The organism is Streptacidiphilus jiangxiensis (genome assembly GCF_900109465.1).
GTDB classification, from domain to species: domain Bacteria; phylum Actinomycetota; class Actinomycetes; order Streptomycetales; family Streptomycetaceae; genus Streptacidiphilus; species Streptacidiphilus jiangxiensis.
Genome location: NZ_FOAZ01000007.1, coordinates 1 through 55699, shown reverse-complemented (window position 1 = coordinate 55699; position 55699 = coordinate 1). Strand labels below are relative to the sequence as shown.

At 70.5% G+C, this 55699-nt stretch carries 53 protein-coding genes and 1 pseudogene (1 of these 54 cut by a window edge); 29 read left to right on the top strand and 25 right to left on the bottom strand.

Features of this window, described 5'->3' with window-relative positions; all coding sequences use genetic code 11:
- A protein-coding gene (locus BMY61_RS46185; RefSeq protein ID WP_063773212.1) for a hypothetical protein crosses the window boundary here: on the bottom strand, positions 1-47 show its start. It extends 478 nt beyond the left edge of the window; the window shows 47 of its 525 coding nt (coding positions 1-47); it begins with the start codon at positions 45-47; the stop codon falls past the left edge of the window.
- Positions 48-193: 146 nt separating this feature from the next.
- On the opposite strand from BMY61_RS46185, the gene BMY61_RS15140 reads away from it, so the two are divergent.
- The 5 genes from BMY61_RS15140 (at position 194) to BMY61_RS15120 (ending at position 3517) form a co-directional block, all read left to right on the top strand.
- Positions 194-898 (top strand): TetR/AcrR family transcriptional regulator C-terminal domain-containing protein, encoded by a 705-nt coding sequence (locus BMY61_RS15140; RefSeq protein ID WP_042444891.1) that lies wholly within the window; start codon positions 194-196, stop codon positions 896-898.
- Positions 899-1145: 247 nt separating this feature from the next.
- Positions 1146-1550, top strand: a complete 405-nt coding sequence (locus tag BMY61_RS15135; RefSeq protein WP_236655930.1) for an STAS domain-containing protein — start codon at positions 1146-1148, stop codon at positions 1548-1550.
- A 101-nt stretch (positions 1551-1651) separates the two neighbouring features.
- Positions 1652-1990, top strand: coding sequence for a hypothetical protein (locus BMY61_RS15130; RefSeq protein ID WP_042444892.1), 339 nt, complete (start codon positions 1652-1654; stop codon positions 1988-1990).
- Positions 1991-2057: 67 nt separating this feature from the next.
- Positions 2058-2774 (top strand): ANTAR domain-containing protein, encoded by a 717-nt coding sequence (locus tag BMY61_RS15125; RefSeq protein ID WP_052438515.1) that lies wholly within the window; start codon positions 2058-2060, stop codon positions 2772-2774.
- Positions 2775-2779: 5 nt separating this feature from the next.
- On the top strand, positions 2780-3517 hold the full coding sequence (locus BMY61_RS15120) for a GAF domain-containing protein (RefSeq protein WP_042444893.1): 738 nt from the start codon (positions 2780-2782) through the stop codon (positions 3515-3517).
- A gap of 323 nt (positions 3518-3840) precedes the next feature.
- Here BMY61_RS15120 and BMY61_RS15115 read toward each other — a convergent pair whose 3' ends face one another.
- The 3 genes from BMY61_RS15115 to tatA form a co-directional block, all read right to left on the bottom strand.
- Positions 3841-4332 carry a carbonic anhydrase gene (locus BMY61_RS15115; RefSeq protein WP_042444894.1) on the bottom strand — a complete coding sequence of 164 codons (492 nt, stop codon included), beginning with the start codon at positions 4330-4332 and terminating at the stop codon, positions 3841-3843.
- A gap of 138 nt (positions 4333-4470) precedes the next feature.
- Complete coding sequence (gene tatC / locus BMY61_RS15110) at positions 4471-5352, bottom strand: twin-arginine translocase subunit TatC (protein ID WP_052438516.1); 882 nt, start codon at positions 5350-5352, stop codon at positions 4471-4473.
- 53 nt (positions 5353-5405) lie between these two features.
- The gene (tatA, locus tag BMY61_RS15105) at positions 5406-5708 is read right to left on the bottom strand and encodes a Sec-independent protein translocase subunit TatA (RefSeq protein WP_042444895.1); all 303 of its coding nucleotides are present in this window, start codon (positions 5706-5708) and stop codon (positions 5406-5408) included.
- Positions 5709-6115: 407 nt separating this feature from the next.
- Between tatA and BMY61_RS15100 the strand changes: the two genes are divergently transcribed.
- The 4 genes from BMY61_RS15100 (at position 6116) to BMY61_RS15085 (ending at position 9964) form a co-directional block, all read left to right on the top strand.
- The gene (locus tag BMY61_RS15100) at positions 6116-6424 is read left to right on the top strand and encodes a hypothetical protein (protein ID WP_042444896.1); all 309 of its coding nucleotides are present in this window, start codon (positions 6116-6118) and stop codon (positions 6422-6424) included.
- Between the two features lie 110 nt (positions 6425-6534).
- Positions 6535-7932 (top strand): DUF4331 domain-containing protein, encoded by a 1398-nt coding sequence (locus BMY61_RS15095; protein WP_075003914.1) that lies wholly within the window; start codon positions 6535-6537, stop codon positions 7930-7932.
- A gap of 115 nt (positions 7933-8047) precedes the next feature.
- On the top strand, positions 8048-8410 hold the full coding sequence (locus BMY61_RS15090) for a hypothetical protein (RefSeq protein ID WP_082014878.1): 363 nt from the start codon (positions 8048-8050) through the stop codon (positions 8408-8410).
- 1302 nt (positions 8411-9712) lie between these two features.
- Entirely contained in the window at positions 9713-9964 is a 252-nt protein-coding gene (locus BMY61_RS15085; protein WP_042444897.1) for a hypothetical protein, read from the top strand.
- A 52-nt stretch (positions 9965-10016) separates the two neighbouring features.
- On the opposite strand, the gene BMY61_RS15080 is transcribed toward BMY61_RS15085, so the two are convergent.
- Positions 10017-10313, bottom strand: a complete 297-nt coding sequence (locus tag BMY61_RS15080; RefSeq protein WP_042444898.1) for a DUF6225 family protein — start codon at positions 10311-10313, stop codon at positions 10017-10019.
- A gap of 344 nt (positions 10314-10657) precedes the next feature.
- Here BMY61_RS15080 and BMY61_RS15075 point away from each other — a divergent pair, with 344 nt between their 5' ends.
- Entirely contained in the window at positions 10658-11203 is a 546-nt protein-coding gene (locus BMY61_RS15075) for an RICIN domain-containing protein (protein ID WP_042444899.1), read from the top strand.
- Between the two features lie 700 nt (positions 11204-11903).
- On the opposite strand, the gene BMY61_RS15070 is transcribed toward BMY61_RS15075, so the two are convergent.
- Both BMY61_RS15070 and BMY61_RS15065 read right to left on the bottom strand, forming a co-directional pair.
- Positions 11904-12743, bottom strand: a complete 840-nt coding sequence (locus BMY61_RS15070) for a ferritin-like domain-containing protein (RefSeq protein ID WP_042444900.1) — start codon at positions 12741-12743, stop codon at positions 11904-11906.
- On the bottom strand, positions 12740-13528 hold the full coding sequence (locus BMY61_RS15065) for a ferritin-like domain-containing protein (RefSeq protein ID WP_042444901.1): 789 nt from the start codon (positions 13526-13528) through the stop codon (positions 12740-12742). Before BMY61_RS15065 ends, BMY61_RS15070 begins: the two co-directional genes overlap by 4 nt.
- A gap of 363 nt (positions 13529-13891) precedes the next feature.
- On the opposite strand from BMY61_RS15065, the gene BMY61_RS15060 reads away from it, so the two are divergent.
- Positions 13892-14527 carry an HAD family hydrolase gene (locus BMY61_RS15060; protein ID WP_042444902.1) on the top strand — a complete coding sequence of 212 codons (636 nt, stop codon included), beginning with the start codon at positions 13892-13894 and terminating at the stop codon, positions 14525-14527.
- A 44-nt stretch (positions 14528-14571) separates the two neighbouring features.
- Here the strand turns inward: BMY61_RS15060 and BMY61_RS15055 are convergent, their stop codons facing one another.
- Positions 14572-15864 carry an MFS transporter gene (locus tag BMY61_RS15055; RefSeq protein ID WP_169791845.1) on the bottom strand — a complete coding sequence of 431 codons (1293 nt, stop codon included), beginning with the start codon at positions 15862-15864 and terminating at the stop codon, positions 14572-14574.
- Positions 15865-15932: 68 nt separating this feature from the next.
- On the opposite strand from BMY61_RS15055, the gene BMY61_RS15050 reads away from it, so the two are divergent.
- A complete protein-coding gene (locus tag BMY61_RS15050; protein ID WP_042444903.1) occupies positions 15933-16472 on the top strand; it encodes a MarR family winged helix-turn-helix transcriptional regulator in 540 nt (179 codons plus the stop codon).
- Between the two features lie 172 nt (positions 16473-16644).
- Here the strand turns inward: BMY61_RS15050 and BMY61_RS15045 are convergent, their stop codons facing one another.
- Positions 16645-16848, bottom strand: coding sequence for a cold-shock protein (locus BMY61_RS15045; RefSeq protein ID WP_042444904.1), 204 nt, complete (start codon positions 16846-16848; stop codon positions 16645-16647).
- A 517-nt stretch (positions 16849-17365) separates the two neighbouring features.
- Here BMY61_RS15045 and BMY61_RS15040 point away from each other — a divergent pair.
- The gene (locus tag BMY61_RS15040) at positions 17366-18010 is read left to right on the top strand and encodes an HAD-IA family hydrolase (protein WP_042444905.1); all 645 of its coding nucleotides are present in this window, start codon (positions 17366-17368) and stop codon (positions 18008-18010) included.
- 100 nt (positions 18011-18110) lie between these two features.
- Here the strand turns inward: BMY61_RS15040 and BMY61_RS15035 are convergent, their stop codons facing one another.
- Both BMY61_RS15035 and BMY61_RS15030 read right to left on the bottom strand, forming a co-directional pair.
- Positions 18111-18647: a hypothetical protein gene (locus BMY61_RS15035; protein ID WP_236655931.1), complete on the bottom strand. Its 537-nt coding sequence runs from the start codon at positions 18645-18647 to the stop codon at positions 18111-18113.
- A gap of 90 nt (positions 18648-18737) precedes the next feature.
- Entirely contained in the window at positions 18738-19202 is a 465-nt protein-coding gene (locus tag BMY61_RS15030; RefSeq protein WP_075003911.1) for a hypothetical protein, read from the bottom strand.
- A gap of 476 nt (positions 19203-19678) precedes the next feature.
- On the opposite strand from BMY61_RS15030, the gene BMY61_RS15025 reads away from it, so the two are divergent.
- Entirely contained in the window at positions 19679-20005 is a 327-nt protein-coding gene (locus BMY61_RS15025; protein ID WP_042444907.1) for a trypco2 family protein, read from the top strand.
- 3 nt (positions 20006-20008) lie between these two features.
- Positions 20009-23230 carry an FxSxx-COOH system tetratricopeptide repeat protein gene (gene fxsT, locus BMY61_RS15020; protein WP_042444908.1) on the top strand — a complete coding sequence of 1074 codons (3222 nt, stop codon included), beginning with the start codon at positions 20009-20011 and terminating at the stop codon, positions 23228-23230.
- A 22-nt stretch (positions 23231-23252) separates the two neighbouring features.
- Here the strand turns inward: fxsT (BMY61_RS15020) and BMY61_RS15015 are convergent, their stop codons facing one another.
- Positions 23253-25286, bottom strand: coding sequence for an aKG-HExxH-type peptide beta-hydroxylase (locus tag BMY61_RS15015; RefSeq protein WP_042444909.1), 2034 nt, complete (start codon positions 25284-25286; stop codon positions 23253-23255).
- A gap of 168 nt (positions 25287-25454) precedes the next feature.
- Between BMY61_RS15015 and fxsT (BMY61_RS15010) the strand changes: the two genes are divergently transcribed.
- Positions 25455-28253, top strand: a complete 2799-nt coding sequence (fxsT, locus tag BMY61_RS15010; RefSeq protein ID WP_143094348.1) for an FxSxx-COOH system tetratricopeptide repeat protein — start codon at positions 25455-25457, stop codon at positions 28251-28253.
- Between the two features lie 117 nt (positions 28254-28370).
- On the opposite strand, the gene BMY61_RS15005 is transcribed toward fxsT (BMY61_RS15010), so the two are convergent.
- From BMY61_RS15005 to BMY61_RS14965, 8 genes are all read right to left on the bottom strand, one after another.
- Positions 28371-31241, bottom strand: coding sequence for a tetratricopeptide repeat protein (locus BMY61_RS15005; protein WP_052438517.1), 2871 nt, complete (start codon positions 31239-31241; stop codon positions 28371-28373).
- Between the two features lie 296 nt (positions 31242-31537).
- On the bottom strand, positions 31538-32227 hold the full coding sequence (locus BMY61_RS15000; protein ID WP_042444911.1) for an HAD family hydrolase: 690 nt from the start codon (positions 32225-32227) through the stop codon (positions 31538-31540).
- A 501-nt stretch (positions 32228-32728) separates the two neighbouring features.
- On the bottom strand, positions 32729-33316 hold the full coding sequence (locus tag BMY61_RS14990; protein WP_042444912.1) for an isochorismatase family protein: 588 nt from the start codon (positions 33314-33316) through the stop codon (positions 32729-32731).
- Between the two features lie 259 nt (positions 33317-33575).
- On the bottom strand, positions 33576-33968 hold the full coding sequence (locus tag BMY61_RS14985) for a hypothetical protein (protein ID WP_236655932.1): 393 nt from the start codon (positions 33966-33968) through the stop codon (positions 33576-33578).
- Positions 33969-34171: 203 nt separating this feature from the next.
- Entirely contained in the window at positions 34172-34987 is an 816-nt protein-coding gene (locus tag BMY61_RS14980) for a maleylpyruvate isomerase family mycothiol-dependent enzyme (protein WP_042444913.1), read from the bottom strand.
- A 134-nt stretch (positions 34988-35121) separates the two neighbouring features.
- Positions 35122-36657, bottom strand: a complete 1536-nt coding sequence (locus BMY61_RS14975; RefSeq protein ID WP_082014879.1) for an MFS transporter — start codon at positions 36655-36657, stop codon at positions 35122-35124.
- A gap of 196 nt (positions 36658-36853) precedes the next feature.
- Positions 36854-38437 carry a PP2C family protein-serine/threonine phosphatase gene (locus tag BMY61_RS14970; protein ID WP_143094347.1) on the bottom strand — a complete coding sequence of 528 codons (1584 nt, stop codon included), beginning with the start codon at positions 38435-38437 and terminating at the stop codon, positions 36854-36856.
- A 262-nt stretch (positions 38438-38699) separates the two neighbouring features.
- Positions 38700-39083, bottom strand: a complete 384-nt coding sequence (locus BMY61_RS14965; RefSeq protein WP_174514482.1) for a nuclear transport factor 2 family protein — start codon at positions 39081-39083, stop codon at positions 38700-38702.
- A gap of 154 nt (positions 39084-39237) precedes the next feature.
- Here BMY61_RS14965 and BMY61_RS14960 point away from each other — a divergent pair, with 154 nt between their 5' ends.
- The 10 genes from BMY61_RS14960 to BMY61_RS14920 all read left to right on the top strand — a co-directional run bounded on the left by BMY61_RS14960 (position 39238) and on the right by BMY61_RS14920 (position 49123).
- Positions 39238-39453, top strand: coding sequence for a hypothetical protein (locus BMY61_RS14960; protein WP_042444916.1), 216 nt, complete (start codon positions 39238-39240; stop codon positions 39451-39453).
- A 1118-nt stretch (positions 39454-40571) separates the two neighbouring features.
- Positions 40572-41810, top strand: a complete 1239-nt coding sequence (gene fxlM / locus BMY61_RS14955; RefSeq protein ID WP_052438519.1) for a methyltransferase, FxLD system — start codon at positions 40572-40574, stop codon at positions 41808-41810.
- Positions 41811-41865: 55 nt separating this feature from the next.
- Positions 41866-43251 (top strand): UDP-N-acetylmuramoyl-tripeptide--D-alanyl-D-alanine ligase, encoded by a 1386-nt coding sequence (locus BMY61_RS14950; protein WP_042444917.1) that lies wholly within the window; start codon positions 41866-41868, stop codon positions 43249-43251.
- A 46-nt stretch (positions 43252-43297) separates the two neighbouring features.
- Positions 43298-44374 carry an NUDIX domain-containing protein gene (locus BMY61_RS44950; RefSeq protein WP_075003910.1) on the top strand — a complete coding sequence of 359 codons (1077 nt, stop codon included), beginning with the start codon at positions 43298-43300 and terminating at the stop codon, positions 44372-44374.
- Positions 44371-44631, top strand: a complete 261-nt coding sequence (locus tag BMY61_RS46180; RefSeq protein ID WP_042444918.1) for a DUF6087 family protein — start codon at positions 44371-44373, stop codon at positions 44629-44631. The genes BMY61_RS44950 and BMY61_RS46180 overlap by 4 nt, the downstream gene beginning before the upstream one ends.
- The gene (locus BMY61_RS14940) at positions 44628-45128 is read left to right on the top strand and encodes an NUDIX domain-containing protein (RefSeq protein WP_042444919.1); all 501 of its coding nucleotides are present in this window, start codon (positions 44628-44630) and stop codon (positions 45126-45128) included. Before BMY61_RS46180 ends, BMY61_RS14940 begins: the two co-directional genes overlap by 4 nt.
- Positions 45129-45150: 22 nt before the next feature.
- Positions 45151-46392: an isochorismatase family protein gene (locus BMY61_RS14935; RefSeq protein WP_236655933.1), complete on the top strand. Its 1242-nt coding sequence runs from the start codon at positions 45151-45153 to the stop codon at positions 46390-46392.
- 49 nt (positions 46393-46441) lie between these two features.
- On the top strand, positions 46442-47935 hold the full coding sequence (locus tag BMY61_RS14930) for a methyltransferase domain-containing protein (RefSeq protein WP_052438521.1): 1494 nt from the start codon (positions 46442-46444) through the stop codon (positions 47933-47935).
- A gap of 64 nt (positions 47936-47999) precedes the next feature.
- Complete coding sequence (locus BMY61_RS14925; protein WP_063773213.1) at positions 48000-48572, top strand: NUDIX domain-containing protein; 573 nt, start codon at positions 48000-48002, stop codon at positions 48570-48572.
- A complete protein-coding gene (locus BMY61_RS14920; RefSeq protein WP_236655934.1) occupies positions 48569-49123 on the top strand; it encodes an NUDIX hydrolase in 555 nt (184 codons plus the stop codon). The genes BMY61_RS14925 and BMY61_RS14920 overlap by 4 nt, the downstream gene beginning before the upstream one ends.
- Before the next feature lie 143 nt (positions 49124-49266).
- On the opposite strand, the gene BMY61_RS14915 is transcribed toward BMY61_RS14920, so the two are convergent.
- The 3 genes from BMY61_RS14915 to BMY61_RS14905 all read right to left on the bottom strand — a co-directional run bounded on the left by BMY61_RS14915 (position 49267) and on the right by BMY61_RS14905 (position 52186).
- The gene (locus tag BMY61_RS14915) at positions 49267-49944 is read right to left on the bottom strand and encodes a class I SAM-dependent methyltransferase (RefSeq protein ID WP_042444921.1); all 678 of its coding nucleotides are present in this window, start codon (positions 49942-49944) and stop codon (positions 49267-49269) included.
- 139 nt (positions 49945-50083) lie between these two features.
- Positions 50084-51652, bottom strand: a complete 1569-nt coding sequence (locus BMY61_RS14910; RefSeq protein ID WP_042444922.1) for an HD domain-containing phosphohydrolase — start codon at positions 51650-51652, stop codon at positions 50084-50086.
- A gap of 252 nt (positions 51653-51904) precedes the next feature.
- On the bottom strand, positions 51905-52186 hold the full coding sequence (locus tag BMY61_RS14905; RefSeq protein WP_042444923.1) for a hypothetical protein: 282 nt from the start codon (positions 52184-52186) through the stop codon (positions 51905-51907).
- A 192-nt stretch (positions 52187-52378) separates the two neighbouring features.
- On the opposite strand from BMY61_RS14905, the gene BMY61_RS14900 reads away from it, so the two are divergent.
- Positions 52379-52633 (top strand): DUF6959 family protein, encoded by a 255-nt coding sequence (locus tag BMY61_RS14900; protein WP_042444924.1) that lies wholly within the window; start codon positions 52379-52381, stop codon positions 52631-52633.
- Positions 52634-52959: 326 nt separating this feature from the next.
- On the opposite strand, the gene BMY61_RS46175 is transcribed toward BMY61_RS14900, so the two are convergent.
- Complete coding sequence (locus BMY61_RS46175) at positions 52960-53442, bottom strand: GNAT family N-acetyltransferase (RefSeq protein WP_052438522.1); 483 nt, start codon at positions 53440-53442, stop codon at positions 52960-52962.
- A gap of 329 nt (positions 53443-53771) precedes the next feature.
- Here BMY61_RS46175 and BMY61_RS14885 point away from each other — a divergent pair, with 329 nt between their 5' ends.
- Together BMY61_RS14885 and BMY61_RS14880 are read left to right on the top strand one after the other, a co-directional pair.
- Complete coding sequence (locus BMY61_RS14885) at positions 53772-54335, top strand: hypothetical protein (RefSeq protein WP_042444925.1); 564 nt, start codon at positions 53772-53774, stop codon at positions 54333-54335.
- A gap of 104 nt (positions 54336-54439) precedes the next feature.
- On the top strand, positions 54440-55387 hold the full coding sequence (locus BMY61_RS14880; protein ID WP_052438523.1) for a cyclase family protein: 948 nt from the start codon (positions 54440-54442) through the stop codon (positions 55385-55387).
- A 108-nt stretch (positions 55388-55495) separates the two neighbouring features.
- Here the strand turns inward: BMY61_RS14880 and BMY61_RS46170 are convergent.
- Positions 55496-55699 (bottom strand): annotated as a pseudogene (locus BMY61_RS46170) (hypothetical protein); the annotation flags it as partial.

Sequence of the window (55699 nt, the reverse complement as noted above, 5' to 3'; positions counted from 1 at the left end):
AGGACGGCCGCAGCGACGAGAATGACAAGTCCGAGGACAATGATCATGACGCGTTCCTCCCAAAAGGGATATACGCCGTAGACCTACAGTTAACGCCTCGACTAGACTGGTGTCTACACCGTAGGTCTACGGGAATGTGGTCGGGCCTTCAGCTCGAGCCGATGGCCTGGCCCTCGCGAGAGGTGGTGATGGCATGGACGCGACCTCAGCGGACTCCGCCCCCCGGGACGGCGAACCGCATCCAGGCGGCAAGCTCACCCGGGAGCGCATGCTGGCCTGCGCCCTGGAGATGGTCGACCGTGAGGGCATCGACAAACTGTCCATGCGTGGCCTGGCCCGCGCGCTCGGTCGCGACCCGATGAGCCTCTACCGCCACGCGGCGAACAAGGCCGACTTGCTCGACGGCGTCGCCGAGACGGTCCTGGCCGAACTCACCGTGGACCCGAACGACACCGACTGGGTTGCCCAACTGCGCGCAGTAGCCCGCCAGTTCCGCCGGATCGCACTCAGCCACCCGCACGTCGTACCGCTGCTGGTCACCCGCCCGCTGGCCACGCCGCTCGCGCTACGCCCCCGCGGCACCCTGCGCCCGCTTGAGGACATCCTCGCCCTGCTCACCCAGGCCGGGTTCAGTGGCGCCGACGCCCTGCACATCTACCGCGCCCTGTTCGGATTCCTCCACGGACACATCCTGAACGAGCTCCAGGAGATCGTCGAGAACCCCGAGGAGACCGACGACCTGCTGCGTCTCGGACTGCACCGCCTACCCATCCACGAGTTCCCGAACCTGCGCGGCCTCGCCTCCGTCCTCGCGTCCTACGACGGTGCCTCCGAGCTCGAACGCGGCCTGGACATCTTGCTCGCCGGACTCCCCACCGCCACTACTTCCGCGACATAGCAGGGTGCGGCACGGCCCGGTTGGAGGCCCAGCTCGGCGCTGCTGCATCCGCGATCTCCAGGGTGTAGCAGCCGGCCGCAGCGCGTCGTACAGTACGCAACAGAACACCTGTTTGCCGGGTCGGCGCCAACGGCCGAACGCTCTGGACGCGGTTGCCTCGACGCCCGGCCGCAGGCCGCTTCGCCGGCCACGCAGGGCTGCCCCGGACCCCGGCGGTCTCACAGAGGAGACACCCGAGGAGATCTGGATGTCCGCGGACAACATCGTGGCTCGACGCATGGTCGTCGACCACTGCCACAAGCCGAACCTGCCCCGAGCGGTGTCGGCGACCTGCACAGTAGAGCGGCACGATGGCGAAAGCAGTGCGCAAATCACCCTGAAGGGCGACATCGACCTGGAGTCCGCGCCACTGGTGCGGCAAGCACTGACGCGGTGCCTGCTCGACGGTGTGGGCGCCATCCATGTCGATCTCACCCACGTCGACTTCTGCGACTGCAGCGGCCTGAACGCATTCCTCCACGTTCACCACCTCGCCCGACAGGTCGGCGCAGCTGTCCACCTGCGCCACCCGGCCCCGGCGGTGGCGCGCCTGCTGGCCCTGACCGGAACCGAAGCCATCCTGCTCGCGCCACAGCGCGCAGGCCCGACGTAAAGCCGATACGAACCAAGCCAGGCACGCCCCCGGGCAGCCAGTCCTTCACGGTTACGGTGCCGGGATGCGGGTAGCCGCACGGCACGCGGAAGGAGGCCCCGATGTACTACTGCGAACTTCGCATCACAGAGGAAGCGGGCTATGACGCCCGCGTCATCGCCCCGGGCGCGCCCGAGAACCTGCCCGTCAGCGCGAAGGAACTGGCCCGCCAGCACCTCCTCGCAGAACTGCAGAGTCGGCAGTTCACCCAGGAACCGATGCCCCACCGCGTCGAGGTACGGATCTGGGAAGAGCGACCTGATGGCCATCCCGACGCCGCCGCCGTGTGGACCCTTGACGAAGAGAGCCTTTTCCGGCTCTCCTCTGTGCCCGCCACCGAGTCCGACCCAAGTGAGACGAGTCGGTCTGACCCGTCACTTGCCACCGCCCGCTCTCAGTGAATCGCTGCGCGTTGCAGTCCAACACACCCGCCCGCCACGTCTCGGGGCGTCTGGAACGAGGCGTCTCGTGATCAGTGACAGCATGGCCGAGGTTCTGCGTCTGCTCCAGCTCGACGACGGGTTCGACGCCGCGGCGGAAGTCGCCGTGCGGGCCGCTGAAACCCTGGGCGTGGACGGGCTGACGGTCTCCCTGGCAACCGGCGGCGAACAGGCGGAGCTGGTGTGGTGCACCGACGAGGCTGCCGGACAGTTCGAGGACCTGCAGTTCACCCTCGGCGAAGGCCCCGGACCCGATGCCGTGCGCGCGGGTGCGATGGTGCTGGTGCCGGACCTGGCGCAGGTCCGGGCGGGGCGCTGGCCGGCACTGACCACGGAGTCTGGGGCCCTGGCGGTCTGCGCGGTGTTCTGCTTCCCGATGGCGATCGGGGCAATCCGTGTCGGCGTGCTGACGGTCGTACGCCGGACCGTTGGGCCGTTGACCGACGCACAGATCGGTGACGCGCAGGTCCTGGCCCACGCCCTGACCGGGCGAGCGCTCGGCGCGACAGTCCTGGACCAGGACAAGGCCCCTCTCCTGCACGCCGTCGTGCACCAAGCCACCGGAATGGTCAGTGTCCAGCTCGACCTGCCCCTGCCCCAGGCCCTGCTCCGGCTGCGCGCCCACGCGTACAGCAGCGGCCGGCCACTCCTCGACATCTCCCGAGACGTGGTCGCACGGCGGCTGCGCCTGGACCTCAACGGCAACGGCGACGGAAACCCGTTGCCCGTCTCAGACAAGGACTGATCGCCATGGCCCGCGAGCAGCAACTCACCCAGGTCTTCGTGGAGGTCGCCGACTCCCTGATCGATGACTTCGACCTGATCGACTTCCTCCAGCGGCTGTCCGAACGCTGCGTGGAACTACTGGACGTGGCCGCGTGCGGGGTGCTGCTGGCCGACGAGCACGACGTGCTGCAGGTGCTGGCCGCTTCCGACGAGGACACCCGGCTGCTGGAACTCTTCGCCCTGCAGAACAACCAGGGCCCCTGCGTGGAGTGCTACCGCAGCGGCCAGCCGCGCACCAACATCAACCTCACAGACCCCGGCGTCGCCGAGGCGTGGCCGCAGTTCACCCCCGAAGCCCGTCAGTCCGGCTTCGTGTCCACCAACGCGATCCCGATGCGGCTGCGCGGGAAGGTGATCGGCGCCCTGGGCCTGTTCCAGACCATCGACCGCGATTTGAGCGAGGCCGACACCGCTTTGGCTCAGGCGCTGGCGGACGTGGCCACCATCGCGATCCTGCAGCAGCGCACCCTGGCTCACAGCGAGACCGAACGCAGCCAGCTCCAGTACGCGCTCACCAGCCGCATCGTCCTGGAACAGGTCAAGGGCATCCTCGCCGAACGCTGGCACGTCACCACCGACGAGGCGTTCGCCGCGTTCCGCGCCTACGCCCGCGCCCACCACCACCAGCTCTCTGTGCTGGCACGCCGGATCGCCGACGGCGAATTCGACACCGCCCAGATCCCCCGCACAGCCCATCACTGATCACGCCGGACCACGACGACGGAGCGGTGCGCCCTGGTGCCCGTCCCGAGGCTGGGTGTTCGGTGCGCTTTCAGGGGTGGCCGGATCGCCGTGTCCCGGGCGGGCGTGGTTCGCTCCTGTGGTCGCCAGGGACCGGCCCGTTGGCCGCCTCCAGCTCCAACCTGAGCGGCCTGCCCTACCTGTACCTGTCGGACTGCGACTCGTACTCGAGGACAGCCCGACCACCCTAACGGTCCGGACGCCGGCGCTACTGCGCAAGGGTGTTCTCGGCGCCAACGCGCAGTGCAAAGTCGTCCCCTGGCCGCGGGAACGCCGGACTCCCCTCAGGCTGCGGCGTCTGTCTCGGTATCAAGGCCGCGAACGGTGACCGGCTGAACGGCCCCGTCAGTCAGCCGGTAGGTGAGGCCGACCACCGCGGTACGGCCGACCGCGACCGCTTCGCTCAGCGCGCGAGAGCGGTCGAGCAACAGGTCGACCGAGCTGCGGACGTGGTCCGCTATGAAGTCGGCGTCCTTGGTGTGTCCAGCGGCACGGGACGCCAGAATGCTGGGAGTGACGCGCTCGATCACGTCACGCACGTAACCCTCGGCGGTCGCGCTGTCGGTAACGGCGGCGCGGGCGGCGGCGACTGCGCCGCAGGAGTCGTGGCCCAGGACCACGACCAGTGGGCAGCCCAGCACACTCACACCGTACTCAATGCTGCCGAGGACCTCGGGGCCCATGACGTGGCCGGCGGTGCGGACGACGAAGCGGTGGTTACCCGCTATCAGCATCTCGAACGCGTCTCGCGGAGTCGAAGTCTCAGCTTCAGTCATGCCCGTAGGCTGCCAAGCACACTCGCTACAGACGCTCCTCGCGGTACCCGCTTCATGGACGCTGGAGGAGCCGCCTCGAACCTGTTGCGGGTGCGAGTTGCCGTCCGTCCCTGCCGGCGCTGGTGCGCCCTCGGAGCCTCACGGGGTGTCATCCGGTTCGATGGAGCGCGGTGGAGGCAGTGGCGCGACTTCGTCGTCTGCGAGTGCCTCGTTGCGGGCGGCGTTGCGCTGGTCGTGGAGGGTGCAGATGCCGAGGGAGGCGAGGAAAAGAAGGCAGATGGGGACAGCGAGCACGGTCATGGTGAGCGGGTCGCCGGTGGGGACTGCGACAGCGGAAAAGACGAAGATCCCGAAGATGACGGGGCGCCACATCCGCCGCAGCCGGGCGGCGCTGATCGCGCGGATGTGGTTGAGGGCGACGATCAGGACCGGCAGTTCGAAGGAGAGTCCGAAGACCAGGACCATGCGCAGGAAGAAGTCGAGGAACTGGTCGCCTTCGATCATCAAGCCGAACGCGCTGGGGTTGAACGACGCGAGGATGTCCAGGCCCTTGGGGAACACCTCGTACGCGAGTGCGGCGCCGGCGAGGAACAGCGGAACGGCGGCGGCGACGAACGCGAGGCCGAAGCGCTTCTCGCGCCGGTACAGGCCAGGGGCAACGAACGCCCACAGCTGGTAGGACCAGACGGGGCTGGACAGAATCATGCCCGCCGCGAGAGCAATCTTGAAGCTGAAGCCGAGCGGGGCCAGGACGCCCTGCAGCACCAGGGCGCCGTTGGGGCAGCCGGAGGTTGGCGTCCCGACGCCGTGCACATGTTGGAGCAGGCACGCGGGCCGGGTGAGGGCGTTGGTGATGCGGTCACGCAGGATCCAGCCGGCGCCTGTGCCGACGAACAGAGCGACCATGGCCTTGATCAGGCGGGAGCGCAGCTCGGCGAGGTGTTCGCGCAGCGGCATCACCGCGTCCGGTGCATTGGCGGGCGTCTGGGCGTCGGGCCGGACTGGCGCGGTGGTGGTCACCAGTTCTCCGTTGGGTGAGCGGTGCGGGTGGGGCAGGTTGCCTCACCCCTGGGTCAGGCCGTATGCGCCTGCCGCTCCGGCGTGGCCTCTTCGTTGGCGTGGTGGGACACAGGCCCGTTGGGGCTGACCGGTGGCAAGGGGGCCGCGTGGACCGGGGCGGTGGTGGTGTCCGACCAGGGGCTGTCAGCGGCGGCTGGCTCGGTGGGGTCGTCCTCGCGCAGGGCTCGGGTCTCGGCCTTGAGGATGCGCAGGGACTTGCCCAGCGCGCGGGCGGAGTCAGGCAGGCGCTTGGCGCCGAACAGGACCAGCACCACCAGCGCGATGATGATGATCTCCAAGGCGCGGTTCTCCAGCATCGGGACCTCCGAGGTGAGCGCGGCTCAAGGGCAGGGTGAAGCATTCGGCCCAGGCTGGCTGCCTGACCGTGGTGTCGACCGTCGATGATGATTCGGTGCCGGGCGCCTGGCGGATGGGTCGCCCCGTCGCAACGAGGGGATTTCACTCGGTCGGTCCCGGCGCGGGCCTGTGAGCTGGGGTTTGACCGCTGAGGCGGAGGCCACCCGTACTCACCTTGAGCGACTGGTGCTTGACGCAGTGTCATGGCTGGAGCTTGACTGCGAGCCACCGTCGCCGTCCCGTCCGGGACTCACTCCTCGCCTCACCCAGCCGCCCCATTACGTGGAACGCGGCTGTCCCTTGTGCTGGCGGTCGGCGCGGAGCCCGGTGATCACGGCACCCCGTCTGATTCCTGGGAGGAATGCCCATGCCCGAAACCCTCGACACCAGCCCGTCGCCGATGACGCGGCGCGGCCTGATCAAGCACGCCGGCGTGGCCGGCGCCGCGACCTTCGCCGCCGGATTCGCCCTGAACGCGGGCCTGGCCGGCACCGCAGCAGCGACCGGAAGGAAGACCAAGGACCCCGAGCAGGGCACCGCAGCCTTGGCCGGTGAGCCGTTCATGGTGCACGTCGTGGACTCTCGTACCGGCGAGCTCGACATCTTCCACGGCCATCGCCACCACCGCGTCCGCGATCACAAGCTCGTCGCCCAGCTACTGCGCGCGGCCCGCTGACCCGGGCTCCTCGCCCCGGGAACCCCGGCCGGAACCGACGCCCTGAACGCGGTCCCGGCCGGGCCCCCGCTTCTCCCCGCCCTGTTTCCAACTCTTCGTGAGGTACTACCGTGTCGTCCCACCGTGAAGCCCCCGAGATCTCCAAGGACCCGGTCGCCGACAGCACCGACCTGTACGCGTTCGTCAGCCCCGACAAGCGCGACACCGTCACCCTGATCGCGAACTACATCCCGCTGCAGAACCCCGCGGGTGGGCCGAACTTCTACGAGTTCGGCGACGACGTCCTGTACGAGATCCACATCGACAACACCGGCGACGGTCGCGCGGACGTCAGCTACCAGTTCCGCTTCACCACCCACCTGCGCAACCACGACACGTTCCTTTACAACACCGGCCCGATCACCTCGCTGACCTCGACGGCCTGGAACCGCTTCCAGACCTACACCCTCACCCGCGTCGAGCACGGCCGCGAGACCGTCCTCGGCCGGGACCTGCTCTGCCCGCCGTGCAACATCGGCCCCCTGTCCACCCCCGACTACCCGGCCCTCGCCAGGGCCGCCGTACACGGCGTGGGACCGGGCCGGAAGGTGTTCGCCGGGCAGCGCGCCGAGGGCTTCTACGTCGACCTCGGCTCGATCTTCGACCTGGGTGACCTGCGCCCGTTCCAGCAGTACCAGGTGTTCGCGAAGCAACACGGCCTGCCCAACCAGGACGGAGTGAACGCCACCAAGCAGCTCAACGTCCACAGCCTCGCGCTGCAGGTCCCCATCCGCGAGCTGACCCAGGGCGGCTGGAACGGCAGCGACGTCAACGACTCCCGCGCCACCATCGGCGTGTGGACCTCCGCGAGTCGCCGCGCCGCCCGCGTGATCGAGCCCGGCCGCGGCGGCCAGTCCGAGTCCGGCCCCTTCGTTCAGATCTCCCGGCTGGGCAACCCGCTGTTCAACGAGGTCATCGTGCCGATGGCCCGCAAGGACGAGTGGAACGCCCTCCCGCCCGCGGAGGACAAGCGCTTCGCCTCCTACGTCGCCAAGCCCGAGCTCGCCGGGCTGCTCCCGGTCCTCTACCCCGGCGTGTTCCCGAACCTCGCCACGCTCGACGCGTCCGGCAAGCCGCGCGCGGACCTCCTCGCGATCCTGCTCACCGGTATCCCCAAGGGCATCGTCCCCGGCTTCCAGAACTTCACCGGCACCACCGAGGCCGACATGCTGCGCCTCAACATCGCGATCCCGCCCACCCCCACGGCCAGCGTCAACATCCTCGGCCTGGTCGCCGGCGACGCGGCCGGATTCCCCAACGGGCGCCGCGTCTTCGACGACGTCGTCACCGTCGAGATCCGCGCCGTTGCCGGCCTGACCTACCACCTGGTCGACAACTCCTACACCCCGGACACCGCCGCCGGCCAGGTCACCGACGGACTGGACAACCACTCGCCCGAGAACCCGTACTTGGACACCTTCCCCTACCTCGGGGTCCCGTACGACGGCTACCACCACCCCGCTTCCTGACCCGACCACCCCTTCCGGCCCTACCCACGCCGGATGCGAGCTCCGGTGCCCCACTCGTGGCCGTGCCCCACCGCGGGGCACCGGAGACCCTCACTCTGCGGCAAGGAGCCAGCCCATGCCCCGTGTCACCACCCCCGACCATCACACCCAGGACCCGCACCAGCACGAGCACCTGCCCCTTCCGGTGCCCTCACACAAGGGCAGCGTGGTCCTGGACATCGGCGCCGGCAACGGAGCGCTGGTCATCCACGCGAACGCGGTCGACGACGGCCTGGAGATCCACATCAGCCCGGCCGGACGGGACGAGCAGCGCACGCACGCCGCCGTGCGGCCACGACACCTCCCCGACCGCACCCTGTTCGCCGCCGTCATCACCCCCCTGCCCGCCGGTTCTTACACCGTCTGGCACCAACACGGCGCCCGACACGGAACCACTGTGATCAACGACGGTCAGGTCAGCGACTACCAGTGGACCTGAGCCGCGCATCGACCCGGTCCTCCATAGCCGGGCCGATGCGCGGACCCGGGCAGATCGCGGACCGGCTCACCAGGGTGCACCGCCTGCCGTCAGGAACCGATGCCTACCTGGTGCCCCTGTGCGAAAGCGGGCAGGAGCCCGGTGCGTTCCAATCCACCGCACACCCGCAACCAGCGCGTCAGCGCGTCCTTCCTCGGCGCGCACGGACAACCGCCTCTCGGCGTCGCCCTCCTCCTGGCCGCCGTTCGCGGAACGGCGCGGACTGTCCAACTACGCCGTGCCGCACAGCGGTCTGCCCCCGCGGGCGGAAGCACCCTTGCGGGTCAAGCCAGCACGCGGGACCCCACTCGCATGAGTGAGCAGTCGTCACCAAGAGAACCAGGGCGGCTACATTCGGTGCGTGTTCACCTCGGCGTCGGCCCCATCAAACCCCTCGTATGCACGTCTGGTCGACCAGGTGGCCGCGGGTGACCAGGTAGCCTTCGCCGCCCTGTACGACCTTCTCGCCCCCTATCTGTGGGCCTGTGCGCGGGCGGCAACGAAAGACGAGCGGAAGGCCTGGCAGCTGGCCACGGATGTGTTCGAAGAGCTGTGGGTGAGATCCCCCCGTCTCGCGACCGGACCGGGATGTCCGCTCGCTCGGATCCTCGAGGCAGCCCATGACGCCCTCCGCGCCGCCGCACCGCCCGGTGCGGACGAGCTTCCGAGATGAGCGTCCGCTCAGCGTCGTTTCGGCGCATGAAGTGCCCGATGGCTTGGCGCCCACGGTGTCGGCGACGGACGGGGGGCTCGTCGTCCCCGTGAGGGCTGTTCAGACGCCGCAGATCCGCGCGCACGATCGTCGTCGCCGGTGCGGCACCGAGTGCCGACTGCGCAGGTCACGAAAGATGCCAGCTCGGCCTTTCAGGGTGCCTGCGGGCGGCAGTCGGACCCGGAAAAGGCCTGTCCATGTCGGAGGAGCTCGGTAGCCTGATGTGCATGGAATGCTTCGCCTCCTGGCGGATCCGCCCCTGAGGGCTCACTCGCGGCCCACTTATGCCGCGAGCGAGCCCGTCGATGCCTGTTTCTTCGGTTGTCGACTCCTCGGCGAGAGGCGCATTCCATGATCATTCGCAGCTTCGAGCTGCGTGACCTTCCGCGGCTGACCGAGATCACTAACCTCGGAATGATCTCGACCAGCCCCGCACCGGGTGCAGGCGAGGAGTATGCGCGAACTTGCGGGCCCTCGCTACCAGGGAGACTGCCGTCGCCGTACCGCGGGCTCGAGATGCGTGCCTCCTGGCCGCATCTGATCCTGAGGTCATGGAGAAGTTCCGAGGCTTCAATGTGAGCAATGTGCGCGGCGACGGTGTTGTCGTCGAGGTGTACGAGGCCGATCTGGATGCGGGCGCCGGTTCGAAGAAGCCCGTGGCTGAGCGTGTGGCGCTCACGTGGGCTGATCTCGCAGCGCTGGGGGCGGAGTACGACGTTCCTGTGGAGTACTGGGCGATCGCCGACGACGCGATGGAGCTCCTCGGCCCCGAGCCGGAGCAGGCACCCGGCGACTCCGCCTGACCACCTGGCCCAGCCTGGCTCGCTGGCGCGGGGCCTCGCGCTGCTGGGGTGGTCAGTCCGTGCTGTTGATCCGCCGGACGTAGGTGTCGGAGGGGTAGTCGGTGATGAGGATCAGAACGTCGTCGACTTCGCCGATGAGGGTCTCGAAATTCGGGTCCGCTTTAGAGGTTCCGGTGATGACGTAGCGGGCATCGCGCTCGTCGTCGGGACCGCGGCTGGTGAGCTCCTGCGGGACAGCAATCCGGACCGGGACGTCGTCGGGCAGGTCGGCGAGTGCGGCTCGCAGCTCGCCGACGGTCCATTCCGGGACCGTGTGCTCGTACCGCTCATAGTCGTCAAGGTTCGTCACCTGGCGAGCGTATCGGAGCCGTCACCGCGCTGGATGGTGATCCAATACCGGGCATCCGAGGTCGTGCGGGGTCTGTCCGCCGTGGGCGCGGCAGCGCGCGCAGGCCGGCCGATCCATGCCGTGCCGGGCTCGTAGCCCCAACCGCGGCCGTCGGAGGACAGGTCACGGTCGGGCGGCGGGCAGTCGCAGATGTTCATGACCAGTGAAACGAGGCACCGCCCATCGGGTGCTGCTCAGATCGCTCGTATAGGGACGATCCCTCTCACTAGAGGTGCACCGGCCGATAGCGAGACGTAGCGAAGTTCCCACCACCACATCACGTGCACCCCGGTAGCCTCCCCGCCATGAAGCGAACCAACATCATCAAGAGTCTCGGCATCGCAGCTACCACCATCGGCGTCCTGGCCACCGCCACGGCCCCCGCCAGCGCCTCCGTCCCCGGCACCCCCATGTACAGGGCCAACATTGCGACCAACGTCGACAACTTCTGCGTCGAGGTCTCCGGCTCCTCGACCGCCGACGGCGCCAAGGTCGACACCGCACCCTGCAGCACTGTCCCCGCCAACAACCAGCTCTGGACTTTCGTCTATGAGAAGTCCAGCGCCGACGGCGTCACGTTCTACTACAACGTCGTCAACTACCACAGTGGGAAGTGCCTGGACCTCTACCAGGGCGGGACCAGCATTGGAACACTCATCACGCAGAACACGTGCAACGCCAACAACTCACAGCTCTGGTGGTTCGCTAACAACGGATACAAGATCCAGGACCTCGTTAACCTGCACGCCGGGTGGTCCTTGTCGGACCCCGACATCGCCGGTGCGTCAGTCAAGCTCGACTACAACGGGGGCGACTACTACTACCTAGGGAACCTGAAGGGCCTGAACTGACCTTGCCCCGGCTTGTGGAGCGCTGCCCTCCCATCACCCCGGCCCACGCGCGCTGCGCGACCGCTAGGCAACCGAACACGGCCGGGCCTGCCACGAGGGCAGACCGGGTCGCGGCGATTTCGCCGCCAACCGGGTGCGACGGTCGCCGCCGTCCGGAGTAGCCCAGGATGCCACCCCGCCCACCGCGGCGGCACCGACCACGGACATCATGGCCGCCCTCCAGGCCTCCATCGCCGAGTCCAAGACAGCGCGCGGGGAGGCCCCGGCGCCGGCGAAGAAGGCGGCGCCGAGGAATGAGCACCCAGGCGAGCCTCGTAGTCGTCCACACCGCGCCGATCCTCCGGACGACCACGTCAGAACTTGTCGTCAGAGCATGGCGGCGCCCCACCGCCAGACGATCGGAGGCTGGATCGTCCACCACCGGCGGGGCCAGGGTCGTCGTCCTGCCGACAGCTAACCCAATCTTCTCGCTGTGCACTTCGAAACCAAAAGGCCACCCTCACTGTGCGGCCACGACCTTCACAGACCCAGGCCGACGACCTAAGTTCTGTACGCACCCGAAGTGCCGCCGCCAGCCCAGGCGGAAGCCACTGCATGAGGGCGTGATGGAGGTGGCGGGCTGCCGGCGTTCCCAGGACAGCAGCCCGCCGGGTCGGGCCGGTCCCGTTCCCAGGGTGACCGGCCCAGCTCTGATGGTGCCTCAGACGGTCAGCAGGCTCGGGGAGGCCGCCTTGTCGACACCCAGGAAATCGTCCGGGACCGGGTACTGCCCCAGGACGTAGTTCAGGATCGCCGCGTGCATGGCCTCGACCGGTGCGATCGTGGCGGCGGTGGCGATGCCTCCGGGGCTGGTGACGTTGTAGGTGGCGAACAGGTATGTCTCGGCCGCCTGCTGTTCCAGCATCAGGGCCAGCTTCGCGACGCCGCCCACGTCCGTGACCGCACCCAGCGCCTGGAGCGTCGCGGGTTGGTTGGACAGCGGCACGTCGGTGATCGCGGGCTTGCCCGCCCCGGTCAGCACGGCGTTCCATGCCTTGGCGTGGTCGGAGTGCTGGCTCATCGCCGTCTGGGCGAAGGTGCCGACTGCCGCGGGGACCGTGCCGAGCTTGCCGGCCTTCGCTGCCGCCAGGGCCGCCGTGTAGGCGCCGACGGCCTGGTTCTCCAGAGCGGTCGCGAGCGCGACCACCTGCAGGTCACCGGTGTACATGCTGCTCGGGGACGCGGAGCCCGCGCCGCCCGCCGCTCCACTGGCACCGGCCGCCGACGGGGCGTTGCCGGAGCTGGAACAGGCGGCCAGTGCAAATGCGGCGGCCACGCCGCCCGCGCCGAGCAGGAACCCGCGCCGGGAGGCCTGCCCGGCCAGGCCGGACCCCTTGCGTGCCCTGGCGGTCTGCTGGTCGCGGATCTGCTCGGTCAGCTCCGCCGCGGAGGCGTGCATGGCAGGCAGGTAGGTACGGTGTGCCTCGTCGAGGTCCTCGGTGAGCCGGGTGAGCTCGTGCTCGCTGATCGGCAGCTCCCAGCCGCCACGGGTGTCGCTCACTGCACGGCTCCTTCGCTGATCGGCGAGGCGTCCTTGGTCGGGTAGAAGGCGTCGGGGAATCCGACGCTGCCGGCGGCGGCCGGGAGCTTGGAGGCGTCCACCGGGATCGTGATCAACTGCGGGGCGCCGCCCGCGAGCAGCGCCTGCACCGCCAGCAGCGTGGCACGGTGCTGCGCCTCCACCGGCGCCACCGACGCGAAGAGCTTGCGCAGCTGCGGGTCGGAGACGAGCGTGACGTTCTTGGTGTACGTCTGCGCGGCGACGTCCTCGAGGGTGATCGCCAGCTTCACCACGTCTGCGGGGCCCTTGATCGACGGCAGCATCTGCTTCACGATCGCCGCGTACTTGGGGTCGGGCTGGTTCTGGGCCTTGCCCCCGGCCTGCGTCACGGCGGCGTTGAACGCCTGCGCGTGCGCGGTGTGCTGGCTCGTGGTCTTGGCGATGAACGCGGCCACCGTCTTGTTGCCGTCCTTGACGAACGGCAGTCCCGCGGCGGTGGTGTACACGCTCACCGCCAGGTTCTCGATCGACGCGGCCGTCTGCAGCGCCATCACGTCGTCGGTGCTGCCGCTCGCGGCGGCTGCCCTTCCCGCTCCGAGCAGCACGGCCCCGCCCGCCGCGGCGGCGAGCACCCCGCTCCGGCGCTGCCACCAGCGTCGCGGCTCCTGCCCGGCGGCGAAGTCGTCCAGCGCCTCCCGGGTGATCCGTACCGCGTCACTGTTCAGGTCCTGCGACTGCTCGGTCAGCGCCGCGAGCAACCGGGTGTCGATGTGCTCCTCGCCCATCACGCCCCATCTCTGTCCACTTGCCTGCCCACTCAGCGCGGGCATCTGACTGTTCATTCGGGCCCGGGGCGCGGACGGACGGGTCGCCGGGACAGGTTTCTCCGCAATCACCCTCCCGAGTCTTCGACCGCACCGCTGTTGACGGCCTTCGTTGACCACTGAGCGGGCTGAGCCACACCCGCACCACGCCCCATCGCCGTCGCGAACCGGCACGACTCCGTGCTGTCCCCTCAGGGTCGCGACCGCCCCTGACAGGCAGTCACCACCCGGCGTCGGCGGAGCCAGGACGCGCCCAGAGGTGACTGGTGTCGACCCACTTCCTCATCGGCTCCGGCGTCGAACCCTTTGGCATCATCACCAGCCATGAGCGGCCTTGCGTTCGATGCCCTGCTGTGCGACCTGGACGGGGTCATCCGCTTCTTCGACCTGGACGAGGTGACCCGGCTGGAGCAGGCCGCCGGTATCGCGGTCGGGACGACGATGGCGACCGCGTTCGCCGCCGAGCGGGGCCGACCGCTGGTGCTCGGCCGGCTCACCCGGACCCAGTGGGCCGCATCCATCGCCGAGGCACTGACCGCCCAGGTCTCCGCCCGGCAGGCCGCCACGCTCGCCCGGGCGTTCGCCCATGCGCCCTCGCGTGCGGACCAGCAGGCGGTCGAGCTGATCCGGCGCGTGCGTCGCACCATTCCTGTCGTGCTCGTCACCAATGCCACGGTCTGGCTGGATGACGACCTTGGCCGACTCGGTCTCACCGACCTGGCCGACCACGTCGTCAACAGCTCTCGCGTCCGCGTCGCCAAGCCCGACCTGGAGATCTACCAAGTCGCCGCCGAGCGCGCGGGCGCCCCCGCACACCGCTGTGCGTTCGTCGACGACAGCCGGACCAACGTGGACGCAGCCCGGCAGGTCGGCATGAGCGCCGTGCACTACCGCCGGCTCTCCGACCTGCGCGAGCTGGTCGCCCCGGTCCTGGGCGAGGTCGGGCCCTCCCTCATGTGAAGGACGCGTCCCGGCGAGCGTCATACCGGCCAAGCCTGTGCTGACTACCTGCCGCCCGCTGCCGTGGAGTCGGCCTCCGCCTGACCTCGGGCCGCCGCGGCCAGAGGTTCGCGCCTGGCATCGCCCCCTGCCGTGGCCGGCTCCGGCTGCTCCCATGCCTCGGGCAGCAGCAGCGCGGCCAGATTCGCCGCCGCCACGAGCACCGCGCCCGCCAGCAGCGGCGCCGAAGTGCCCAGGACAGTGGCGACCGGAACGGCCACGGCCAGGCCCAGCGGACGGGCAGCGAACGAGATCAGAGAGTCGAAGGACCCCACCCGGCCGAGGACCTCCTGCGGGATGCGGCGTTGGATGGCGGTTTCCCACAGCGGACTGAGCACTCCCAGCCCGAACATGGCCAGGAAGTACGCGGACGCCGCCCAGGGCAGCGCCAGCCCCAGTCCGAAAGCCGTCAGCGGCAGCGCGAAGACGGCCGCACCCACGGCCACGCCGACCAGCGGACGGCGCATCGGCAGCCGGCTCGCGGCGAAGGCACCGACGAGCATGCCGACCGTCCCCAGTTGGGCCACCAACACCCACGCGCCGTCACCTCCCATGCTCCGGACCGCGATCAGCGGTCCCAGGGTGAGCAGGAACCCTGCCGTCAGATGCCAAACCCCGTGGCCCAGCACGTTGGCGAGGAACCAGCGGTGGCGCCTGGTCTCGGTCCAACCTTCGCGCAGCCGCGCCAGGAACCCCGGCTGGCCGCCGTCGGCCGGCCTGGCGGCCTGGCGGGTGTGCAGGCCACCCAGGGTGGTCGCGGAGCCGATGAATAGTGCGCCGGTCAGCAGCGAGGACCAGCCGGCGCCGACCATCAGCATCAAGCCGCCCGCCGTCGCCGGACCGGCGGTCTGGGCCAGGCCGGTGGCGATGTCCAGCCGCGAGTTCAGCCGCAGCCGCTGGCCGGCGTCGACGGTCACCGCGACCAGGGTGCGCACCGCCGGGGTGCCGAAGGCGACCGCGGCGCCGGTGACCGCGGCGAGCACGGCGAGGTCGGGCACTTGGACCCGGCCGCAGAGCAGTTCCGCGCCGATCGTGGTCTGCGCCGCGCCCCTGAGCAGATCGGCGGCAAGCACGACCCGCTGCGGCGGGAAGCGGTCCGCGAGCACGCCGGCGACGGGCAGCAGCACCAGCATGGGCAGCAGTTCGCAGGCCAGCACCAAGCCCAGATCCCCTGCCGAACCCGTCGAGCCTGCGGCATGTCCTCGAAGCAGCGCGAGTGTGAGCGTGGTGGGGATCAGCGCGGTGGCCAGCGCCGCGCAGGTACGGCCGACCAGCAGTCGGCGCATGGATGGCGTCATGCGGACATGATATTTCGCCAGCTAATCTTTTGGCAACGAAATATAAGTTGGCGTAGCATACTGAGGGGATGGACACCGAGAGCCAGGGACAGGAGCGGCCCTCAGACGGGGCCGACTCCGTCGACATGCACCTCGCACGCTGGCAGGGGAAGGCCCCGTTCGACGCGCGGGTGGAGGGGATCATCACCCGCATACAGCTCCTGGCCAAGCTCGTCGGCCGGGCCAAGGACCGCGCCCTGGCCGAGGTCGGCCTGCAGGAGTTCGAGTTCGCCACGCTGCACCAACTCAGCGCGCGCGAGGCCCCGGACCGGGCCACACCCTCCGAGCTGGCCGCGGAACTCATGCTCTCCCCGGCCGGCATGACAGGTCGTCTGGACACCCTGGAGCAGTCAGGACTGGTGCGGCGCGTGCGCAGCAGCCAGGACCGCCGCCGGGTGGACGTGGAACTCACCGAGGCAGGGCGCGCCCGCTGGCTGGCGGCGATGAAGCTGCGCGGGCAGGCAGAGAACTCGATGGTCGCCCCACTCGACCCGGCAGAGCAGGACACACTCAACACCCTGCTCAAGCGGATGCTGATTCAGGCGGAGTCGGACAGCCGCCCCCGATGAACCCCAGCCGCTGGCGTTGCTTCTCGCGGCGGGCTCTCGGCATGTCGACGGCCACTTCGGCAGCACCCGAGGGACACTCAGGTTCGACCGACACCCCGCAGAATCGGATCAAACAGAGCGACTGAGGCCCCGGCGCCCGCGGTGGGCTGCCGGGGCCTCGGTGTCGCGCAGATCAAATCGCGCGGACCTGCTGGGCCTGGGGGCCCTTCTGGCCCTGGCCGATCTCGAACTCGACCCGCTGGCCCTCGTCGAGGCTCTTGTAACCGTTGCCCATGATCTCGCTGTAGTGGACGAACACGTCCGGGCCTCCACCGTCCTGCTCGATGAAGCCGAAGCCCTTCTCGCCGTTGAACCACTTCACGCTGCCCTGCGCCATGCTGCTGCTCCCTGTCCGGGATCGTGGGGCGCCCGCTTTCCGGGCACCCCAAGGGGTGATCGCCCTGGGCCTCGGATCTGCGGTGAAGCGACTTCCGCGCAGCGCGTTCGAGCAGCACGGTACAGGCTCAGTGATCGTCTGACTACAGGGCGTGGCTGCGACGCAAGGGGCCGGACGCGCCGCCGGATCGTTCCCGTCAGCACCCGTCCGCTCCGGAACCGGCGGACCCAGCCCCGCACGGTGTCCCCCGCCCGGCCCAACCGGGCCACGATCCGCCGAGACCCAACCCGGCTGCGGCTGCCTCCAGGCCGGCCCTGATCACCCCTGCAGCATCGGTCCGCCCAGGCCGCAGCTGACGTTCAAGTGGCTGCATCACTGGTTGTGGGTGTCATTCCGATGCGGATCGGGAGTCACTCGGGGTCAGTCGTCATGATCAATGTCGATGGGATTGGATGTCACTGCGCGGGGCGTCCGTCCTTGGACGATCCTCAGTCGAGGTGGTGGAGGGGGCGCAATCATGACGCTGAGTGCGGTGCTGTTTGACGTGGACGGAGTTCTGGTCGACTCGACAGCGGCACATCGGCGTGTGTGGGATGCCTGGGCCCGGCTGCGGGGCCTCGAAGCCGACGCGGTTTGGCCGTTGACCTTTGGTCGCCGTCCGGAAGACACGGTGCTGCTGGCGGCCCCGGATCTGGATCCGTCACAGGAGCGCGTGGTGCTCGACCGGCTCCTGGATCAGCAGCAACATGCCTTCCCGGCAGTGGACGGTGCTGTCGAGCTGTTGTTGGGACTGTCCGTGGATGCCTGGGCCATCGTGACGTCGGGCGACCGGGCATCCGTGCAGGCCCGATTCGCGGCGGCCGGCCTTCCCCTGCCGCGGGTTCAGGTCTATGGGGGCGACGTGGTGCAGGCCAAGCCGGCGCCCGAGTGCTATCTGAAGGCAGCCGCTGCTCTCGGCCTCGATCCGTCAGCGTGCCTGGTCGTGGAGGACGCGCCGGCAGGGGTCGCTGCGGGGAAGGCGGCGGGATGTCGGGTCGCTGGGTTCACTTCGACGCATGACCGGGACGGTCTGCGCCCCGCCGATCTGTTCTTCGACACCCACGCGGATACGGCCGCCTATCTGCAGGCGGCAGGACTGTTGTCGACCAAGTCCCTGGAATAGAGCGACCGCCGGTCGGTTGTGCGAGTAGGCGTGACAGCGGACGTTGACCTGTTCTCTGAACTTCGCGACCGGATCCCGCGATCACTGTCGGGCTGATGGCTCAGGGCAGGTGCTTGCGCGCCTCCGCCCAGGCAGTGAGTCGGACTTTGTCGGGTCCCGGCGGGAGGAAGCCCAACAGCCGGTCCAGATGAGCCGTCTTGTTCTTGTGGCGGCGCAGTTCGCTGATTTGCTCGGTCGGGAGGTCACGCCGGCTGGCGGACAGCGTTGTGGCCTGGTCGGGCTCGAGGGCGAGGGCTTCGAGCGTGTCGGCGGCGAGGACTTCGGGGTCCCAGTCTGAATCGGTGTCAGGGCCGAGATGATCGATGATCCAGGTGCGTAGCGCGAAGTTCTGGCGGGTCTTCCGGGCCAGGCTCCACGGGGTGTCGCCGGGCAGACGTGCGTTGGCATTCAACGACAGCTTGGCCCAGCGCAGGCGGACGTGCCTTGGCTCGTCGGATCGGTAGGCCTGGGATTGGGCGACGACCCTGATCCGCTCCAGCTCATGGCCCTGCTGTGTGATCGTGAAGGCTTCGAGGCGGTCAAGTGTCCAGGTGCTGAGGTTCCTGATCGGTTGATCGCGGTTTGCGTCGTTGCTCAACGTTCCTCGCTTCGGACGGCAGGACGTCCGAGGTCAACGTCACGAACCGCCCTCCGAGGCGGTCCGTGTCGGGCAGGCCGGTGGCGGGCATCACGCCAGGGCCGAACGCAGGGCTCGGTGAGCTGCCGCGGGGTCGTCCGCAGCGAGGTGGAGACGTCGGACGACAAGCCGTGCTCCACTCGCCAGACGCAGGCTCACCGGTTCGCGCAGTTCCACGACCAGCTCAGCGGTTCCACTGACGTTGCAGGCGACGGCTTCCGGGCGGTCAGGCACAGGCCGCACCCCTCGCCCCTTGATCGACAAGCGCTCGCGCCGGACACTCCCCACGAGGTCCAGCGGAAGGGTGAACTCGTCGAGCAGACCCGCGCGCACAGTCAGAGTCTCCGCGCTGACCTGGTGCGGATGACGGCGGGTGACGGCGCCGAAAGCGATGGCCGCGTCCACCATCAGCGCGATCCAGAGAAGATGCACGAACCTCCAGGCGGGCGGGATGAGGGACACATCCATCAGCCCTTCGACCAGCACCTCGGCGCCGACCAGCAGGTAAACGATCACGCGGAGGTCCGCCGAGTGACCCAGTGAGATTCCCTCACGGATCCGTGCAGGTCGGCGCACGTACATTCCGATCACGTCTCGCATGACCGCCCGGCCAGCCTGCCGACGTCCCGCACTAACCACGACTTCGTACATCCTGTTCCCCCGCAGTCGATGTCCTCCAACATCCCGCCGGTCCAACCGCTGTCCCGACGGGCGTTGCTGATCAAAGGTGGCGACGCAACCGAGGTTATCCCTTGAGTGGAGCAGCGCTACCGCGCGCTCAGCCCCCGGGCGCCGGGAGCGTGCTGGGCCCGCAGTTCGCAGCTCCAGCGCCGAGTTCCGTCGGGGGGACAAGCCGGTCCTGGTGCCCCCGCGCGCCCCCATGTACGCCTGTACGTGCCCCCGCGTCGCGGCCTAGGCTCGTACGCCGATGAATACCGCGATGCGCCGCGCCTCAGTGTGCGCGCCACCGCGCCGCGGACGGGGAGGGTTTGATGCCACTGCCGAGCGGGTGGTCCTTGCCGGAAGCCATCGCGATGCTCCACGACGACCTGACCCGGGCCCAGCAGGAAGCGGTGGCCTCAGGTCGAGCGACCTTCTCGGTCGCTGAGGTCACGGTCGAGCTCTCCGTGGAGGCCGTCCGCAGCAGCTCCGCCGAGGGTGGCTTCAGTTGGTACGTGGCTCGTGGCAGCGCCTCGCGTTCCAGCAGCCAGAGCCAGGGACACAGGATCCATGTCCGGTTGACCCCCAATGTGTCGTTCATCGTCAGTGCGTCTCCGCAGGAGCTTCCCGCCGGCCTGGATCTCACGGAGCCGGCCTAACCGATGGCTCGCGCGGTCGAATCGGGTCGGCTGCCCGAACGGCTGGTCGAAGTGTGGTCGCAGCCGGCCGGCCCCGGGAGCCCTGAGGCCAGGGCGGCCGGGTCCGGCTGGATCGTCGACGGCCCGATCGTGGTGACAGCCGCCCACGTGGTGGATCCAGAGGGCATGGGGAGGCAAGGGACTCCTGAAGAAGCCGGGCGGTTGGCCTTCGTCCGGGTGGGGAGCGCTGCGGGCTCCGAGCGATGGCACACGGTCGAGGTCAGCTGGATCGACCGGGAGCTGGATGTCGCGGTGCTGCGCGTCACCGACCCTCGATGGCGGCCACCAGGCTCCCCTTTCCCGGGCTACGCGTCCGTCGGACCGGAGGCTCTTGATTGCGAGGTGTTCGGCTTTCCGCAGAGCGAGCGGGTGAGCCCCACGCTGCGGGACTCCTTCCAGGCCCGCGCGACCCTGCGGCCCGCTCAACACGCGCGCCGCAGCAGCCTCCTGGTGCTGCGGATCGACAAGGACGACGCGCCTGCGGCCTCGTTGGGCTGGTCCGGAATATCCGGGGCCCCTGTGTGCAGCGTCGAAGGCAGCATCATCGGGCTCGTGGTGAAGGCTGGACCCGATCCCCGGCTCCTGCTCGTCCGCGCCTTCGAGGAGATCGTGGCAGCGGTCGAGAAGGCCGGCCACGACTTCGGGGTGGGCCGCTCAAACGCTGCCCGGGCAGCGCGTCCCACGGTCCTCGGCGGACGGATCCCGCCTCAGCACCCCTTCTTCACCGGACGCGGCAAGCTGCTTCAACGGATGGCGGAGGTTCTTCTTCCTGTCGGCGGCCCAGGGGCCCACTGCATGGCCCTGCACGGCCTGCCCGGAGTCGGGAAGTCCCAGCTGGCCGCCGAGTTCACCTATCGCCACAAGGAACAATTCGACCTGGTCTGGTGGATATCGGCGACCGATCCTTCAACGGTGGTCAACGGATTCCACGCCCTCGCCCGCCATCTGGGTGCGGAACAGCTGATCGAGCCCGGGAACGCCGCGGACGCCGTCATGACCCTGCTTCGCACGGGAGAACGCTGCCCTCGTTGGTTGCTGGTCTTCGACGGCGCGCCGGACGCCCGCGCGCTCTCGGGGTTCATCCCCAGCTCCGACCGCGGGGCCGTACTGATCACCTCCACCTCGCCCGCGTGGGCGGGAATCGCGCACGGGCAGCATGTGGAACCCTTCGCAGCCGCAGAATCCCTGGAACTGCTGCGGTCGCGGCGTCCGCTGATCGACCCGCTGGTCGGTCTCCGCATCGGCGGGGAGTTGGGGCATCTGCCCCTGGCCCTGGAACAGGTGGCCGCGCATCTCGGCGACACGAGCATCGCGGAGGAGCGGTATCTGGAACTTCTCCGCGACGACGTGGAATTCCTCAACGTCGGCGCCCCCGTCCCCGCGTACGGCACCCCCGTCCTCCGGACCTGGAACATCGCCCTGGAAACCCTGGGCCGCAGGTCCCCGGCGTCCGTGCGGATCCTTCGTCTGTGCTCCTTCCTCGCCTCCGAGGCGGTTCCTTTGTCGCTCTTCCACCAGGAGCCGCGGCGTCTGCCCCGCCGGACTCGCGGTCGCTGGGGACTCGACCGGGCGGCGGTTCTCGACGCGGTGCAGCAGATCCAGGCGCTCTCACTCGCGACGGTGGGTCCGGACACGGATCCGGGTTCGTTGCGGCTGCACCCGCTCGTCGGTGTTGCCATCAGGAACGGCCTCGCGGCCGCTGAGAGATCGGCATTGCGAGGCGAGGCCCTGGAGCTCCTGGCCGCGCTCGCCCCCACGGACCCCGAGGCATCCGACGCCGTCGCCCAGCTCCATCACCTCTACCCGCATCTCCTCGCCTGGGGAGTGGCCACCGACCGTTCCGCGACGGCACGACGGCTCACCCTGCTCGCCGCCCACTACAGACAGCAGTGGGGTGACCATGACTCGGCCCTGGCGCTCACCGAGTCAGCCCACGAATTCTCGATGCGCTCCCTCGGCCCTTCCCACCCCCACACCATGGAGGTGGCCTGGTGGCTGGGATGGATCAAGTGGTCCAAGGGTCAGTACGCCCAGGCCGAGGCATTGAACCGGCGGCTGCTCGACCAGGTGGAGCAGCGCAAGAGCAAGCTCCGGCGCGGACGCGGCAAGGACGGGGGTGTCACACGCGTACGCGCACTGGGGTCGGTGGCCGCCGACCTGCGAGCGGCGGGGGACTTCCGCGCCGCACTGGGCTTCAGCCGGCGCGCCCACGAGGCGGCTCGCGAGGCAGCGCTCAGTGATCTCGAACCGATCACCGCCCGCAATCTCGCTGTCAGCCTGCGCCTGGTCGGGAACCTGGTCGGGGCACAGGAGCTGGAGGGCCAGGTCGTCGCCCACTACCGGAAGCAGTCGGGTGAGACCCACGTGCAGACCCTGCACGCACGCACCTGCCTGGCTGTGGGACTCGGAGAGCTGGGCAGGTACCGGGAGGCACTGGCCGAGTTGGAGCAGGTGCACGAGCTGTGCCGGGTGGCGTTCGGCCCGGACGCACAGGCGACCCTCCACGCCCGAACCTACCTGGCCGTGGCCCGACGCAGGGCCGGCCAGTCCTCTCAGGCGCTCGTCCTGGCCTCCGAACTGACGGACGACCTGAGTCGTCGACGTGGTGCCGATCACCTCGACACGCTCTCCGTCTCGGTGACGCTCACGCATGCCCTGATGGCCGAGCAATGCCACGCGGAGTCGCTCGCACTGGCAGAGCGGGTCCACCGGTCGCATCAAACCCTGCTGGGCCCGCTCCACCCGCGCTCGCTGGTCGCCCAATCGGCGCTCGCCGCGAGCCTACGGGTGACCGGCCACGCACGCGAGGCGTCGTCCCTGGACCGCAGCGTGTTCACGGAGACAGTTCGTCAACTCGGCGAGGAACACCCCCAGGCGCTGGCCGCGGCATTGAACCTCGGTTACGCCCTGGCCTTCGACGCTGAGACCGACAGAGCGGCGGCGCTGCAGGCGAAGACCGTCGAGCGCGCTCGATCACGACTTGGTCCCCTTCACCCGCTGACCTTGGTGGCCGAGGCCAACCAGGCGGTCAGCCTCTGGGAAACGGGCGCACGGGATGCGGCCAGGGAGCACCGGAGCTGGACCCTGGGGGCCTTCGAGCAGGCGGTGGGCGCTGATCACCCCCTTTCCGAACCGCTGACGCGCTGGCAAAGAGCGGCCTGGGCCGTCGAGGCGCTCCCCTTCTGACGCCCGCCTGCACGCTCGCACGTCAGCCGGCGAGCCAGGCGGCAAGCGCCACAGGGTCCCCGTGCCCATCGCTGGCCGCGTGCACGGCCATGGCGAGTTCGGGGCGGTGCAGGAGCAGGTCCGCTGCTGGGGCGAGGGAGGCGGGGGCAGCCGCCCGCAGGGCCAAGCCCAGCCCGACCCACGCCTGCGCATCGGCGCCACGCTCGGCACGCTCGCGGTAGCCGCGCAGGGCTTGGGCCGCGTCGCCGTTGACCAAGTCAAAGTCGGCCCGGTCCGCGCCCTCGACAGCCCCGACGAGTCCGGGGTCCAGTCGCGGACCACCGACCGGGTCGAGTCGATGCCGCCACAGCACTGCCCGCGCGTCCAGATGAGCCCCGTCAGTGGACGGCTGCAGCTCGGCCGTCACCTCGGAGGGCGTCAGCGGGAGCGGATACCCGCACGTCCACGCAAGCGCCAATTCCGCCACCCGAGCGGCATCCGGTTGGCGGTGCCGGGCGAACCAAGCTGCCTGGTGATCGCTCGCGCAGATCCGTGCCGCGGTGATCGCCTGCTGGTCCGTGCCCTGCAGCCGGCGCCCGGGGGTTCGGACCGACGACTGGATGCGACGAAGGACGGCGCCGAGCATCAGTCGTCCGGGCTCAGTGAGCCCTTCGGCATGAAGAAGCTCCCGTGCAGCCCTCACCACCTGCTGCGACCACAGTTCCGCCTCGAAGCGGGCCAGGGCCCGATAATCGCCCCCGCCGTGGTCCTCGTTCGTCGAGGTCTCGGCTTGCCAGCTCCAGTAGTCCGCGACACCGGCGAAGGCATAGACGCCTTGGAGCATGCCGGCCAGCGGACGTGGATCATCGCGCCAGCCGGCGTAGTACTGCAAGCGTGTCGCACTGGCGGAAGGGTCGCCGAAGACGTCGAAGAGGTGGGCGAGCATCGACAGTCGGCTGTGCTGACCCTCATGGACCAGGGTCCCCGCGAACTGCAGCGGCTCGTCCTGGAAAGACGCCGTGAAACCGCCGGTGCCGTCGGCGCAGGAGACACTGTGCGGCCGGAACCTCTCTCGAAGCTCTTCCGGAACAATGCAGGCCAGTCCCCGCAGATAGTCGCAGCCCTGCCCTCGGCCCAGCGCACGTAGGACTCCACTGCTCTGCTCGAAGACCGACCTCCACGACTCTGCCTCATGGCCCCTGACCGGCATGGGGCTGAGCATGCCGCGGACACTCCGGAACGGGTCCATCCGATCCAGTACCACGCGGCCCGGAGAGTCGGCCAGGATCGGCAGCTCGTACCACGGGTCCCCTTCGAGCTCCACACCCGCCGCACACATGCGAAATCCGTCGGACTCGACTGCCACCCACGGGGCGCCGTTGGTGTCGCCCTCCGGCAGCAGCAGCGCTCCGATGCCGGGCAGAACGAGCCAGCCGTCCCACACCGGCAGCCGCAGGCTGAACGGAAGCTGCGCCTGAATCGCCGCCGCGGCCGCTATCGCATTCAGGTAACTCAACCGCTTTCGGAGCTCGGCGGCGTCGCCGACCTGGGGACGGCACAATGCACGCACCATCGTGGCCGCCCAGATCCCGACCGACGGATAGCGGAGCAGCCACTGAACTCTCCCCCGGAGCATCTCGTCCGTGCAGCTCGTGGCTGCGGCGATCAACGCCATCGCGGGGTCCAGGTCGATCAGTGCGTCACCATCTGGCCTGCCGGGCCATTCACGGGCGTGGAAGCGCACCGCTTCCAGCAGCGCCGTCCGCCAGTGGTCCTCCGCCGCCGATAGGCGCAGCATCTCTGCCTCGGCCGGCCGCCCGGAGAGGATCTCGGGGAAGTCCCGCTCCAGATGCCAGCCCTGCTCCACCGCGAGCGGTCCGTCCGACTGCGGTTGCGGGACTGTCGCCGGATCGATCACTCCCGACTCGTCCCGGCTGGGGTTGTAGCCTCCTGCACTGGTCATGGGGACCGCGGCGCTACGACTCACCCACAGCAGGGTCTCGGTGTCGAGCCCGCACGAACGAGCGTGGACGGACATGCGTCCTCCAAGGACACTCGACAGGATGAACCGGTCCATGCAGTCTGTCCACGGCCCCAGACGGGGCACAACCCCATGACCAGCAAACCGGCCACCGCGACCACTCGGCGTCTGCACAGCCGATAGCTGCGGCCCACCAACGAGAGTGACACTGCGGGTTGCCGACCGGAGCATCATCCGTCGGCGCGGGAACGGGAAGCCGGCGCGGTGCCCGCCCTGCGTCAGGCACTCACCGTGCAGGGCAACCCCCTACGCCGAGCCCGAAGGACGCCTCGGGCACGCGTTGCCCGGGCTCGGCGGGGAACAACCTCACCAGACCACCCGACAGGCGAATCGAGGGGCCGACGCCGCACCATCACCCGGATGGCATTCCGCAGGCCAGTCATGATGGACCATCAGACTGAACTCCCGGGCTGCCCCGGGGGACGGCTCCCGGCCAGGAGGGCACGGATGTCAACACCGGAGACGAACCCCGCCCACCCGCGCGACCCTTTCTCGGTGCCGGCGATCTGGGGCAACGTCCCGCCAAGGAACCGCAACTTCGCCGGCCGCACGCGGCTGCTCGCCACGCTGCACGAGCGGCTGCAGGCGGGGACCACTGCGATGCCGCCACAGGCCTTGCACGGGCTCGGCGGAATCGGGAAGTCCCAACTCGCGCTCGAGTACCTGTACCTGCACCAAGGTGAGTACGACTTGGTGTGGTGGATACCGGCCGAGAACACCCCGCAAATCACCCGGTCACTGTCGGAGCTGGGCCACATGCTCGGCCTCGCGGTGCAGTCCGAGCCGGGGACGGTGGTCGCCGCGGTCGTAGACGCGCTGCGGCGCGGCAGCCCATACGGCCGATGGATACTGGTGTTCGACAACGCCGAGAGTCCCGAACAGATCGCACGCTATCTTCCGGCCTCCGCGTCCGGCGCGATCCTGATCACCTCTCGTTACCCGCATTGGGATCGCGTCGCCCGCCCGCTGGAGGTCGACGTTCTCCCCCGCGAGGAGAGTACGGAGTTGCTGCGCCGCCGCGGTGAGGACCTCACGGAGGACGAGGCAGACCGGCTCGCCGAGGCGCTCGGTGACCTGCCGCTGGCCATCGAGCAGGTGGCCGCCTGGCGCGCGGAGACCGGGATGCCAGCCGACCAGTACCTGCGGCTGTTCGAGGAGAAGCAGTCGGAACTGCTGACCTTCTGCTCGCCCGGTGACTATGGGAGGTCAGTGGCCACCACCTGGAACGTGTCGCTGGACCAGATCGAGACGATCGACCCGGCAGCCATTCAGCTCCTGCAGATCTGCGCCTTCTACGCGCCCGAACCCGTTCCACGCCATCTCTTCGCGGGCGCGCGACGCGGACCGATCGCCACGGAGATGGACCGCGCCCTTGCCGACGAGATACAGCTCGGTCTCGCCATGCGCGAGATCCAGCGCCACTCGCTGGCCCGCATCGACCCGCGCACCCAGGCCCTGCAGGTGCACCGCCTGGTCCGGTCCGTGCTGACCATCCGAATGACCGCCGTCGAGCAGGACAGGATGCGCCAGGGCGCGCACATGCTCCTGTCGGCAGCCGACCCGCGCAACCCCCGGTCCCCCACCAGCTGGGAGCGCTACGCCGAGCTGTATCCGCACGTCCTCGCCTCGGGTGCGATCGAGTCCGCCGACCCGTGGGTCCGCGATCTGGTGGTGAACACCGCCACGTACCTGCAGCGTTGGGGCGACCATGCGGCAGCCCTGGAGTTCACCCGGAAGGCCTACGCGGCGTGGAAGGACCAGTTCGGCGAGGAGGAGACGCACACCCTGACCCTGGCCCGGCGGCTCGGGTCCGTACTGTTCACCACGGGCCACTACGCGGAGGCGGCCGAACTGAACGCCCGCTCGCTGGAACTGCACGACCGCATGTCGCCGCACGGCCGCCGCCCCTCACGCCCGTCCGAGATCCGTGAGGAGCATCTGGACGCGATGAGCGCCGTGGCCGCGGATCTGCGCGCCCAGGGCGAATTCGCCCGCGCGCTGCAGATTTCGGACGAGGTGTACCGGCTGTCGGAGCGCGCCTTCGACGAGGACGATCCGGTCACCTTGAACGCCGCCCACAACCTGGGCGTGTCCCTGCGGCTGGTGGGGGACTTCGAGAAGGCCTACGAACTCGATCGACGCACCCGGGACGTGAAGGCGGAGCTCTTCGGGACCGACCACGAGCAGACCCTGCTCACCTGGGTGGGCCTCACCATCGACCAGCGCGAACTGGGCCGTTACGATCACGCGCGCCACCGGCAGGAAGAGGTCGTCTCCCTCTACCGCCGGCTCATGGGCGACACCGACCCGGCCACCCTGCACGCTCGTCGCGTGCTGGCGGTAGCCCGCCGCAAGGCGGGCGACCACCACAGGGCTCGCAAACTCTCAGAGCAGACACTTGAACTGACGCGACGCCGCTTCGGCGAGGAACACCCAGACACGCTGGCCTCGACGCTGGCAGTCGCCGTCGACCTTTGCCACACCGGGGACCTCGACGGCGCGGCCCTCCTCGGGCGCCGCACCGCGGAGCGCTACCGCGAAAGCCTCGGCCCGGCCCACCCCCACTCGCTCTCCGCGCACGCCAACCTCGCGATCACGCTGCGGCTGCTCGGCGACCCCGAGACGGCCCTGGACCTCGACCGCGCCGCCTACGACGGCCTTGTCGACCGCCTCGGCGACGACCACGTCCTCGCCCTGGCCTGCGAGACCAACCTTGGCAGCGACCTCAGCGCCCTGGGCCGCCATGCGGAGGCCCGCGACCGCAGCGCAGACGCAAGAGACCGCTCCGCACGCGTCCTCGGCCCCGATCACCCCTCCACCCTGGCAGCCACAGCCAACCTGGCAATCGACCTCCAGGCGCTGGGCGAGAAGGAGGAAGCCCTCGCCCTCCACACCCGCACCATGGACCTCATGCGCCAGACCCTCGGTGCGAACCACCCGGTAACGACCGAACTGGGCGAATGGATCCGCGCGAACTGCTCCATCGACCCACTTCCGCTCTGAGCGGGCCGCACGGCGGCTTGGACGCCGCGGCCGGCAGACCCCCTGCCGACACCGCATCGGGTCGCCGAGGCCTCAGTCCCCGACGTCGGACATGACTGCGGGCGTCGGACATGACTGTCAGTCACTGGGGACAGTCATGTCCGGGCCAGGACCTGCGGCGAGCTCCGGTCGGGGAGTGCGTTGCTTGGACAGCTCGCGACGGGTCTCCACGAGGTCCGGGTGTCCCGGGTCCAGGACGCCTTCCTGATCGCTGAGGACGGCCTCGAGTGTGGCGATCGCCTCGTCCCGGTGGCCGGCGACCGCCTGCCAGTGCGCCAGGAGGCGTCGCGTGCCCATGGTTTCGGGGTGGTAGGCGCCCAGGATGCGGGCCCTGTCCTCGTAGAGTGCCAGCAGGGCTGCGACGGCCTCCTCAGGGTGACCGGCCTCGCCATGGAGTCGGGCGAGTGCGTGACGCGCCGCCAGGGTGGCGGGGTGGTCCGCGCCCTGGACGCGGACGCGATCGGCCAGAACGGCGGAGAGTTCCGTCCGGGCGCCGGCCGTGTCCCCCATGATCCCCTTGATGCCGCCCATCTGGTGACGCGCGCTGAGCGTGTCCGGATGATCCGGGCCGTTGATGCGCAGGCGGTCCGCCACCAGGCGTTGGTACGCCTCGACGGCACGATGCGAGTCCCCCAGCTCGTGCCACGCGTGGTAGAGGTTGTGACGGGTCTCGAGGGTGTCGGGGTGGTCGGGCCCTTGGACGCGGAGCCGGTCCGCGAGCAGCTTCCGGAGATCACGCTCGGCCGCCTGTACCTCTCCTGTCGTCCACTGCGCCCAGATCAGATTGTGGCGTGTGGCGAGTGTCTCCTCGCTGTCGGCTCCCAGCACCCGGGTCTGGTCCGCCAGAACCTCCTGCAGTTCTTCTGCCGCGCGGACGGGTTCGCCGCCCAGGCAGCGCTGTGTGGCAAGGGCACGCCGGACCGCGAGGACGGAGGGGCAATCGGGGCCGAGGGTGCGGCCTACGTGGTCGAGCAGGCGCGTGTAATGGCGGATCGCGGCGCCGACACGGCCGGCCGCGCTCAGGCTGTCGCCGACCCGTAGCAGCACGGGATGGACGTGTGGCGCCAGCAGGGCGGCACCGCCGCTGCGGATCAGGGCGGCGGTGTTGGCTCGCAGCACCTGGGCGAGCTCGGTGTCCAGTTCCTCGGCGGGCCAAGCCGCCACAAGGGCGTCCCCCGCCGCGCGTGCCACTGCTTCGAGCTGCTGCGGTGAGCGCCGGTCCCGCACCGCGCGCTGAATCAGTTGGTGGATGCGCACGGAGTAGGTCTCGCTGTTGACGGTGTGGTCCAGCAGGTTCATCAGATGCAGGCTGCGCACCGCATTCGCCGCGTCCCCCTCGGTGGCAACCTCGCTCGGTCCTTCACCGTTCGCGGTCTTGTGGGCGACCAGGTGGGCACGGGCCGGTCCGCCTGTCAGGACTGCCAGGGGTATGCCGTTGGGGTCGAGCATCGCGGCGAGTTCCATCATGGGCAGAGCCAGGCCACGCGGCTTGCGCCGGTCGGCCCGGTCGATGCTCAACGACCAGGCGGCGGCGAGGGTGGTGGCCTGGTCGTCAGGCAGACTCCCCTGCTCCGGGAGGACTTCTTCCAAGGTGCCCGCCCGGTCGGCGAGACGGCGACGGTAGGTCTCGGCGTCCTGGCCGGAGTCCAGAAGATACGTCGCTGCCTGTGACAGCGCCAGCGGGAGCAGCCCGAGATCCTGAGCCAAGGCCTCAAGCGCTTCAGTCGATTCGTGCCGCCCGTGGTCTCCCAGATACTGCGTCAGGTAGGCAACGGCCTCTTGCGGTGTGTAGAGGCCGACAGTCACCAGCTTCCGGTCCGCTCCCGTCAGCGCCGCTTCCCGCGACCGGGTGGTGACCAGCACGCGCCCGTGTTCGCTGGGCGGCGGCCACAGGTCACGCAGGTCCGACGGTTGCACCACGTCGTCCAGGATCACCAGCCACCGACGCGGCTCCGTGCCACCCTCGGCCGGCCTGGGGTACAGCCAGTCCAGAAAGGCCCGTGCCGCCAGGTCGAGGTCGCCCTGGTCGACGCCGAGCAATCGGGCCGCCGCTGCGGCATACGCCTCCACGATCGTCGCGCGCGAGGAGGCGTTGACCCACAACAACAGGTCAACCTCTCGCAACGCCCAGGCCCGGCGAGCGTGCTGTGCGGCGGACTGTGTCTTGCCGACCCCTGCGGGCCCGGTCAGTACGACAGCGAGCGGCCTCGCGGCCCCGCCCGCAGGGTCCACCCGGTCCAGCAGGGCGCCATGCGGTTGATAACAGGCCGCCTCACGCGGCAGTACCCCGAGCTTGACAGGCCAGGGGAGGTCGGGGCGCGGATGCATTTCGAAACGGATCCGCTGGACATTCTTGTCCCCGAACACCAGAGCGGTCGGGCCGTTGTAGGTGTGGTGGACGGTCTGCTCCCCGGGCGGGAGGCGGGCCGCGGAATCGTCGTCCGTCATGGGCGCGTTGCCCCCGGCCGGTCCCGGCTGCGGCGCGGTGGGGCTGAATTGCACGTCCTGTCGGTTGTGGTCACCGATCTGGACGGCAGCGGGCCCGTTGAAGACGTTCCGCATCGCGCCGCCTCCCACCTGCTCCGGTTGCGCATGCCGGGCGAGGAGGACCCGCAATTCGGCTGCGAGGCGCTCGCGCTCCTCGGTTCCAGCGGCCTCCTCCAGCAAGCGCTCGAAGCTCCCGCGCCAGAGGGATTCCTCACTGGCCAGGGCGTGTTCGGCCCCGGACCGGCGCCCGCTCCCCGGCTGTTCGGCCGTTGCCGCGGCTTCCAGCGCCACGGTGGCGGTCCGGTCAAGGCGCTCCAACTCGATGCGTTCCCGCTCCCGGTCTCCGCGGCCGAGCAGCTTGGCCACGGCCGCGCGCATCCCTGTCCACGCGTCCGTCCCCGCCGCGGTGACCACGGCCGTGCCCCCGGCCGCCGCCAGCGTCAGCAGTGCTTCCTCGAGCATGCCCGCCTCCCAACTCGCCGTCGTCGCACGGACTCCCACGGCGCTCTGATATGCGGTTGTACGTAGCGTCCAGATCTGATGACGTTCCGCGACGCAGCAAGGTTCCACTCGGAGGAGTGGCGTCCGGGTGGCCGTCCACGCCGACGGATCACCAGGCCCGCCCCGGGCCCGTCACGAGGGACGGGGACGAGGGACGAGGACCGCGACGCCGGCTTCAGACCCGGACATCGGGGGCGCGCCAGTGGGAAGGGGGCCATTCACCCGCGGCTCCAGGCCCGCCCCGGCCCTCGTCACCGTCAAAGGAGTTGCAGCACCTCGGCCAGCGCGCCGGGACGCTGGTCCACGGGCAGGGGGTCGAGCAGGTGAACCCGGCATCCCAGCGCGGCAGCGCCGGAGTCCGCGATGGGCTCGTCTCCCACCATCAGGACATCGCCGGGCGCCAATTCGAGCTTGTCGCACGCCATCTGGAAGATCCCGGCGTCGGGCTTCTTCACCCCGCACTCGTAGGAGAGGAAGTAGGCGTCAACGAGGTCATGGACACCGTGGTCACGGAAAACAGGGCGCATGTCCCAGCCGATGTTGCTGACGACAGCGACCGGGATGCCTCGCCCGCGCAGAGCGCGCAGGGTCGCCTCGGCGTCGGGATAGGGCTGCCATGCCTCGGACACCTGAGAACGTTCGTACAGGGCGTCGGCCAGGTCCGCAGCCGGCCGTCCCGCCTCCCGGGTCATGGCGGTGAAAGCCGCCCGGTGTCGTTCGGCGGTCAGATCGCGCTCCCGCCACAGGCCCTCCAGATGGGCCGGAACCCGGCGAGGCGGCACCCCGCCCGGCTGGGCCCCGAACTCTTCCAGCCTGCCGACGCACGCGCTGAGTTCGCCCTCAGGGACAGCGAGACCAGCGTCCGCCACCACCGCGCGCAGCCACTGCGCGGCCGATTCGATCCGGAAGAGGGTCCCGGAGAAGTCGAACATCACACCCTTGATCATGCCGCCGATCCTGGCAGCGCCGACAAGCCGACCGCAACCGCAACCGCAACCGCGGAACTTCCTGGAACGTGGTCTCACGCCCATCCACCAGCTCTGCAGGGCCGTTGCAAAGTCCTGTGATCTTGTAATCGTGCTGGTCAAATGATGCCCAGCAGGTCGAGCAAGCGGATGAAGGGCTCGAAGCTCCGGTGGCTCAGGGCGGCTTGACTACCCGCTGGTGATCAAGGCCAACCGGCCCTCACTCCACCGCCGGCTACGGTCGCTGCCGTGGAAGGACGTCACCGCACGCCGCTACGACCGCGAGGTCGGCCACGGCCGCAGAGAGACCCGGGTGACCAGGGCCCTCACCGTCACCGACCCCGGTCTGGGCTTCTCCCACGCCGCTCGGGCCGTCCGTATCCTGCGTCACCGCACCGACCTCACGACCGACAAGGTCAGCCACCAGACGGTCTACGCGATCACGAACCTGACCTCGCATCAGGTACCGACCGCGGGGCGGGGTCAGGCGGGGCGGGTGGCGAGGATGGCGAGGAGGTCCGCGGTCGTGGTGTTCTGCTCCAGGCGCGGGAAGATGCGGGTGACGCTGTGGTCGTGGGCGGTCGCGTCGAAGCTGGTCATCGCGTCGGTCACGAGCACCACGTTGTAGCCGAGCTCGTAGGCCGTGCGGGCCGTGGTCTCCACGCCGATCTGTGTGTTGATGCCCGTGAGCACGACCTGCGTGACGCCCCGCTCCTGGAGTTGGGCGTGCAGGGTGGAGTTGGTGAAGGCGCCCCAGTTGGTCTTGGTCACCCGCAGATCACTCGGCCGAGGGTCGAGGTCGGGCAGGAGCTCCATCCAGTCCTGCGCGTCGTCATCGTCCTCCTCGTCGTCGTCGTCGCCGTCGCCGTAGTCGAAGTCGGTGCGCCCCGGGGCTCCCCCGGCGACGTTGACGAGCACGACGGGCAGGCCCAGCGAGCGGAAGGACTCGGCCAGGGCGACGGCGTGCGCGACGACGCCCTCCACCGGGTGCGCCTTGGGCCCGTCGACGATCCCCTTCTGCAGATCGATCACGACGAGTGCCGGCAGTGCGTCAAGGAGGCTGGGTTCCATGGCCGTCGCCTTGCCACATCCTCCGGTCACACGGCTGCCTCGCCCGCCGGACCGCTGCTCGTGGGGTATGCCCACGGAACGGATCATCAGCTTCACGTGCCTACGCAACGCCCGCGACCTGGGCGGTACCCTGCGCAACCTGGCGATCAACACCCTCCGCGCCGCCGGACACCACAACATCACCGCCGAGATCAGGCACAGCTCGATTACAAGATCACAGGACTTTGCCACGGCCCTGACCAGCTCTGTGTCCCTGCAGTCAGGTCCGATAGGGGTAGAGGGCGACGTTGTCTGCTTCGACGCTGATCTCAACCCAGGTCCCGTCGACGCTGACAGGGATCGGTGACGCGAGATCGAAGAGCACGAGTGAGTCGCCCAACTCAAGGCAGGGACCGTCCTCGGCGAGATGAAGCAGCCCGCGCATGACCACTCGGCTGCCCTCCTCCCGGAGCTCCGGTTCGGCAAGCGCGACTGCCTGCGTGTTGTGCCCCCAGAGGATGTCCTCGTCGACAGTCCATTCCACGAGGTGGTCGCCATCTGCTTCCTGAGGATCACCGCACCAGCGCACTGTGGCGACGCCGATGGGCGAATGAACCTTCACTGTCATCGGCTTGCGCGGGATCTGCGGCGTCTTCTCCGTACGGACCAGCATCCCCCTATCATCCACGTCCCCCCACGCGGCTGCAGGCGGTCTCGCCCACGAGATCTGCTGCCCGTTCACCCCCAACGGCGCGCTCTGCAGGCGCTGAAGAGCGACGACCACGCCGGATCGCGAGACGGAGGGCAGCGCTCCCAGGTGAGCTCGGCCCACCCGTGAGTGCTCGTCCCGGCCCCGACGCCCGTGCCATCGGCTGTTCAGGGAGCCCGGAAGTAGGTGGGGAAGGAGGCGGCCAGGTAAGGCTTGCGGCCCCAGGCGAGGATCTTGCCGCGGCCGACGGCGGACCAGGGCGAGCAGCGGCCCAGGGCGATGAGGAGGAAGGTCACCGGCTCGGTGATGATCGTGCAGTCGCTTCGTTGCGGCGCTCCCGGGGTGACGGTCACCGTGCCGCCGGAGAAGGCGGCCGTGAAGCGGTCGGGGTTGCCTCGCAGGCCGAGGGTGTAGGTGACATCGAGGTGCCCGGCCGTGTCGCGGTCCAGGACCTCCGGCATCGCGGTGAGCAGGAACGGCAGGCACAGCTCCGCGCGGCGGCGGTCAATCATGTGCGGGCGGCGCAGGGCACGGGCCATGTCCCAGCCGTGACCGAGCATGTGGGTGAGGAGGTAGGAGCCGAGGATCTCGCGGGTCATCGGCCCGAGCGGGCTCGCCACTGTGGCGGCGCCGTCTCCGTCGCTGTCCGCGGCGAGGAACGCCTCGGTGTGGCGGACCAGGGCGTCGGCGAGCACGGCCGGGTCGCGTTCGGGCCAGGCCGCGAGCGAGTCCTCGTTCGCGGCGGCGAGGCTCGCCGCCGTGCCGTCGCCGTAGGGGCGTTCGGCGCCGGCCGCGAGGTCGGCCATCAGTTCGTTGGCGAGCACCAGGTGGGCGGCGGCCTCGCCGACCGTCCAGGTGGCGTCGGGTATGGGTGTCGCCGCGTCCGTGTCACCGCGCAGGAGGGAGGCGATGTCCAGGGCGGTGGCCAGGACGGAGGCACGGAGTTCCTGCCGGCTGCCCCGGTCGGGGGTGCGATCGATCATGGCCCTGTAGCCTGCGACACCGCAGGCCCGATGTCCACCCCCGTGCGGACGGGAAGATACGGCGGCCCTCGGTTCGCGACGCGAACCGGCCGGCGCGGGCCCCGGCACGGTGACCCGCGCGCCTCCGTGGACCGTTAGCCGACGTGCGCGACGGGCTCGTCGCTGTCGTGGGGAGCAGGCGGCCCTGAACGGTAGAGCAGCGCGGTCACGAGCAGGCCGACGGCGAAGAAGGCGGCCGACCACCAGTACGCGGTGGCGTAGCTCTCGATCGCGGCCTGCGCCTTGACCTGCGGCGTCGGAGCTTTCCCCAGCAGGTAGTTGGCCGCGGCCGTGGTGGCGAGCGTGTTCAGCAGGGCGGTGCCGATCGAGCCACCCACCTGCTGGCTGGTGTTGACCATGGCGGAACCGACGCCGGCGTCCCTCGGCGCGATGCCGGCCGTGGCGAGGTTCATCGCACAGGCGAAGATCAGGCCCATCCCGAGGCCCATGACCATGAGCGGCCCCATGACGTGCGCCGCGTAACTGCTGGTCAGTCCCAGCCCGGTCAGCCAGACCATGCCCGCGCCCGCCAGTCCCATGCCGGTCGGCACGAGGATCTTGGCTCCCCACTTGGGCAGCAGCACGTTGGTGGCCACGACCGAGGAGATCACCATGCACACCACCATGGGCAGGAAGGCGAGCCCGGTGGTGACCGGGCTGTAGCCGAGGATCTGCTGCAGGTAGTAGGTCAGGAACAGGAACACGCCGAACATGCCGGCGCCCGCGAGGAACATCGCGGCGAACGACGCCCCCCGGTCGCGGTCCAGGACCACGCGCAGCGGCAGCAGCGGATGGGCGGCACGGGTCTGCCACCAGGCGAAGACCGCCAGCAGGACGGCACCGCCCACCAGGAAGCCCCAGGTCTGGATCTGGGACCACGAGTGCGTCTCGGCGTTGCTGAACCCGAAGACGATGCCGAACAGTCCGGTGCAGGCGAGCAGTGTGCCCGGCACGTCGAGGTGTGGCCGCTCGGCAGGCCGGCCGCCGTGCAGCAGGCGGGCGCCGCCGACCACCGCCAGCAGTGCGAAGACCAGGTTGACGTAGAGGCAGTAGCGCCAGTTGAGGTACTCCGTCAGCACGCCGCCGAGCAGCAGACCGACCGCGCCGCCCGCTCCGGCGATCGCGCCGTAGATACCGAAGGCCTTGGCGCGCTCACTGGAGTCCCGGAACGTGGTGGTCAGCAGCGACAGGGCGGCCGGCGCCAGCAGCGCCCCGAAGCCGCCCTGCAGGGCGCGGGCCGCGACCAGCATGCCGAATCCGGTGGCCGCGCCACCGAGCGCGGAGGCGCCGGCGAAGCCGATCAGGCCGACGATGAAGACCAGTTTGCGACCGAGAAGGTCCGCGACCCGGCCACCGAGCAGCAGCAGACTGCCGAAGGACAGCGCATAGGCGGTCACGATCCACTGCCGGTTGGCGTCCGAGAAACCGAGATCGTGCTGGGCCGACGGCAGCGCGATGTTCACGATCGTCGCGTCGAGCACCACCATCAGCTGTGCGATACCGATCACCGCGAGGATCCACCAGCGGTGTTCGTGGCTCCCACCCGCGGTGTCCGCTGCCGCTCCCGCGGGAGGCGAGGTCGGGGACGCGCCTGAGAGCTGGATTCCGGTCGAGTCTGGTGCACGGTCCATGCCGGCCTCCCACGATCTCCTCGCCCATGAACGGTGTACCGGGTCCACCAGCAAAGGGGGACGTCAAGGGCGATTCAACGGACTGCGGAACCCTAAGAAGGATCACACACCGGACCGGGATCCGCGCGGCGAGCCGGGCTCCGCCGACGGGCGCCCCGGTGCTGGCGTGGCTCGGGCCGCGAGGACCCGCCGGTGGTCAACGGTCGCCGGGGGGCCTCGGCGGCTTGTCGGTGCGTGCCGCCGCCACCACGGTGATGTCGTCGCGCTGCCAGTCGATGGCGAACCCGTCGGCCATGGTCCGCAGGGCGGTGACCGCTGCTTCGGGGACCGGTGGCCGCAGAGCGGTCAGCGCCTCCGCGACGCGTGCGTCGCCGACCTCTCGGCCTGCGGCGTCGCGGGCCTCGACCAGGCCGTCGGTGCACAGGACGAGGAGCTCGCCCGGACCGAAGGGAACGGTGCGGACGGTCCATGCGTCGCGGTCGAGGTCCAGCGCCGGGTGGATCAGCGGGCCGGTGGGCTCCAGCCGGTCGACCGTGCCGTCCGAGCGCCGCAGGAACGGCTCCTCGTGGCCGGCGTTGACGTAGGTGAGAGTGTCGGCGGCCGGATCGACGACAGCGACGACCAGTGTGGTGAAGCGCTCCTCCTGGTAGGCGATGGCGTGCAGGGCCGCGCGGGTGGCGCTCGCGGGGCCGAGGCCCGCGCGCAGGGCGGTTCCGACGACGCTCTTGAGCTGGACGGCCAGGAGACCGGCGGCGACGCCGTGTCCGGAGACGTCTCCCAGGAAGAGGGCCGTGCTCCCGTCGGGAGCAGCGAGGGCGCCGAGGTAGTCGCCTGCGATGAGCCCCTCCGCGGCCACCAGGTCCGTGGCGATCGTGACGCCGGTTCCGGGATGGCCGCAGGCGGTGAGCACGTCGTGCAGCCCCTGGACGACGGGGCCGACCTGGGTCAGTGCCTCGTTCCCGCGGCGGGCGTCCCGTTGTGTGTGCTCGAGCGTGGCGCGGGCCCGCTCCGCTGCATGGGTGAGCCTGGCGATCCACCCTCGGGGAGCCCGAGGATCCTGCGCGGCCAGGGGCCCGCCCGCCCGGGTGAGCTGCTCGGCGACGACTGCCACGGGAAGGACCACCCGCCGAGCGAACAGCACGGCGCCAAGGGCGGCCAGGACGAGGAGCCCGACACAGAAGCCGACGATGTAGAGGAGGCTGGCGGCCGCGGACCGCTGCGCGAGGTGCCCGTCGGCGGTGACCTGCTGCTGCAGCAGGTCGTCGACGCGAGCCGCGTCTGCGCGTACCACGGCGTACGTGACTGGATCGGCGCCGGCGCCGGTGCTGCTGGTGGAGGTGGTGGGAGGCGACTGGTCGCCGCACATCCGGACCGCGTCGAAGCCGGTGCCCGGTTGTGTCGCCCCGATCCACCGGGCGGCGTCCATCCCCAACGTGCCTGCGGCCTGGGAGAGCGTGCCGGAGTCCGAGGTGCTGCGATCCAGACCGGCCAGCCCCTCCTTCAGACGCTGGAGTATGTCGGCGGGCGGCTGTCCACCGCGCCCGTCGCCGAACAGGCAGACGACGCGGGCGTCATCCGCGGCAGTGCGCACCTGGGCGAGGCTGGTGCCGGCGATCCGCCACGGCCCGGCCAGGCGGTGCATGGCGGCGGAGTGCCGTTGGTCGAGACGGTAGGCGCCGTAGGCAACCGCTCCGGCCACCAGCGCCGCCGCCACGACCGCGAACGCGACGGCACTCCGGTAGCGACGGCGGGCACCGGACCTACGCCGGCCAAGGCGCACAGAACTCCTTCGCTTCGTGCGGGAGCAGACTCGCTCGGTATCACGACTCGTCTCGGAACTGGGTAACTTCTCTCTGCCTGCGACGGGCCGGTGGACGCCAGGGTGGCGAAGTCCTGGAGTCGGGTCGCGCTCTTCGATGCCGCACCGCTTCGGGTGAGGGCTTCACCGTCGGTCCGACGGCGGATCGTGGCGCGGTTCGAGGCAGGGCTCCGGGCCGGCAAAACCGCCCCGCTCGAGCGGCGAGGACAGGCTCGACGCCCCGTCAGAACATGCTGTTGTCGTTGCTGGACGTGGGCGGGACGAGCTGCAGGACGTCCCAGTGCTCCACGACCCTTCCCTGGTCGTCGAACCGGAAGATGTCCATGCCGGCGTACTCCTCCCCTCCGGGCCAGAGCTGCCGACAGTGCAGAACCACGTGGTCGCCCTCCGCGAAGGCGCGCTTGATCTCCAGACGCTTGCCCGGGTATTCGGCGGCCATGCGCTCGAAGTAGTCGACGAAGGACTGCTTGCCGTCGGCGACGAGCGGGTTGTGCTGCGTGTAGACGTCGCCGACGTACTTCTCGACGGCCTCGGCAGGACGACACTCGTTGAAGGCCAGTTCGTAGAAGGCCTTGGCGGTCAACTTGTTCGCCTCGGGATCACCCATGGCGGACATCCTAGGGATCCGATTCCAGCGGCCCCGGGCGGACACGCCGCCCCTCCCCGACGGGGAGCGGAGCCGACCGGGGCCCTGGGGGTGGCCAGCTGCCGACGGGGCCGGCCCCTCGCCGCGGCACAGCGCCGTGCGCCATGCTCGACCCGTGCGAGTTCATGCCGACGGAGTCACCCCCGCACCCCGCGCCCTCCTCATCAGCCAGTTCCGGCTGCGCCCCGACTTCCACGTCGAACTCGACAGGCCGGTGTTCGTCGGCGCAGGCGACCGGCTCTCCTTCGAGCAGGGCACCCTGGTGGTGACCGGTCCCACGGGCAGGCAGCGCTTCCGCGCCGCCCGCGAGAGCCACTGGATCTGTCGCTGAACAACGCTGACGTCCCGCCACGAGGCAGGGGGAGCCGGCACTCCCCCGGCTGATGGAAGCTCCGGTCGCGGCCGGGCTCTCTCTGCCCGCCTCGGTCGCCGGTCCGTTGGCACCGCACCGCACCGCACCGCAGCTCACCGCGCCGGGCCGCACCGCACCGCACCGCACCGGGCCAGGACCAGCGGCTACGGGGTCACGATCGCGCAGTCGGGGTCCGGCGTGTCGAGGACCCCGAGGAGCAGGTCCCTTGCGGCCGGGTCGCCCCCCAGGGTGACGTCGTCGCTCCCTTGCCCGACAGACGATGCACACCTCCGGGCGCCGACACACCGGCTGCCACTGTGCTGGGCGGCCCGCCGATTCGGCGGCGATGCGGGCGGTGACCGGCGCGAACGTCCGGATGTCAGTGGCAGCCTCCATGATGTCCCACAGGTCGAGTGACGAGGTGGGCACGATGAGTAACCAACTGGCATCGTCGGCGATTGCCGCCATGGGAGCACCAGCCACCACGGCAACGCGCCACATGGCACAGAGCCCTCCGTTGCGTCTGCGTCGCGCGGCGATCCGTGCTGAGCACGGCCTGCCGGCGCGGCGTCGTCCGCCGAGCTCTTCGACGCCGCCCCAGTGCGCTCCCGGCTCGCTGCGGTCGGCCCCGCCCTGCACACCGTTCGCGACCCGCCACGCGCGGCTGTCTCCGCTGCGCCCTCGGCGCGGATATGCGTCCGATCGATGGCGCCGGCTCCGGATCGTCGTCGCCGCCCTGAGGCGAGAAGGCAGCGCTGCGGACCCTCGATGTTGCGGCGCTCCTGACGGAGTTCGACACGCCGGGCCGCTACATGCGTGGCTCGGCGCCATCCGCGTTCCGTCCGGCAGACCCATGGCGCTGCGCTGCGGCCCAGAGCCGCCAAGGGGAGGTGGCCGTCGTCCATGAACTCGCCGTCGCAACACACAGATTGGCTCCATCGAGTGATGCCGCCGACGACACGCCGGAGGGTGTCGGTGGCGGCTGGAATGCTCGTCGCCACCACCCCGCGTACCGCGCCGGCGGGCCGCATCACCTGGCCTGATCCGGGCCGATCCGCCCTGCCCGAAATCCGCCCCCAGCCCGACCGGAGGCCCTGTTGAGCACCCCCGTCACCTGCACCGACACCAGCGACGCGCTGCGCGCCCGGATGGTCGAGGAACTACGCGCCAAGAAGTGGATCCGTACCCAGCCGGTGGCGGACGCCATGGGCTCCCTGGCCAAGGAGAGCTTCCTGCCCGGCGCCGACCTCGCGCTGGTGTACTCGGCCGACGACACCGTGCCGGTCAAGCGCAACGCCGACGGTCACACGGTCTCGTCCGCGTCCGCGCCCTGGCTGGTCGCCCACATGCTGGAGGAAGCCAGGATCCAACCTGGTGACCGGGTCCTGGAGATCGGCGGCGCGCGGGGCATCAACGCCGCCCTCGCGGCGCAGCTCGTCGGTCCCGCCGGGCGGGTGGTGAGCGTCGAGATCGACCCCGAGCTGGTGGACGACGCCCGTGCCGCCCTGGCCGGTGCGGGGATCACCAACGTGGACATGCGCTGCGGCGACGGCCACTACGGGGCCGCCGACGCCGGGCCGTTCGACGCGGTGATCGTGACCGCGCAGGCCACCGACCTGGCGACCACCTGGAGGGAGCAGGCTGCACCGGGCGCGCGGATCGTCGTGCCGCTGACCCTGCTGGGCCTGTCCCGCTGCTACACCTTCCAGCCTTGCGAGGACGGTGGCGGCTCGTGGCGGGCCGAGCGGCAACTCCTGTGCGGGTTTGTCGCGATGCAGGGCGACGGCGCGCACCGCGCCGAGCGGATCGCTCTGCCCGGCGACGCTGAACTGCATGTCACCGACGCCCTCGATGTCGCCGCTGACAGGGTGTTGGGCCTGGCCCAAGGCGAGCAGAAGCGGGTGTGGACCGGGGTGCAGGTGGCACGGATGGAGCCCGTGATCCCGCACCTGGACCAGTACCTGTCCACCCGACTCACCCCGTACCTGCGCTACTTCGGCCCGTCCGGACAGATCCTGGACCCGGGTGGGGAGCGCCTGTCGTGGCTCGGGATCGGGCACAGCGCCACCGCGACCACCGGAGCCCTCACCTACGTGGTCATGCGCCAGGTGGACGAGCGTTTCCACGAGTTCGGGGTGTTCGCGCACGGGCCCGACGCCGGGCAGGCCGCGCAGCGCCTGGCCGATCTGGTCCGTCGATGGGACGCCGAGTTCCGTGGCGGCGCGGACGCCGTCGTGCACGCGTTCCCCGCTGACACCCCCGACGGGTCCCTGCCGCCGGGCCGGGTGGTGGACCGGCCCGGCACGCGTTTCGTGATCGCCCAGGCCGCCCGCTGACTCGCCGTCCGCTGCCCCTCTCCCCTGTCTGCCCCGACCGGAAGGTCTGTCTCCTGTGCTCTCGTCGACTCTTGCCGCCTTCGCCACCCTCACCGGCGGATCGCTCCACGACGTGCCTGACCCCGCGGCGGTTGTGGGTTCGTTCCAGTTCGACTCGCGTCACGTCCGGGCCGGTGAGCTGTTCCTGTGCCTGCACGGGGCGCGGGACGGGCACGACTTCGCCCGGCAGGCGGTCGCTGCGGGCGCGGTCGGCGTGCTGGCGCAGCGCCCGGTCGGAGTGCCGGCCGTCGTCGTGGACGACGTCCCGGCGGCGGTGGCCCAGTTGACCGAGGTACTGTCCGCTCGATTGGAGGCGTCCGGGACCCGCACGGTGGGGATCACCGGGTCGGCGGGCAAGACCTCGACCAAGGACCTCATCGCGCAACTGCTGCCCGCCCTCGGGCCCACCACCGCGACCGCCCAGAGCTTCAACAACACCATCGGCCTTCCCGTGACCGTCAGTCGGGCTGCGGCTGCGGAGGCGTGCCGCTACCTGGTGCTGGAGATGGGCGCGCGCGGGGTGGGCCACATCCGCGAGCTGGTCGGCCTGGCTCCCCCGCTGGATGTGGCGGTGGTGCTGAACGTCGGCACCGCCCACATCGGCGAGTTCGGCTCCCGCGACAGGATCGCTCAGGCCAAGCGCGAAATCGTCGAGAAGCTGACCCCGGCCGGGCACGCCGTGCTCAACCTGGACGACCCTCTGGTCGCCGCGATGGCCCCGCGCACGCGCGGGCAGGTGGTCTGGTTCGGCCGTAGTGAGGGTGCACACGTGCGGGCCGAGCAGGTCGCCCTCGACGCGCACGGCCGTGCCTGCTTCGTACTGCACACGCCCACCGGCCACGCCCCGGTGCGCCTGCAACTGCTCGGCGGTCACCAGGTCGACAACGCGCTCGCCGCCGCGGCCGCGGCCTGGGCGCTCGGCATGAGTGTGGAGCAGTGCGCGGAACTCCTGTCGGGGGCGGTCCCGCTGACGGCGGGTCGCGGGCAGGTGCTCGAGCGCGGCGACGGTGTCACGGTCGTCAACGACGCCTACAACGCCAACCCCGACTCGGTGCGGGCGGCGCTGCACACCCTGGTGACGATGACCGGCGGGAGCGGGCGGCGGCCGGTGGCGGTCCTCGGGGCGATGCTGGAGCTCGGCGACGAGGCGCCCGCCGCTCATCGCGGAATCGGGGCGCTGGCCCGTGACCTCGGTGTGCTGCTCATCCCCGTCGGCGGTCCGGAGGCGATCTGGCTGGCCGACGGGGCGGGCGTGGAGGTCTTCGCTGCCACCGCACAGGAGGCGCTGCCGGTGCTGGAGGAATTGCTGGTGCCGGGGGACGTGGTGCTGGTCAAGGGTTCGCGTGACGCGGGCCTGCAACCCCTGGCCTTCGCGCTGGCCGCTGCCGGTGCAGACACGTGACGCGACGCCGGGCTGCGGCGGCAGCCCGTGTGACGGAGGCCGCCGGATGACCACACCCCAGCAACCCCAGCAACCCCAGCACCCCCGGCACTCTGGGCACTCCCGGCACCCGACGCCGACCGGACCGCGGCGTCGCGGCAACGTCGACGACCTGGTTCTGACGGCCGCAGGTGTGCTGGCCCGCGACCGGCAGGGCCGCTGCCTGCTGGTGGAGATCACCTACGACCGGCACTACCCGTTCGCCGTCCCCGGCGGCGGCACCGAACCGGGAGAGACACCCCGGACCACGGCCGCGCGGGAGCTGTCGGAGGAGGTCGGGCTCGACCTGAGGCTGGGACAGCTCGCCTGCGTCGACTACGTGCTGGGCCGGGACCGGCCGCCGGTGATCGCCTATCTCTATCGGACCGAAAACCCCCTGACGGACGGCGACCTGGAGCGTATCCGCGTACAGCCGAGCGAGATCAGCGGCTGGTCGCTGCGCACCGTCCCCGAATGCGCGGACCTGCTGCCGCCCCGCCTCGGCCGCCGGGTCACCGCCTCCCTGACCGCCGCCGACCGCGGCACCGGCCCGCTGGCCCTGGTCGCGGGGCGCCCCTACGACCCGGCCGCGACCGCCTCCGTCCTCATCGCCGCCGAGCGTGCGAGGACCACGCCACGCTCCGTGCCGCCGGACGGCGTGGTCCTGCCGATGGACCGCGCCACCTACCTCGCGACCAGGCCGCGCGCCCACTGCCACGCCGAAGTGCTGCTGACCCGGCCCGACGGCCGCCTGTGGCTGTCCACCGCATCCGGCCGGCCGCGGCTGCCCGGCGGGCCGGTGCCCGTCCACCAGGAGCTCCCCCAGCAGGCCGCCGCCCGGATCGTCCGCCTCCACCAACCTCTCACCCTCCGCGCGGTGGACTGGGTCATCCACCCCGAGGGTCCCCAGGCACCACCGACCTTGGTCCACCTGTTCTCCCTGTCCACCGCGAGCAGCCCGGCCGGGCCCGGTCTGTGGGTCCACGCCGAACAGGCCGGCGACTCCCTCCCCTCCCCGGACGGACAGCGCGTTCGCTCCGCTCTGGCCCGAGGCGGTTTCACCGAGCTCGTCGACGGCCTCGCCCCCGGGGAGGGATCGGGGTGAGCCGATCCGACCTGCCGGGCGACCTGCCAGGCGGCCTGCTGGGTGCCCTGCGGGCCGACCCACTGGAACCGGGACTGGCCCGCATGGAAGCCCCCGACCGGCCTCGCCTGATCCAGCAGCTCACGGCCGACGGATGGCGACCCTGCGCCGTCGCCCCCGACCTGCGCACCGCCTACGACTCCCTCTACCGCCCACCCCCGCCCGGGACCGGACGCCACCGAGCCCCGGACCTCCAATCGCCGCCGAGGACTCCATGACCAAGACGTGGATCGATCCGACCCGGTACAGCGCCGGGCTGCCGAAGGTGACCGTGTTCGCGACCCTGGTCTTCACCGACCCGGAGGACCGGCTGCTCCAACTGCACTCCGTCAACGAGAACCGGCTCCAGCGCTGGCAGCTGCCCGGTGGCAACCACGACGACCCCACGGAGTCGCCGTGGCAGGTGGCCGTCCGGGAGACGGAGGAGGAAACCGGTATCCGCTTCGCCGGCCCGCCTCTGCTGCTGGGCGTTCAGTGGATCCCGCCGCGCCCGTACTGGCCCTTCGCCCACCAGGGCTTCTTCTTCCACGGCGGCCGGCTGACCCCACACCAGATGGAGGGCATCCGGCTCGACCCCGACGAGCACACCCACTGGCAGGTGCGCACCCTTGCCGATTGGCGCCCCGACATCCCTGACGAGCAGTTCGAGCAACTCTCCCTGCTCCTCGCGGCCCGCCCCGGCACCCCCGCCTACGTCGAGACCCCAGCCACCTGACCGCCAGAAGGGATTCCCGAGCATGACGACCACCGACGACAGCCTCCCCGCCGACGCCCCGGTGTCCTGGCCCGAGAACTTCGCCCGCCTGCTCTCGGGTGAGGGCTGCGGGATGTGCGCCACCCCGGACCAGGACGACATCGGGTGGGGCGTGCGGTTCTTCAACGGCACCTACCTGGACGCGTACCTGTGGCGCAGCGGCCAGGTGCGCGGCTACACCGTCGCCCGTTGGAAGGGACCGGGGCACGTCGCCGACCCCACCGACCTGAACGAGCAGGAAGCCGCCGGATTCTGGCGCGAACTCCTTACCGCCGGGGATGCGTTGAAGCGCCACTACCAGGCGTTGAAGCTGAACATCGAACTGCTGGGCAACGTGCTCCCCCACCTGCACGCCCACATGTACCCGCGCACCGTGGACGACCCCGCCCCGGGCGGACCGATGCCCTGGGCCTTCCTCGACGAGGGACGTCAGGACGAGGACCAGCTCCTCGCCGACGCCCGCACGCTGCGGCGCCTCACCGGGTCCGACTCCCCCGGCAACCTCGCCGGCGCGGCCCCGGAACCGCCAGGGCGCACCGGTGGGCCGGGCCCCTCGGCGCTGGTGCACCAGTGGCGGATCGACCCGCGGGAGTACCAGCGGCAGGAGGACCGACGGGGCCGCCGGCACGGGTTCACCGGCCTGGACCCGCGGCGCACCGCACTGCTGGTGATCGACGCGGTGCCGTTCTTCGACGGCCCCTACCTGCGCGGCATCGTCCCCCAGGTGAACCGGATCGCCGACGCGCTGCGCCAGGCGGGCGGCACGGTGGTGTGGGTGCTGCCCGGAACCGGTGAACACCGGCCCGTGCGTGAGGAGTTCTACGGGACCGAGGTCGCCGAGATGTTCCGGGCCTCCGGCGGCACCGGGCCGCTGCCCTCCCGACTCCTGGACGGCCTCGCGGTGGACGAGCAGGCGGACCTCTTGCTGGAGAAGACCGGGACAAGCGCCCTGTTCCCCGGCAGCAGCGACCTGCACCAGCTCCTGCAGCAGCGGGACATCACCACGCTGGTGCTGTGCGGCACCGTCACCGGCGTGTGCGTGGAGGGAACCTGCCGGGACGCCGCCGAGCTCGGATACCGGGCCGTCGTCGTCGCGGACGGCTGCGCAGGCGGCACCGACGAGGCCCACAACGCAAGCCTGCGCGTGGTGTACCGCTCCTTCGGCGACGTCCGGCCCGCCGGCGAGGTCCTCGACCTCATCCACACCGGAAGCATTCGCGCGTGAGCACCCTTCCCCGCTCGCCCCACCGCGGCCACGATCACGAAAGCGGGACATGACCACCACGTCGACGAACCAGCACCACGGCAACTCCGCCTACAGCGCGGGCAACCCGTTCGCCCCGCTGCGTGACGAGGAGCGCCGACTCCTGAACCACCACCTCCCGCCGCCCGGCGGCGGGACAGCCCTCGACCTCGGCTGCGGCACCGGCGAAACGACCCGCCACCTCGCCGCCCTGGGCTGGACCGGAACCGGCGTCGACCTCTCCCGCCCCGCTGTCGAACAGGCCCGAGCGGCAGCCGCAGAGGCGGGCCTCCCGGCGCGGTACGTGGTCTTGGACGTCGAACGGGACGGCTTCGACGCGTTCCCGCGCGCCTCTTTCGACCTGATCACCTGCCGCCTGACCGGCGCCTTCCTGGACCAACCAAGGCTCCTCGCCCTCGTCCGCCACCTGCTGCGCCCCGGCGGCACTCTCATCCTCAGCACCCCCACCGAGCCCCGCCCCGTCGCCCTCGACGAGCAGCAGATCGCCGACCTGACCGGCGGGTTCGGTGCCGTCCAGCGCCATCAGGCAGGCGACCTCGTCGTCCTGGTGCTGCGCGAGCCTCTGCCCTCCCACACCGCCCAGGAGAAGCACGTCCCGGCGGCGAACGCTCTGTTCGGCGTCGGCGTCGTCATCCACGACCCCAGAACGAACCGGGTGCTGCTCGGCCGCTCCGCCCGCTTCGCGGGCCTGCTCGAAGCGGTCGGCGGCAAGCCCCGGCCCGGGGAACACCTGACCAGCACCGCGGCCCGGGAGATCGGCGAGGAGACGGGGCTGCTCGTCACACCCGGCGACGTGCAGCTCCTCGCGATGCTCGTCGACGGGCGCGGCGGCCTGCCACGCACGACCGTCGCCGCGTACGTGAACACCTTCTCCGGCACTCCCGAGGCCAAGGAGCCGCACCTGATCGAGCGGTGGGAGTGGCACCCGATCGGCCCGCTGCCGGCCCCGCTGTTCCAGCCGAGCCTGGACGTGCTCGCCATCGCCTTCCCGCACGCCTACCAGTCCGCGGGCTCCGCGCATGCCTATCCGCTTGCCTCCCGGGCCGCGCTGATGCAGACCGCATGTCAGGACCGGCACGCCTACCCGGCCGCCGGGCCTGCCGTGCGCGAGGGCGGCTGCCAGTGCGGAGCCCTGCGCTACCGGGCCACCGGAAGCCCCGACTGGCCGCACATCTGCTCCTGCCGGCATTGCCGCAGCCTGTCCGGAGCGGCGGAGATGACCTGGGTCGGCTTCGACCTGGCCCAGTTCACCTGGATCGGCCCCGCCGGGGAACCCGTCTGGCACGCCACCTGGCCCGACTCCCGGCGCGGACGCTGCCCCGACTGCGGCAGCCAGGTCTGTGCCAGGGACGACGGGGCGACGAGTATCGCGGTCACCCTCGCCTCCCTCGACGACCCGAACGAACTCGTCCCCGTCCACCAGTCCTTCCGCGACGACATCCTGCTGTGGCGCGCACCTGTGCCCACCGTGCCCAGTCGTGACGACGCCATCGCGGCAGGGTGAGAGGAGCACGATGATTCAAGGCTGGGAGACCGTCACGTCACAGACGCTCCACGAAGGTCGGCGGATGATCCTGCGCCGGGACGAGGTCGTGCGCCCCAACGGCACCCTGGGCTCCTACGAGTACGTCGCGCAGCCCGACGGTGTCCGCGTGGTGGCGCTCGACGACGACCTCCGCGTCGCCCTGCTCGAGGAGGACGTCTACGCGTGCGGCGAGCGCCTCCTCGTGCTCCCGGGCGGCGGCTGCGAAGCAGGCGAGACACCAGAGCAGGCGGCCGCACGCGAACTCGCCGAGGAGGCCGGCCTGACCGCCGACAGAATCCGGCTGCTGACCCGGATGTGGCGCATGCCCGCGAACGTCCGGGCCACCGAGCACCTCTACCTGGCGTCCGATCTCCACCTGGGCGAGCACCACCGAGAGGCCGGCGAGGAGGGCATGATCCTGCGTTGGACACCTCTCGACGAGGCCGTGGCGATGTGCGTCGACGGACGGATCACCGAAGCCGGAACCATGGCCGCGCTCCTCCTCACCGCGCGGCTTCTCTCCGACGAGGACGCGCAGCCGCCGTCCGGCACCGAGGGACATGTCCGTGGACCCGACCGACGGCGCAATCCCCCTGCCGGGCGGCCGCAGTGGTGATCACGAACGGAGAGGTCGCCGCCGCGCTCAGCGCATATCTCGCCCTCCATCCGGAGGAGGAGAGCGCACTGTCCGAGCCCCTGCAGCTGCTCAGGACCGGGATGGACGTCACGTCACGCCGCACGCTCCCCATGCACGTGACCGCCGGCGCGCTCCTGGTGCGGCACGGCCGCGAGATCCTGCTGATCAAGCACCGCGCCTACCAGATCCTGCTGCAGCCCGGCGGCCACGTCGAGCCGACCGATACCGGCCTGCTGGAGGCCGCCGCGCGGGAGCTCGTCGAGGAGACCGGAATCGACCCGAGCACCGTGACCCCGTCCTTCGACGTCCCCGCGTACATCGAGTACGGGCTCGTCGCCGCCCGCCCGGACAAGGGCGAACCCGCCCACCACCACCTGGACTTCGGCTACGCCTTCACCACCGAAGCGGACGCCGGGCACATCCAGGAGAGCGAAGTGACGTACGCCGGGTGGTTCCCGGTGGCCGAAGCCGAACGCCTGGTCGGACGACGCATCGCCCGGGCGACGGACGCAACGGCGCTGCTCCGTTGACGCCCGGCGAGGACTGACTGCGTCCCGTCCCAAGGTGGGCGCATCAGAGCGTGAACGCCCATGGGGCTGAGTCACGCCGCGGCAGGGCTCCTCCGTCCGTGAGCAGGCGTGCGCACCACGCCCGGCTTCAGCGCGTCGGCTCCTCAGCCTCGCTCCGTCCCTGCCGCCGTGCGCAGGTCCGGTGCGTCGGTGAGCGGCGCCTGTGGCCACCGCGCCGTGCCCAGGATCAGCGGGCGGACGAACGGGGGTGCCTTGGGCAGCACGCCGTGTTCAACCTGGCCGACCTCGAAGCCGGCCGCCTTGATCGAGTCCAGCGTCGGGCGGTTGCACTCGCAGCAGACCACCAGGCGGTTCAGCCAGTTGAGACGGTCCTGCGTGCGGGCGAGTTTCGGCTCCTGGGAGCGCACGTGCTCCAGGAAGAGCAGCCGTCCGCCCGGCCGCAGCACGCGGCCGATCTGGCGCAGCGCGCGCGGCTGGTCGGCCACGCCGCACAGCACCAGGGTGGAGACGACCACGTCGAAGCTGGCGTCCTCGAAGGGCAGGTCCTCGGCGGGCGCACGCAGCACGGTGGCGTGCGGCGCCCGTTCCCGGACATGGCGTTCGAGGCGGCGGACCATCGCCGGCTCGGGCTCGGTGACGGTCAGGGCGGCCACGCCCGGACCGTAGAGCTCGAGGTTGGCCCCGGTCCCGGCGCCGATCTCCAGCACCTCGCCCGTGGCTTCGGCGACCAGACGGCGGCGCGACTCCCGCAGACCCGCCTCCTCGGCCCTGGCCATCTGACGGTCGTAGCACAGTGCGAAGAAGGCCTTGTGGATGCTCATGGCTGCCTCGATTCCTCACGCCCTGGGCTCACGTCCCGGGTGCCGATGTCGACGCTACGGCTGTGGCGGGCGCGGCCGCATGGGGCGGTTGCCTCATCTTTCGCCCTGCGCCGGCCTGTGGCCGGGCCGGGCCGCCGGATCAGGCTGCCGGGTCGTCCGCCTGGGGCAGCAGGCCGTTCTGCATCGCGAACAGGCACGCGGCGGCCCGGGTGGACACCCCGATCTTGGCGTAGATGTGCTCGATGTGGTTGCGGACGGTCTTCGGCGAGATGACCAGGCGGCTCGCGATGTCCCTGCTGGAGCAGCCGCGGGCCAGCAGCCGCAGCACGTCGACCTCGCGGCTGGTCAGGCCGGCCGGGCCGGGCGGGCGACGGGTGACGCGGTGGCCGGCCGCCGTGAGCACCGCCGTCACCGCCTCGGCGTCGAGCCGGCCGCCCGCCGCCTCGGCGCGCAACTCCGCAGCCGCCTGAGCCGGCCGTAGGGCTTCGCGGTGAGGCCGTGGTTCGAGCATGGACTGGTAGGCGTCCGCGGCACCGAGGATCCGGGCCTTGGTCGAGATCGCCGCCGCGGTGAGTCCACGGGGGTAGCCGGAACCGTCCAGACGCTCCCGGTGCTGGACGGCAATGGCTCCGAGCGGCGCCAGCGTCGCCGACTGGCAGAGCATTCGCTCCGTCAGGTAGGGCTGGAGGCGTACCCGTTCACGTTCCCCGGTGCCGAGCGGGCCGGGCTTGTCCCAGATGGCGTTCGACACGCCGAGGCGGCCGAGTCCGTGCACCAGGGCGGCCCGGTGCAGTTCCCGCCGCTCGTCCTCGTCCAGGTGTGACTGCGAGGTGGCGGCGTCGACCAGGGCAGCCACCGCGCGCGCATGGCCGGCCGTGAACGGCGACTTCAGGTCGACGAAGTCGGCCACCGCCAGCAGGGCCTCGTCGAACTGCTCCTCGCTCAGCCACACCCCCAGCGCCGGTTCGGCGGCGATCACCGCCTCCCAGGTCCGCGCGGCGTCCAGATCACCGAGCACGGCCTCGGGGTCCTCGCACAGCACTGCCGTGAGCCGCGGGTCGAACTGTCCGCCTGCTCGGCGCCTGGCCAGCGTCAGGGCGGCGTCGACGCCACCCAGACGGTGCGCGACCTCGGTGAACTCCGCCAGCTGGGCCAGGCGGGCGGCGACGGGAACGGCCTCGCCTTTGAGCTTCCCGGGCCATCCGTGTCCGTCCCACTGTTCGTAGGCGGCTCCTACCGCCTGCTGGACGTCCGTGGGCAGGCTGAGCCGACGAGCCAGTGCGGCAGCCAGCGCGGCATGGCCGGCGATCATGTGGTCCACCTCGCGGAACCCGCCCAGGGTGAACTCCAGCCCGACCCGGAACCGGTGCAGCGGCGGGTTCCCCGAACCGATCAGGCGCAGCGCCGACGCCGCGGCCGCCAGGCTCCGCTGGTCGTAGCGGTACTTGCCGGCTTTCAGGGCGATGTCGTCGCCGAACCACTTCGCCTGCTCGTGGGCGTCGGAATGGCAGCCCACGTTGACCAGCAGCGCGGTGTAGTACACGGGCACGCGCTCCTCGTCGCCCAGGCCGATCCGCTCGGACAGCCGCAGGGCGATCAGGCACTGACGAAGGACATGCTCCATCGGCTGGCCGAAACCGAGGTCGATGCCCAGGGAGAGCGCGGCGACAAGCTCGGCCAGCCGGACCCGGGGGGCGGTACCGCTCACGCCTCGACCCTACGCCCACGTCGAGGCATCGGCCCGGGAGGCCGCAGGAGGGGCGGGAGGAGGAGACTGCTCCGGCGTCGCGCCGACATCGATCACAGCGCGACCGCCGTACGGTCGCCGTGCGGTCGCCGTGCGTAGCGGGCCTGCGCGGTCTGGCAGTGGTCAGGCCTGATTCGCGCGCAAAGCGCCGCCGCCCGAGTAACCGACCAGGTGGAACGTGCCCCTTCCAGTGATCAGGGGCCTGCGGGAAGCTCATAGCGCGCGGATGGCTTTGTCCAGGTCGGAGCCGTAGGAAGCCCAGCAGATGACCGAGCCGTCGTCGCCGAGCTGCCCCATGAACCACTCGTCCTCGGCTCGGGCGAGGCAGAGGTCATGAAAGGACAGGATGAGGTCAGGCTGGAGGACTTCGTAGTCGACAAAACCCAACTGTTCGACAACGACGAGTCGTTCAAGCGAGAGCAGATCCGCTTCGGCGTCACCTGACTCCGAACGGACCCGCTCGATCGTCCATCCGTCCGGGAGATCTGCGTTCACTGCCGCATGGTCGCAACCACGGTGCCTCATAGCCACTCATTTACCCCGGTGGCCGCCCGCGCCGCACAGCTGATCGCGCGCCAGCGGAGGCAGGACCAGGACTGGAGCCGTGGCAGCAGGTAGGGGTGATCGACCTTGCCCGAGGGGTGATCGACCTTGCCCGTCGCGAGCGATCTTCGGTTGGATGCCTCCATGGAGCGGATCGAGATAGAGCTGTTGGCGCCCACCGTGATTCGCATGCCCGGCCGACGCTTCCCGGGGGTCGTGGTCCAGGGCGACTCGCTGTCGATCATTCGCAGCGAGGTCGCAGAAGTGACGACTCTCTGTGCACAGGGCGAGGTGGGCGAGGCGCTGGAAAGTGCGCAGTACCTCCTGGCCAAGCTGGACGAAATCCTGGGGTACTACGAGGACGTCCTGGCCGGCCACGGCATCGACCGACCTTACTGAGACAGGTCCCACCGACCTCACGCATGCCGCACCGCACGCGGCAACCGGCTAATCCCGGTGCGGCAGTCTGAGGGCGTGCTCCAGTTGTGCTCGTGGATCCCACTTGGCGGGTTGTTCGCTCTCGGGTCCTCGCCAGGGACAGCCGGCGTCGATCCATGCGTCCCGCGTGGCTCTCACGGCTGCGTTCGTGGCGTCCTCGTAGCCGAACTCGGTGAAGCAGCAGGCGCAGATGTCGAACGAGGGCGTGAAGCCGTCGGAACCCCACGGCTCGAATCCCTGATCGAGACCGCACACGGGGCAGTTGGTCCCTGGCCTGGACATCCTGGTCACGGGCAGAGCGGCTGATCGAGCCGCACATTCATGGGCTGAAGACCAGCCGCGTCATAGAACGCGCGAGCTCCCTCGTTGAAGTCCCAGACTTCGGTCACCAGGCGCCGACAGCCTGCCTTGCGTCCCATGTCACGCACTGCTTCGAGCAGCGCCGAGCCGACGCCCATGCCGCCGGCCTCCGGGACCACCGCGATTTGATCAAGAGAGACGACCCGGTCCGGCTGGACCAGTGCACTGGCGTCCCAGCTCACGACGCGAGCCTGGGCGTAGCCGAGGCTTCTGCCGTCCGAGTCGTCGGCGACGAAGGCGGTGACCGACGGATCGCCGAGTCGGGCCCGGAAGAGCGCTTCAAGGGCGTCCTGCCCGGGCGAGTCGACGAACAGGTCGGGGCGGTGGGCCACATGCAACTCATGGACGATGCCGTTCAGTCGTGCGAGCAGTGGAGCATCGTCGGTCGAGGCCGTTCGTATCGTGATCACAGGGACATCCTGAGCCGCCGCTCCGGCCGCTGTCCCGTGATTTCGTCCGGGCGGACCCCACAGTCGGCTTGCCTCGTCGCGCTGGGCGCAGATGTGACCCCAGGGCTGACGTTCAGTCGCTGCCGTCGAGGGTGATGACGCTGCCGTGTTGGTGTGGCCGTCACCCGCGCCGTCGATCAGCCGCCCGGCGCGCGGCGGCTGCGAAGCGGAGGTGCCTGCGTGCGAAACGGTGCGCGCTGGCCTTGCGCCACCGGATCGCGCCAGGGGATGCTGACGCGGCAGCACCACAGCACCGTTCGCAAGGGATCGACCACAGGGGGAGCTGGCCCATGCGCACACGGAAGAGCGGGAAGAGAGTCCTGACCGCGGTGGTCGGCGCGATGGTCGCCGCCACTGTGCTGGTCGCCGCCGGGTCGTCGGCGGCCACGGCCGACACGACGCCGCACGGCATCGTCCACTTCGCGGGGTTCACCGACAACGACGGGGCGGGCGAGTCCGTCATCCTCACCGGGGCGCTGGGCGATTTCGGCACGGCCGTCAGCATCAATCCGGACGGAAGTGTCAGCGCCGACCACGCGGGCCAGCAGAGTCTGGTGCTGTCCCAGGGCGGCTTCCGCATCGACTTCACCGCCCTCGACCACAAGCTGATCGCCGCGCTGCGGACCCATCCGGTCAACCCGCACTCCTGCGCGGGCCACGTCACCGTGAGCGGGACCGCCCCCGTCGTGCCGGGCTCCGGCGCCGGCGCCTATCAGGGGCTCTCCGGTTCATTCCAACTCACCATCACACTGGACGAGTTGGTGCCACAGACGCAGTGCGACTGGACCGGGACGATGCTGAAGCAGTCGATCATGGTCATCGGATCGGGCGATCTGTCGATCTCCGGCCACTGATCCAGGGACCGGACCCGCTCGTCGGAGCCACGGTCGTGCCCTGTCCTCCGCCGCCCGGCCCGTGCGTGGCAGAGTGGGCGCAGTCGCGCACGGAGGGGAAGAGCATGGACCAGGCTTACGACGACGCCGACGGACAGCAGCAGTGGCGTGTGCAGTTCGACGCGGACGTGGTCTTCGCCAACGGCGGCGGCCTGCAGACACAGGGGTTCCGGCTGGACGTGCCCGGCCCGGAGCTGAGCGACGACGAGCTCGGTGAGCTCCTCGTGCGCCACCTCGGCCTGCTGATGGTCCAGACCGTGCGGATCACTGACAGGCGTGCCCTGCGCGAGGCGCACAAGGGCGGTCGCGGAACCGAGCGCGCAGGCGCGCGGACGCAGGACCGCCGGATCGTCGAGCTCAGCCACCCGATCCGCCACGGCATGGTCACCTGCCCCGGCCTGCCCGGACCCGACATCAGCGACCACCTCTCACGCGAGGCCTCGCGCGACCACTACGCGCCGGGCACCGAGTTCCAGATCGGCCGCATCTCGATGGTCGCCAACACCGGTACCTACCTCGACAGCCCCTTCCACCGCTTCGCCGATCGACCGGACCTCGCTGGGCTGCCGCTGGACGGACTGGTCGACCTGGACGGGCTCGTCGTCCGGGTCATCGGCGCCCAGGACCGCGCCGTCGACCGCACGACCCTGGTGCCCCACCCGGTCGCAGGCCGGGCGGTGCTGATCCACACCGGCTGGGACCGGCATTGGGGCAGCGAGCGCTACGGGGCGGGCGGCCACCCCTTCCTCACCGCCGAGGGGGCGACGTGGCTGGCCGAGCAGCGGCCGGCGCTGGTGGGCATCGACTCGCAGAACATCGACGACACCGAGGATCCGACCCGACCCGCGCACACCGCCCTACTGGCGGCGGGCATCCCCGTCGTGGAGCACCTGCGCGGCCTGGACAACCTGCCCGTGGACGGGTTCCGGTTCCACGCCGCGCCACCGGCCGTCGAGGGCCTGGGCACCTTTCCGGTGCGCGCCTACGCGGTCCTCCCCCCACAGGAGCGATAGTTCCGGCCCCCGCGCCCGGCCCGGAGCGTGGCCGGGCGCCCGCCACCGCGATCCTGACGCCCGGGCGCGCCTGACGGCGGCGGTGAACCCTCGCGGCGGCGGCACTGGTCAGAAGGCGGGGTCGGTCTTCTGGTTGTAGATCTCCTTGCCTGACGCGTCGTAGGCGTGGACGTAGGCGGTCGGGGTCGGGGAGCCCGCGGCCAGGTGGGTCGTGCCGCTGGACAGGGCGATGGTGTAGGCGAACGCGCCGCCCGCCATGGCGGCCGGGTACTGCGTCGGGTCGGTGCCGAAGCTGATGGTGACCTTGGCGAC

Excerpts from the sequence above, each read along its gene's own strand:
- BMY61_RS15045 (WP_042444904.1), bottom strand. The coding sequence starts at position 16,848 with ATGGCGCAGGGCAGCGTGAAGTGGTTCAACGGCGAGAAGGGCTTCGGC.
- BMY61_RS14965 (WP_174514482.1), bottom strand. The coding sequence starts at position 39,083 with ATGGGTGATCCCGAGGCGAACAAGTTGACCGCCAAGGCCTTCTACGAA.
- BMY61_RS14885 (WP_042444925.1), top strand. The coding sequence starts at position 53,772 with ATGCGCACACGGAAGAGCGGGAAGAGAGTCCTGACCGCGGTGGTCGGC.
- tatA (WP_042444895.1), bottom strand. The coding sequence starts at position 5,708 with ATGCTGGAGAACCGCGCCTTGGAGATCATCATCATCGCGCTGGTGGTG.
- BMY61_RS15040 (WP_042444905.1), top strand. The coding sequence starts at position 17,366 with ATGACGCTGAGTGCGGTGCTGTTTGACGTGGACGGAGTTCTGGTCGAC.
- BMY61_RS15140 (WP_042444891.1), top strand. The coding sequence starts at position 194 with ATGGACGCGACCTCAGCGGACTCCGCCCCCCGGGACGGCGAACCGCAT.
- BMY61_RS14940 (WP_042444919.1), top strand. The coding sequence starts at position 44,628 with ATGACCAAGACGTGGATCGATCCGACCCGGTACAGCGCCGGGCTGCCG.
- BMY61_RS15135 (WP_236655930.1), top strand. The coding sequence starts at position 1,146 with ATGTCCGCGGACAACATCGTGGCTCGACGCATGGTCGTCGACCACTGC.
- BMY61_RS44950 (WP_075003910.1), top strand. The coding sequence starts at position 43,298 with ATGACCACACCCCAGCAACCCCAGCAACCCCAGCACCCCCGGCACTCT.
- BMY61_RS15060 (WP_042444902.1), top strand. The coding sequence starts at position 13,892 with ATGAGCGGCCTTGCGTTCGATGCCCTGCTGTGCGACCTGGACGGGGTC.
- BMY61_RS15120 (WP_042444893.1), top strand. The coding sequence starts at position 2,780 with ATGGCCCGCGAGCAGCAACTCACCCAGGTCTTCGTGGAGGTCGCCGAC.
- BMY61_RS15130 (WP_042444892.1), top strand. The coding sequence starts at position 1,652 with ATGTACTACTGCGAACTTCGCATCACAGAGGAAGCGGGCTATGACGCC.
- BMY61_RS15115 (WP_042444894.1), bottom strand. The coding sequence starts at position 4,332 with ATGACTGAAGCTGAGACTTCGACTCCGCGAGACGCGTTCGAGATGCTG.
- BMY61_RS15065 (WP_042444901.1), bottom strand. The coding sequence starts at position 13,528 with ATGGGCGAGGAGCACATCGACACCCGGTTGCTCGCGGCGCTGACCGAG.
- BMY61_RS14930 (WP_052438521.1), top strand. The coding sequence starts at position 46,442 with ATGACCACCACGTCGACGAACCAGCACCACGGCAACTCCGCCTACAGC.
- BMY61_RS14935 (WP_236655933.1), top strand. The coding sequence starts at position 45,151 with ATGACGACCACCGACGACAGCCTCCCCGCCGACGCCCCGGTGTCCTGG.
- BMY61_RS14985 (WP_236655932.1), bottom strand. The coding sequence starts at position 33,968 with ATGCTGGTCCGTACGGAGAAGACGCCGCAGATCCCGCGCAAGCCGATG.
- BMY61_RS15025 (WP_042444907.1), top strand. The coding sequence starts at position 19,679 with ATGCCACTGCCGAGCGGGTGGTCCTTGCCGGAAGCCATCGCGATGCTC.
- BMY61_RS15050 (WP_042444903.1), top strand. The coding sequence starts at position 15,933 with ATGGACACCGAGAGCCAGGGACAGGAGCGGCCCTCAGACGGGGCCGAC.
- BMY61_RS14915 (WP_042444921.1), bottom strand. The coding sequence starts at position 49,944 with ATGAGCATCCACAAGGCCTTCTTCGCACTGTGCTACGACCGTCAGATG.
- BMY61_RS15085 (WP_042444897.1), top strand. The coding sequence starts at position 9,713 with ATGGAGAAGTTCCGAGGCTTCAATGTGAGCAATGTGCGCGGCGACGGT.
- BMY61_RS14880 (WP_052438523.1), top strand. The coding sequence starts at position 54,440 with ATGGACCAGGCTTACGACGACGCCGACGGACAGCAGCAGTGGCGTGTG.
- BMY61_RS15005 (WP_052438517.1), bottom strand. The coding sequence starts at position 31,241 with ATGCTCGAGGAAGCACTGCTGACGCTGGCGGCGGCCGGGGGCACGGCC.
- BMY61_RS15090 (WP_082014878.1), top strand. The coding sequence starts at position 8,048 with ATGCCCCGTGTCACCACCCCCGACCATCACACCCAGGACCCGCACCAG.
- BMY61_RS14975 (WP_082014879.1), bottom strand. The coding sequence starts at position 36,657 with ATGGACCGTGCACCAGACTCGACCGGAATCCAGCTCTCAGGCGCGTCC.
- BMY61_RS14990 (WP_042444912.1), bottom strand. The coding sequence starts at position 33,316 with ATGGAACCCAGCCTCCTTGACGCACTGCCGGCACTCGTCGTGATCGAT.
- BMY61_RS14900 (WP_042444924.1), top strand. The coding sequence starts at position 52,379 with ATGGAGCGGATCGAGATAGAGCTGTTGGCGCCCACCGTGATTCGCATG.
- BMY61_RS15075 (WP_042444899.1), top strand. The coding sequence starts at position 10,658 with ATGAAGCGAACCAACATCATCAAGAGTCTCGGCATCGCAGCTACCACC.
- BMY61_RS15000 (WP_042444911.1), bottom strand. The coding sequence starts at position 32,227 with ATGATCAAGGGTGTGATGTTCGACTTCTCCGGGACCCTCTTCCGGATC.
- BMY61_RS14980 (WP_042444913.1), bottom strand. The coding sequence starts at position 34,987 with ATGATCGATCGCACCCCCGACCGGGGCAGCCGGCAGGAACTCCGTGCC.
- BMY61_RS14925 (WP_063773213.1), top strand. The coding sequence starts at position 48,000 with ATGATCCTGCGCCGGGACGAGGTCGTGCGCCCCAACGGCACCCTGGGC.
- fxsT (WP_042444908.1), top strand. The coding sequence starts at position 20,009 with ATGGCTCGCGCGGTCGAATCGGGTCGGCTGCCCGAACGGCTGGTCGAA.
- BMY61_RS15055 (WP_169791845.1), bottom strand. The coding sequence starts at position 15,864 with ATGACGCCATCCATGCGCCGACTGCTGGTCGGCCGTACCTGCGCGGCG.
- BMY61_RS15015 (WP_042444909.1), bottom strand. The coding sequence starts at position 25,286 with ATGGACCGGTTCATCCTGTCGAGTGTCCTTGGAGGACGCATGTCCGTC.
- BMY61_RS15100 (WP_042444896.1), top strand. The coding sequence starts at position 6,116 with ATGCCCGAAACCCTCGACACCAGCCCGTCGCCGATGACGCGGCGCGGC.